Consider the following 57,431-nt stretch of genomic DNA (forward strand, 5'->3'; position numbering starts at 1 on the left):
TTTTTAGCTTTAATTCTTATTTATATAAAATATTAATCTTTATTCATTTTAACAATTTTATAAATTTTCTTTATTTTAAACTCTTTTATCATATAAATTCTTGCTATTTTTATACGCCATTAAAATAGCTAATAAATCTCTTTCATCTTTGATATTTTGAATATCAAGTTTGCTTAAAATATCTTCCATACTTTCACGAGTGCTAGAGCCTTTTATTTCTATGGCTTCGTAAGGTTTTTTATCTTCAGTTTTGTCTTTTTTATCTTCAGCTTTTTCATCATTTTTATTTATTGTTGATATTTCATCACTTGGTTTTGTATTTTCACTATTTTGGATACTTTCATGCTCTTTGCCTTGCTTTATCTCATCAATTCTTGCTAGATACCTTTGTTTGAACTCATCTTCGCTAATATTTCTTGCATTAAATAGCTTTGCTATTATTACATCTTGATTCCATTTATAATCTCCTAAGCTATCAGAATGCTCCTTTAAAAAATCTTTTAAATCTTTTTGTACATCTTGGTTTGCTTCGGGACTAAAAGCTCTTTCATAAATTGTATTTGTATACATATCGCCATATAAAGCATCTTTATGTTCAAGTAACATATAAATAACCATACTTTGGATTTTTGCTTCATTGCTATTAGTTGGGTAATTAAAATCCAAGCTATCGTGAGTATCGGGGTAAAACATTTTAATAAAATCATCATATCTTTTTGCATTTTCTTTATTTTCAAGTCTTCCTTGAGCTAATGCTTGATTATTATTTGCCTTTTGTAATGGTAAGTTATAATTATTTGAACTAATTTTCATATTTTACCCCTTTAAAATAATTTAATAATTAGTAAATATATTAATTAAATATAACTAAATATAACTTTAAAAAGATTAAGTAGCAAAACTTAATTTAAACTAACGATTAAAAAAAATTAGATAAATTCAGCAAAAAATTATCTAAAAGAGTTTTATTATGAGTTTTATGGAAATTGTTATTATTTTAATAGTTGCTGTTTTGGTTTTAGGACCTGAAAAACTACCTAGCACTATAGTTGAAATCGCAAAATTATTAAAGGCTGTTAAAAAACAAATTAACGAAGCTAAATCAAGTATAGAAAACGAAATCAATATTAGCGAATTAAAAGATGAAGCTAGAAAATATAAAGAAGAAATCACAAAAGCAAATGATAGTATCAGAAAAAAACTAAGCTTTGAAGAATTTGATGAGATTAAAAATACTTTAAGTGATTTTGAAAAAGACGCACAAAATGCTTTAAATAGCACTATTGATAGTGTAAAAAATACAGAAAACTCAAATCAAAATTCAAATTCTACAGAAGAAAAAAATATAAATACAGAAGAAAAGCAACTTAGCAAAAGAGAACAATTTTTAAAAGAAAAGAGCGAAAATGTTTGAAGAATTAAAACCACATTTAGTTGAACTTAGAAAAAGATTATTTATTAGTGTAGTTGCTTTGATTTTAGCTTTTTTTGTATGTTTTGTATTTTGGAAACCAATACTACATTTTATTTGTGTTCCACTTATGAATGTATTGCCTGAAGGCTCTGAAATTATATTTTATAAACCACAAGAGAATTTCTTCACTGCTATGCAAGTTTCTTTATTTGCAGCATTTCTTGTAGCATTGCCTATAATTTTGTGGCAAGCTTGGAAATTTGTTGAACCAGGTTTATATGAAAATGAAAAAAGATTTGTAGTGCCTTTTGTATTTAGTGCTACTATTATGTTTTTGATTGGTGCGGCGTTTTGCTATTATTTAGTAGTTCCTATTGCTTTTGATTTTTTAATCAATTTTAGCGGTGGAGAGTATAAGGCTATGCCTTCAATTTCTGAATATGTGAGCTTTTTTACAAAATTAGTAATTGCATTTGGACTAGGATATGAATTACCTGTTGCTATATTTTTCTTAGCAAAAATTGGTCTTGTAACTGAAAAAACTCTTATTAGAAATTTCAGAGTTGCTATATTAGTTATTTTTATATTCGCAGCAATTATGACCCCGCCTGATGTATTTTCGCAATTTTTAATGGCAATTCCTTTAATTGGGCTTTATGCTATTTCAATTTATATTGCTAAAGTAGTAAATCCAGCTGACCCTGATATAGATAGCGAAGATGATGAAAAAGAATTATTAGAAGATAAAAATGCTTGATAATTTACTAAGTTCTTATGATTATGATTTGCCAGAAGAATTAATAGCAAAATACCCTGCAAATCCTGCTGATAGTGCAAAACTATTAGTGTATGAAAAAAATAGTGGAAAAATTACTCATAGTGTATTTTATGAATTAGCTAATTTTTTGCCTGAATGTGCTTTGATTTTTAATGATACTAAAGTATTTAAAGCTAGATTTTATGGCAATAAAATTAGTGGTGCAAAATGTGAATTATTTATAAATAAAATTCTAGCAAATGATGAGTTTTTAGTGCAAATTAGGGGTAAAGTTAAAGAAGATGATATTTTAATTTTTCAAGATAATTTAAACGCAAAAATATTAAAGCTAAACGCAGATGGCACCAGAATTGTGAAATTTTGCAAAAACAATGAAGTTTTAAAAACCGATGAAGTTTTAACAATTAGCGAAAAAATCGGACATATTCCACTACCACCATATCTTAAAAGAATGGATAATTTAGATGATGAGATAAATTATCAAAGTGTGTTTGCTAAAAATATTGGAGCTGTTGCAGCACCTACTGCGTCATTGCATTTTACGAATAGAGTTTTAGATAGTCTAAAAGATAAAAAAAGCGCTTATATTACTTTACATGTTGGTGCAGGAACTTTTGCTAGTGTAGAATGTGAAAACATACAAGAACATAAAATGCATAGCGAATACTTCAATCTAAGCGATGAAGCAATAAAATTAATTAATAGTGATATACCTATTTTAGGGGTTGGCACAACTGCTACAAGAACAATAGAGTATTATGCAAGGACAAAAAAAAGTAGTGGTGAATGTGATTTGTTTTTAAACCCATCTAATAGGCCAATTAGACAAAATTATTTATTAACAAATTTTCATTTGCCAAAATCAACTTTAATTATGTTAGTAGCTAGTTTTATAGGTAGGCAAAATACTTTAAAACTTTATGAAGAAGCTATTAAAAATAAATATAAATTTTACTCATACGGCGATGCAATGCTTATTATTTGAAAGGAAAATATGAAAAAATTATTACTAATTTTAATCTCAACCTATCTATTTGCAGATTCTAAAATAGATTTTTCTGATAAAGATACAATACTTTTATTTGTAGTTTTAGGTGGCTTAATAGTTTTATTATTAGCTTATATTTACAAGCTAAAAATGAAATTAAAAACTAAAAAAGTAAAAATGTTTAGTGTTAGCGATGAAGCAGAATTTGAAAGTGAAAGTTTTGAAAAATCATCTTTATATTTTGATTTACAAGAAGTGTTTTTATATTTTTTCAAAACGCTAAATTACGAAGCTAGTGTTAAAAATAATATATTTTTAGTTAGACAAGATATGTTATATCTAAACGATAACAATGAAAAATGTATGCCAAATAGGTATTTTTATGGAGATTATACAAATATTATCAATGCTATTTGGGCTGCTGCTGATTTGATTAATCAAAATGTAGAAAATGAAACCATATTTATTGATATTGGAATTATGAATAATATGCAAAATAGAACTCTTTTATGCGTTGATATTGGAGTTTGTGGGGTTGTTGATGATAAAAAAACTGAACTATTTAAAAGCTTTACTAATCCTAAAAAATTATCTATTTCAGAACAATTACATAAATTTAGTGGATATATGAAAAAAAATGATGGTTCTAGCTATGCCTTTAAGGATACAAATGAAAGAATTAATCACGCAATCTGTCTTAGTATCCCAATACTAATCAATGATAAAGAAAATAATTTACCAGATGTAACTCCAAAAGATAGATTAAGTGTTTTAATAGTTCATAACAATATTGACATATCAAAAACAATCACTGCAAATCTTGAAAGCTATGAAATAAACTGCATTCAAAACCAATCAAGTAATGGTCTTTTAGAAAAAATTGAAGATGGGGTAAATTGCGCTTATAGAGCTGTTTTATTAGACGCAAATCTAATTAATACTTTTAATGAATATGATTTAAATCGTTTAGTAAAAGCACAAGATGAATATTGCTTTAAATTAATTCTTATACTAAATAATCATAAAATAACACCTAATATTGAAAAGATTATTCAAGAAGTAGATTTCCTACCATTACCATATACAATTGATAATATTCGCTCAATTGTAAATATCATAAAAACTCAACAAGAAAAATTATTAAGCTAATTTATTAATTAGCTTAATTTTATAGTTTTAATTAATTTAGCTGGAACCCCTGCTACTATTTGAAATTCTTCAACATCTTTAGTAACCACCGCACCAGCTGCTATTATTGAGCCTTTTTTAATTTTTACTCCGCTAAGTATTGTGGCATTTGAACCAATCCAAACATTATCTTCTATTGTTATTGGCTTTAATACCATATCAGAGCGTTTAAATGGATTGATATCGTGATTTATAGTAGCTAATACTACATTATGCCCTATTAAAACATTATTTCCAATATAAATTCCACCTTGGTCTTGAAATTTACAACCGCTATTTATAAATACATTTTTGCCTACTGAAATATTTTTACCGCAATCCGTATTAAAAGGTGGAAATAAAGTAAAACTTTCATCTACTTCTTTACCAATTAATTGAGAAAATAATTTATTTAATTCTTCTGGTTCATTATAAGTATTGTTAATTTTAAAAGTTATTTTCATAGCTTCTTTAGCTTGTTTAAGCATAAGTTTATGCTCAATAGAATTTGCTTTTACATACTTAATCATAATTAATCCTTATTTTTAACATAAAACCTAGCATTAATTTTGCCATTACCTAAAAGCTTTTTTAACTCATCTTTACTAATGCCATAAATTGTTCCTAATTTAGTAAAACTCCAAGAATTATTATCATAATAAATTACTATATTATTAGCATTATATAAAATCACATCAAGTGCTTTAGCTTGAAAATATTTATCATTAGTAGGAAGATTTTTATCAATTCTTCCTACCTTTTCAAACCCACCATAATCATTCATCAAGATATTTAAATCAGACTTTTGTAATACTTCATAAAGAGCAGTTGATGATGAATTGCTTTCTAATTTTATTCTTAATTCTTGATTATTTATTTCAACATATATTTCATCATTGCTAAATCCATTTAACACACAAAAAGCTCCTAAACCAATAAAAATGCTAAAAACTTTTCTTAAGTATATGAATAATTTCATCTTTATTAAGCTCCTTATAACCACCATTTAAGATGAATACATTATTAGCAATATCTTCAATCAAGCTTTCATCTACTAATAAATCTTTTATATTCATACAAAGATCTAGCTCACTCATCCAATCTCTCATAGCAAATAGTCCTAATTTAGCTATTTCTTCATCGCTTTTATTGTCTTTTATATCCCAGACATTAATAGCAAACCTTTTAAATTTCTCAATATTATAAGGCATTATATATTCATAATACGCCAAACTAATAGCACTTAAAGTAGCTCCGTGCGTTGCATTGGTAAAGCCACCAATTGCCTGACCTATCATATGAACCATCCAATCTCCATTTTTACCACAATGAAGCATAGTATTTAATGCTAGAGTACTTGCCCACATAATATCGCTTCTAGCCTTATAATCATTAGGATTTTTGTTTGCAATTTTGCTTGATGAGATTATTGAACGCATAAGCCCTTCTGCTAAATAATCGCTCACATTATCATCTTCTTTTGAAAAATATTGCTCTAAAATATGATTAAACGCATCATAAATTCCATTTATCATTTGATATTTGCTAAGACTTAAAGTGTATTTAGGATTTAATATAGAAAACTTAGGAAATACTCTTTTATCATTAAAAACTTTTCCTATTTTTTGATGAGTTTTTTCATTTGTAATTACGCTACCACCATTCATTTCAGAGCCTGTCCCACACATTGTTAAAATACAACCTAACGAAACTACATCACAAGTTGGCTCAAGTTGATTTATAAAATACCTATCCCAATAATCATCGCTTGAGTTTATACTAACTGCTAAAGCTTTTGTATAATCACAAACAGAACCACCACCTAAAGCTAATAAAAAATCAGCTTTATGTTCTCTTGCTATCTTTACACCTGAGTTTAATTTTTCTAAAGTAGGATTTGGCATAACACCATCAATATATGCTACATTTTTGCCTAATTTATCTAGTATTTTTACAATTTGGTTAAAAATACCATTTTTATGCACCGAGCCGCAACCATAAACCAAAACAATATTTTTACCATATTTACTTAATTCAAATTCTAAAGATTGCTCTACTTCATCAGTAAAATAAATCTTAGTTGGATTGTGAAAAATAAAATTATTCATAAAAAATCTCCTTGTTTTAAAAGTAAAATAATTTTATTTATTTTTAGTAGAAATATCAAATACTTATAATATATAATTAATTATAAAAATTAATTATTTCTAAGGAATATTATGGAAATTAGAGTTTTAAAATATTTTATAGAATCTGCAAAATTGCAAAACATAACTAAAGCAGCTAATAAATTAAATCTTTCTCAACCAAATCTATCAAGACAATTAAAAGATTTAGAAGTAAAATTAGGGCAAAAACTTTTTATTAGGACAAATTATAAAATCATTCTCACAAAAGAAGGAGAAATGCTTTATAAAAGAGCTTGTGATATTTTAGATTTAGTTGATAAAACCGAGCAAGAATTTAAAAATTTAAAAGATTTTAATGGTGGAGATGTTTATATAGGCTGTGCTGAATCAATTGGAATAGTCAAAATAGCAAGAACTGCTAAAAAGCTACAAAATAAAAATATTAAGTTTCATATATTTAGTGGAAACTATGAAAATGTGGTAAATAAATTACAAAATTCTTTAATAGATTTTGCCGTTGTAGTTCAAGAATTTGATATTAGCAATTTTAGTTATTTAGATTTAAATCATAGTGATACTTGGGGGATTATTATGAAAAATACTTCAAAATACGCTAAGCAAAAAGATATAAGCATAAATGATTTATTTCAAATGCCACTTATAGTATCAAGACAAGGTTTTACGCAAGAAATGCCAAATGTTTTAAGACAAAATCAAGATAAGCTAAATATAGTAGCTACTTATGATTTATTATACAATGCTGCAATTTTTGTTAAAGAAGATATTGGATACGCTTTATCTCTTGATAAATTAATTAACACTAATGATGATTTATGTTTTAAGCCTATAAACCCATTAATTACTTCTAATTTAAGATTAATTTGGATTGATGATAAATTAAGTGATGTTGCGAGAATTTTTTTAAAAGAATTGCAAAAAGACTTAAAAAACTAATTTGAAATTCCTAAGAATTTCAAATTATATTTATTTATTTTCTTCCATAGCTCTTGCTACTTCTTCTGAACTTTGTTTGATTTTATTCATACATTCATTTGCAGTATTTGCTAACACAACACTATCATTTACTTGAGCTATGCTTTTATTTATACTCTCAACAACATTAGCACTAACATTTCTAATAGAATTAATTGTTAAAGTAATTTCATTAATTGATGTTGCAGTCCTTTCAGCAAGTTTTCTAACCTCATCAGCAACCACAGCAAAACCACGACCATGCTCGCCAGCACGAGCAGCTTCAATAGCAGCATTTAATGCTAATAAATTAGTTTGCTCTGCAATATCTTTAATAGTTTGAATAACAGATACAATCTCATCTGATTGAGTATTTAACGAATTAACCAATTCACTACTTTCATTCATAATTTCTGCTATTTCTTGGACATTTTGCACGGTTTTAGCAATAACTTTACTACCTTCATTTGTGCTTTCATCATTTTTTTGTGCTAACTCGCTTACGATTTTATTTTTATTCAAATCTCTTATTACTTGCTCGCTAACATCGCTTGCGAATTTAATTACCTTATAAACCTTACCTTCGGCATTATAAACAGGATTATAACTTGCTTCTAAATATACAGGATTATTATCTTTTGTATATCTTATAAATTGACCTGATTGAAAATGTCCGCTTCTTAAATCTTCCCAAAATTTTCTATAATCACTACTTTTTACATATTCACTATCACAAAACATAGAATGATGTTTGCCTATAATTTCGCTTTTTCTGTAATTTAATGTATTTAAAAAATTATCATTTGCATCAAGTATTTCCCCGTTTGGAGTGAATTCAATTAAAGCCATAGACTTACTTGCCGCATTAATTGTATTTTTTAAATCCAACAATTCATTTTCGTGTTCTGTAACATCAGCAGCAAACTTAATTACTTTATAAACTTGATTTTGTTCATCTACTATTGGTAAATAATTTGCTTCTAAATAAACTACTTGACCATCTTTTGCAAATCTTTTAAACTGACCACTTTGTGGAATATTTCTTGATAATTCTTGCCAAAAGATTGAATAATCACTTGAATTAACATAATGTTTATCACAAAATATTCTATGATGCTTACCTTTTATCTCTGCTAGTGTATATTTCGTAGCTTTTAAAAAATGCTCATTTGCATCAACAATATTTCCTTTAGTATCAAATTCTATAATCGCCATTTCTTTATAAATAGCTTTTAAAATAGCTTCTTTATCTTTTAACTCGTTAATAATCTTGTCTTGTATTTCTTTATTATTTTTAAAAAACATTAAACTACTCCTAATTTTAAAAAAGGAGCGATTATAGATAATTTTATTTAAAAAAGTATTAATAGTTTAAATTAAAGCAAATAATTAATCCAAATCAATGAAAAATTAATTTGGATTAATCTAAAAAATCAACAAATTACAATCACATTAAATTATCATCAATATATTTATCAACATATTTTTCTTTTATTGCAAATATTTCTTCTTTACAAGCAAAAAATGCTTCAACCACTTTAGGGTCAAATTGAAAACCTGAATTATCACTAATATATTTGCAAACTTCATCAAGTGGCCAAGCTTTTTTATAACATCTATCACTTGCAAGTGCGTCAAAAACATCAGCTAAAGAAACAATTCTTGCATAAATATGAATATCATCACCTTTTTTACCCATTGGATAACCGCCACCTGCATATTTTTCGTGATGCTCGTGAGCGATGATTGCTGCTGCTTCCATAATTTTGCCTTTAAATCTATGCAACATTTCATAGCCTATTTGTGCGTGTTTTTGCATAGTTTTAAATTCTTTTTCATCAAGTCTTCCAGGTTTATTTAAAATAGCATCAGGAATTCCAATTTTACCAATATCGTGAGTTGGAGCACCATAACTAATTAGCGTTACTTCTTCTTCACTTAATCCCATTTGTCTTGCTATGGCTTCGCTTATTTTACCTACTCTTTTTACATGATTTCCAGTTTCTTCACTTTTGCTCTCAACCATTTCAGCTATTGAATAAATTAAATCTTTTTGAGCATTTAAAATATCTTCTTGGAATTTCATTCCTTCATAAATCTTACCTGAATAATCAGCTGCAATTCTTAGATAATCTAAATCATCTTTATCAAAATTATTATTAATATCTGTAAGTTTATTTAAAGCTTGGAATACCCCAATAACTTCATGCTCACTATTTAAAATAGGCATAGCTAAAATTGATTTAGTGCTATATTTTGTTCTCTCATCATTTGAGCTATCAAAATACGGATTGCTTTTTGGATTATTTTCTAAAATAGCTTCTTTTGTCTCAATTGCACGACCTACTATTCCTTTACCAAAAGGAACTCTAATCTCACCTACTCCATCAGCGTGTAAGGTATAATATTCTTTTCTTTCATTATCAATAAACCATACACTACATCTATCAGCTTGAATGTTTTGTTTAACCATTTCGCCTAAGGTATTTAGGTTGGCTTTAGAATCAGAGTTTTTAGAAATTTGAGAAAAGCATTCAAGTATGGTTTCTAGTTTTTGTTCTTGGTCTAAATTATGTCTTTTCAATACATTTATCATATCACTTTGATAATTTGTATTAAATTGCATAAATGAACCATTTTTAATAATCATTCCATAATCTTTTAAGATATTAAATTCTCTTAATTCTTCTTCTATTTTATCTTTAAAGCAATATTTAATGTGGTATACATGGAAAATCACATCATCTCTTACTTGCTCTTGTATTTTTTTTAATAATTTTGGAGTTAAGTGTTTTGAATCTTGTGCTAATTTTTCTAAACTTGAATCAAAACTAACATCAGCAATTACTTGTCTTATATCAGTTCTTTTATTGATTAATTCCACTATATCATCGTGATAATAAGTATCTGAAGTAAAATATATACTATCTTTATCATAGCTTAAAATAAAGCCAAAACTACCTTCAGTATGATAGCTCTTAACTGGCTCTATTGTTATATCATCTATTAATAATTTATCTCCTACATTAATTTCTTTATAAACTATAGCAGGACTTCCATTTGGCAATTTTATCTTTGCAAAATCAGGCCAAATTTTATTGTTAAAAAAATGCTCTTTAAGATTATCTATACTTTCTTTACTAGCATATATACAAATACTATCTTGAAGTTTTAAAAAATAATTATCAACATATAAAGCAATAGCACAAATATGGTCTAAATGAGTGTGAGAAATAAAAACATGCTTTATAAAATTATCATCAGTTGGTTTTGGTAAAAATCCCGCATCAATTACACCATTTAAACTAAATTGAATGCAAGTTAAATTATCACTTAAATATTTGCTAACCGAAGAACCTTCAAAAACTATTCTATGTGTGTTAAAAATATTCATATTAATCCTTATTAAATACACTTGAAAACGCTATAAAAGGTTTGCAAGAAAAATTGGGCGTATTATAATTCAATTTTTGTTTATCAAGCCCTAACATTAATCCACCACTTTGATTTATTAAAAAATCCCCAGCAGCTAAATCCCAAGAATTGAGCCTTTCGTATCTTAAATATACATCAGCATCACCTTCTAATAAAGCACAAAACTTTAATGCAGAGCCTATATTTAATGCCGAGTATCCGTAGCTAAATGGAATTTTACTATTATTTATATCTTGTTCTTTTCTTAAAGATACTAAAGCTTTATTTGATTCTTTTTTAACTTTATTTAGGATTTCTTGATTTTTATAAACTGGCATATTTTTAGCTGAATAATACAAATTCTTATTGCAAACATCATAAATTACACCTAAAATTGGTCTTGTATTTTCAATCAAGCTAATACAAACGCAAAAATTTTTTCTATTTTTTAAATAGTTATTAGTTCCATCAAGTGGGTCAATTAGCCAAAATAAAGTTTTTTTTCTTTTTTCATAATCTAAAATCTGTTCTTCAGAACATATATTAATTTTACTTTTTCCTAAAATATCAAATATGATTTCATTAGCTTTTAAATCAGCTGAACTAACTAAAGTTCCATCTGGTTTTGTATTAATTAAAGGGTGTTTTATATCAATTATTTCATCTCCAGCAATTCTTGCTGCTCTTTTAGCAAGAGTTAATAACTCTTGCATTATTTTTCCTTAATCCAAGTCTGACTTCTTCCTATTAAAGAAAATCCAACATATCCTCTTAAAATTAATTTATCATCTTTAAAAGTTGCATTTGCTCTATATAATTTACCACTTTCTGGGTCAATTATGTAACCACTTTTATAAGAATTTTCACCATCTTTTTTTAATTTATAAAGCAATGGCGCACCTACTATTTTCATCTTTCTAGCATCTTCTGCATAAGTAAAATAATCATAAGTTTTTTCACAAGATTTACAAAGTTCATCATCGCCATATTCAAACAATTTAACAACTTTGCCAAATAATTCATTATTTTCTTCATAAATATGCCATCTAGCAGTTTTTTTACCATTTTCATCAATACTTATATAATTACCATAATCCTTAGCTAATAAACTACCTAATAATCCTAAACATAAAAATATTTTTTTCATTAAATTAAAGCCTTTTAAAATTTTTTGATTTTGGGTTTATTATATCATCACTTATATTTACAAAATCTTTATTTTTGTATGCAATAACCCCTGCTCTTGCTATCATTAAAGCATTATCAGAACAATATTTAAGCGGAGCTAATAATAATTGCATATTATTTTTTTTACAAATTTCATCTAATTTAGACCTAAGCAATAAATTAGCACTTGCACCACCAACTACGCCTAATGCTTTATAATTTTTATTATGCAAAACTATGTTTAATTTATTAATTATATGCTTACAAGCAATTCTTTGAAATGCTGCTGCTATATTTGCTTTTTGAGTATCTAAAGTATTATTTGCTATACAATCATTAATAGCTAATCTAACTTGATTTTTAATACCCGAAAATGAATACTCAAGCCTACTTTTACTTGGGATTGGTAAAGAAAACTCATAAGTATTATTACTTTCATTTTTTGCTAATTCTTCAATAAATACCCCACCAGGATAACCAAGTCCTAGCATTTTTGCAACTTTATCAAAACTTTCTCCAAAACTATCATCGCTTGTAGTTGCTATTAAATTTATATCATATTCTTTAGTAATCTCAAGTATCATAGTATGACCGCCACTTACAAGCAAAACTAAAAAATCATTCATTATTTCTTTATCTAAAAATAAAGAACAAATATGACCTTTTAAATGATTTATCGCAATTAATGGTATATTTAAAGCCACACTTAAAGCCTTAGCCATTGCAACTCCACTTTGAAGAGATACTGATAATCCTGGCTCATTAGTAACTGCAATTGCTTTTAATTCGTTTAAAAAAGGCTTAGTTTTAGCTAATATTTTAGGTAAAGCTTCAGTATGTAGCCTTGATGCAAGTTCTGGCACAACTCCACCAAATTCATTATGCTCATCTTGAGATATTTTTTCATAAAATAAACATTCATAAGTATTTACATTAATAGCTGCGATGCTTGAATCATCGCAGCTACTTTCTATTGCTAAAAGTAATTCTCTCATTTTGGCTTAATCATATTTGCAGGAACTACAAATTTATCAAAATCTTCTTCACTAACTAAACCTAATTCTAAGCAAGATTCTTTTAGGCTAATTCCTTTTTTGTGAGCATTTTTTGCAACTTTTGCTGCATTTTCATAGCCAATATGTGGATTTAGTGCAGTTACTAGCATTAAAGAATTATTTAAATTATGAGTAATTTTATCAATATTTGGAGTAATTCCTATAGCACAATTATCATTAAAGCTAATCATACCATCAGCTAATAATCTTAAACTTTGTAAGAAATTATAAATAATCACAGGCTTAAATACATTTAGCTCAAAATTACCTTGAGAAGCTGCAAAACCAATTGCCGCATCATTTCCCATTACTTGAACGCTAAGCATTGTTAAAGCTTCACTTTGAGTAGGATTTACTTTACCTGGCATAATTGAGCTACCTGGCTCATTTTCAGGAATACTAAGCTCTCCTAAACCACATCTAGGACCACTTGCAAGCCATCTAATATCGTTTGCTATTTTCATTAAATTTGCTGCAAGAGCCTTAAATGCTCCGTGTAAAAATACTAAAGCATCGTGACTTGTAAGTCCGTGGAATTTGTTTGGGCTACTTATAAATTTAGTGCCTAAAAGTTCGCTTAATTTTGCTGATACTTTTTCACTAAGTTCTGGATGAGCATTAATTCCAGTTCCAACAGCTGTTCCGCCAATTGTTAGCTCTCTTACATCTTCAAGTGCTTTTAAAATATGTCTTTTTGAGCTTTGCAACATATATACATATCCACTAAATTCTTGACCTAAAGTAAGTGGGGTTGCATCTTGCAAGTGGGTTCTTCCGATTTTAATTATATTTTCAAATTCTTTTGCTTTTTTATCTAGTGTTTTTTCTAGAATTTCTAATGCAGGAATTAAAGTCCTTTCAGTTTCTAAAACTGCAACTATATGCATTGCAGTTGGGAATGTATCATTTGAACTTTGGCTCATATTTACATGGTCATTTGGATGGACTATTTTTTCTTTAGTAAAATCCATTCCACTAAGTTTAGTAGCAAGATTTGCTATAACTTCATTTAGGTTCATATTTGTTTGTGTTCCTGAACCTGTTTGCCATATAGCAAGTGGGAATTCATCATTATGTTTATTAGCTAAAATCTCATCACAAGCTTTAACGATTGCATCTTTTTTTACATTGTCTAATTTGCCTAAATCATTATTTACTAAAGCTAAAGACTTCTTAAGATGCGCAAAAGCGTGGATTAATTCTACAGGCATTTTTTCTGTGCCGATTTTGAAATTCTCTAAACTTCTTTGTGTTTGTGCTGCCCACAATTTATCTGCAGGAACTTTAACTTCACCCATTGTATCGTGTTCTATACGAAAACTCATTTTATCTCCTTTTATTTGTAGTTTTTAATTAAATCAAATGTTGTGTTTTTAATAATATCTATTGTGCTAATCTCACATCTTTCATAAATACTATGTGGGCTTAAGATATTTGGACCTATTGAAGCACATAATAATTCATTTTGCTTAGTTTTTAGCACTCCGCACTCAAGCCCTGCGTGAATACTGCTCATACTAGCTTTTGGGTTATATTTTTGTAAAGAATTAAGCACTGCATAAGTAAAATCATTTGGCACAGGCTCCCAAGGCTCATCTTTAGCAAGTAGTCTTACTTCATAATTATTAAAATGTGCTTTGGTTTTATAAAAGACTTCATCTAAATCTGCTGAATTATCGCTTCTTGCAAATAATTCAAGCTTTAATTCATCATTATTTTGACTAATAATTGCTAGATTTACGCTAGTTTTTACTATATTTAAATCCCTTGAATAAGACCAAACTCCGTGTTTATAACTAGTAATTAGACTTAAAATATCTTCTTGAATTACTTTTTCGCCTTTACTCTCAAGCTTGGTTATTTCAATATTTTCGCTAGATTTAAGTTCAGTGTCGCTATAAAAAATAGCCTTAGCATTTACACTTATACTATTAGTTCTTTCCCCACCACTAAAGCTTACTAATTCAGCATCGTTTTTATATAAAAATAAAGCTAAATCACTAATAGCACTAGGAATGTTTTTAATAATATCAATCCCACTATGACCGCCTTTATAGCCTTTAGTATGAGCTTCATATAAATATTTTTTACTAGGGTTTTTATAATTTAGCTTAATATTTACATTCATCATTAAACTCGCCGCACAACCAATTATTACTCTATCTACACACTCGCTATCAAGATTTAATAAGTGTTGTGAACTAATTTTTAGCTCTAAATTATTTGCACCTATAAGCCCTACTTCTTCATTAGCGGTAAATAAACATTCAAGGTCGCTAAACTCATTCATAGCTTCCATCATAATGGCAATTCCTATACCATTATCAGCACCTAAGGTTGAATTATTTGCCTTAATAAATCCATCACTTTCTATTATATTTATATTAGGTGCATCTCCAACACAAACCATATCATAATGACTTTGCAAGCATATATTAGGATTTCCCTTTTTACATAAAATATTTTCAGCCTTATCAACTAATACTTCAAAACCTTTTGATTTTGCATAATTAATTAAAAAATCTTTTAATTTAACTGCATCAAAACTACAATGCGGAATTGCTGCAATTTGTTTAAAGTTTTCTAAAACTCCCATTCTTTCTCCTTATTTTTAAGCAAACATTAGATTTTAAAGTTTAATAAAGAGTAAGATTTGTGTGTAATTTTGTAATTTATTTTAAAGTGTGTAAATTCGTAATGTTTTTGTAGAATTTAATTCAAATTCTAAAAAGAATTTGAATTAAAAAAATTTATAGACCTTTAAATCCAAATAATTTATATTGCCATTTTAATTCTGTGATTTTTTTAAGAACTTTTGCTAAAAATCCACTAAAATCTTTGCCTTGAATACTTGCAACGGCATATTTTTCACTAAGAGAACAAACACTTCCTTGGTCTTTATAAATAAATGTTTCTTTAAATTCTTCATTATTTAACCTAGCACTTAAACTTCTTGCTAAATAATTACCTTGCTTGCAAGCTATTTGAGCTGTTGGAGCAAATGGTCTATCATTATTCATAATTAAAGAACAATCTCCTAAAATATAGCAATTTGAATAATTTGGCGCTTGTAAAAACTCATTAACTAATATTCTATTATTTTTGTTTTCAAATACACTATTTTTAATAACTTCATTTCCCTTAACGCCAGCTGTAAAGATTATATTTTTTGAATCTATATAAGTATCTTCATTGTTTAAATACAATCTATCCCCAATTTTTTTAATAATTTTATGAGATGTTAAAACTTTTACGCCTAATTTTTCAAGATAATTTCTTGCTATTTTTGCCAAATCTTTATTATACATAGGCAAAATTTCATCCATAGCTTCAACTATGCTAATTTTTGCATCAATTCCTTTGCTTTTGCAAACTTGAGCTATAGAAGCACATAATTCAACACCACTAAATCCAGCTCCACAAATTACAATATTTTTATAAATACTTTCAGATTTTTCTAAATTAGAATAAATAATTTCTTTGGTTTTTAAAGCGTCTTCATAAGTTCCGATTTCATAAGCTTCATCAAGCCCTTCTATACCAAAAGTATTTTTATTAGCACCTAAACCTACATAAATCTCATCAAAATCATAATCAGTATTTTTGCAATATAATTTATTTCCTTCAATTTTAATAGCACTATCTTGAATAATTACAATTTCGCTAGGAATTATATCTTTTAAAGGAATTTTGATATTTTTTTCACTCTCATTTGCTGCAATTTTATGTAATTCTGTAGTTTTATAATGATATGAATTATTATTAATTAGTAAAAATTCAGCCTTTGTTAAATCTTCCTTGCTTAGACTTTTAATTAAAGATAAGTTCGCATATCCAGCACCTAAAAAAATTATTTTTTTCATAACACCCCTTTTTATTGTAATTTAATTAAATATTCTTTAGATTTTTTTTCAATATTATAATTATATATACCATCAAGTTTTATTACAAGACGATAAAAATTTCTATGAACTCCAGTATAAATTTCATCAAAATAATTAGCTTTTATTTCAAATGATTTATTTTTTAAACTTGGATTAATTTTAAAATCCATAACAATTCTATTTGGTTTTTTTAAACTAAATTCCCTAATTAATTCGCTATTTGTTTTAATTGAAATATTTCTTTTGTCTATAACTATTTTAAAATTATTTGATATGTCTAATGATAAAGGTGTATATTCTGTGGTTTTACTAATTTTATTTTCTTGATTTTCTTCTTTCTTAACTTCAGTAATTTTAGTAGTATTTTGCTCCACATTAGAATTGTCATCGTTAGCATTTTCTTGATTTTTTAATGCAAGTTTTATTTTATCAACTTCTTTTAATTCAGTTTTTGCTTCTTCTTTATCTTGGTTTGTAAGCTCTTGGGCGTCAAGTAGCATATAAACCTTATGCCAATCAAGAGCCTCATTAATATCTAATTCAAATTCTTTCAATGTCCCATCTACATTTGTATAAATAAGTTTCATTTTATTTAAAATTCTAGCATCGCTTGGAACACTAAAAGCTGTTTTTTTAAATTCCTTTATCTCTTCAATAGGACTTGGATTATTGATTTTTACAATAGGCACAAATGGATTTTCTCTAGCAAAAAGCATTGAGCTTATTAGTAAAAATAAATATTTTTTCATTATAAATCCTTTCTAAAATAAGCCCTTACTAAATCCATATTTATATAAAATTCTTTCATTAAGGTAAGTGCTAGATATTTACCAAAAAAAGTATTATTAATAATACCATTATTTATGTTAATTGCTCCAATAGTCTGCATTGCTTTTAGTTTTAGCCCTAAGTGTTTTTCTAAATCACAATTATAATTAGAATTAAAATTATTAATATTCAAATTATCCTTAAAAAACTCTGTTAGAAAAATATAATTAATTCTATCTTCAGGACTAAAATCTATGTGAGCTAATTTTTGATTTTTACCAGCTAAAACCTTAGCTTTATAATCATCTAATTTAAAAGCATTTACTAAAAGCTTATTATTTGTAAAAGAAAAAGCCCCGCTACCAGCACCAATGTATTCGTGATGTGTGCTTACATATTCATCATTAAAACTAGTTCTATCCTTAGAAAAACTCCAAGAGTTATTTTGCTCATAATCACTAAAGTATTCGCAAATTATCTTATAAAATTCATATTCATTATCTTGTTTATCTATGCCTAATTTAGCTGCAATTATTTCTTTAGTAAGATTAGATTTCATCAGTGGATATAAAGTAATTTGTGATGGAGCAATATTTTTAGCTAATTCAATATCTTTTATTAGCATTTGTTTTGTTTGTGATGGAAAATTAAAAATCAAATCAATACTAAAAGTTGGCAAAATACCATTAGCTGATTCTAATTTTTTTACTAATTCTTTTTGATTTCCAAACTTTTCTAAACGATTAACTTTTCTTAAAATTTCATCATCAAAACTCTGCACCCCACAACTAAGCCTATCAATAAGCCCTTTAAAGTCTTTTAAAGCTTCAGGCTTTATATGATTTGGGTCACTCTCACAAGAAATCTCTTCAATACTAAATAAATCCTTACATAAACTAAGTGTTTTTATAAGTTCTGCTTCATTGATTAAAGTAGTTCCGCCACCAACATAAAGTGTATTAAAATCGTATCCTAAATCCTTAAATTGCTGTAATTCAATTCTTAAAGTTTTAAAATATTCTTTACATAATTCTTCATCATAAGCAAATTTGTGAAAGCTACAATAAGGACAAAAAGTATGGCAAAACGGAACATGAATATATAACATTACCTTTTTACCATCTTTAGATTTTTCTAAATTAACTTCATTTTTAAAATTAAACTTAGACTTAAGCTCTTTGTTAAGAAAATTGCAAGTATATTTTAAAGCTTGATTTTGTAAAAAATTCATTAATAACCTTTATTAAAAATTAAAAAATGCCATTAGTTTATACAAATAAAATTAATTCAAAATAACATAAATTAAGAATTAATTTTAAAATTAATATGCTCTTCAAATTCTTTTAAACGCTTGTGAATACTTCTTAATTCTGTAATAGTTGTCCAGTTTTTAGTAAGAACACTAAAGCTTGAACGAACACTACTAAAAGCATTATTGATTTGAACTAAAACACCTAGGGCAATTATTCCTAAGAATAAATTTTGCCCTACTATCAAATAAGCAAAAATCACCATAAATTGTTCGTATAAATATAGCCAAACATCAAAATATCCATAGTGCAAAAACAATCTTTTATAATTAAACTTAAGCCCTGTAAAAAGCTCAAACATTTGCTCTGGTAATGCGTGATTGGTTCTATCATTTTCTGCATAAACTAGTTCTTTTCTAAAAGCAGCTTCGGCTTTTTGATTGTTATATTCAAGATTAGGAAGTTTAATTCCAACAAACCAAGATATAATAAGACCACCAACACTTGTTAATAAAGCCCACATAATTAAACCTGATTGAAAATTAAAAATAGGTAAAACCAAATTAGCCCCTAAAGTATATAAAATAGGCAAAAAGGCAATCAAGGTCATAAAAGCCTTTATAATATCAACACCCAAGCTCTCAACGATTTTTGCAAATCTATATATATCTTCTTGAATACGCTGTGATGAGCCTTCTATATAATCATTATTCTTACGCCAAGCCTTAAGATAAGCAAATGTAATAGCTTCTCTCCAAGCAAAAGCAAAATGCCTAGAAAAAAACGCTGTTAATGTAGCTATTAAAATATAAGGTAAAGCTATAAATAAAAAATCACTCAAGCCACTTAAAAACTGCTCGTAAGTGCTATTTTGTGGTGCTGCTTGTAAGAGATTATAAAAATCTTTATACCAATTATTGATTTGCACATTAAGTAAGGTTTGAGAAAAAATTGCAAGTAAAATAAGCAAACTCCCGCCCCAAGACCATAAAAACCATTTTTTAGATAAATAAAATGCTCTAAACATATAAATCCTTGCAAAAAAATAGGCTAATCATAATAATTTATCTTTAATACATTTAGAATTTGAAATATCATTTATGTTTTTTAAATCCCTTTTGATATTGCTCATCAATATAGCCTAATTCTAATAATTTATTAAATATTTTTGCAACAATTGGCCCAGAAGTAGCACCTCCATGCATTCCATGCTCAACTAGAACAACCACGGCATATTTTGGCTCTTCATAAGGTCCATAAGCATTCATCCAAGCGTGGCTTCTTGTATAATATTCCATATTTTCTTCTTTCATACGCTTTTTTTCACTTTGAGAAATCCCTACTACTTGCGCTGTGCCTGTTTTAGCTGCTAATGTGATTTTACTCTCCAATAAAGGTTTATATCCTGTGCCTTTAGGTGTATTTGCTACATCATACATAGCTGCTCTAATATATTTTAAATCTTGTTGTTCGCTTTGAGTAAAAATATCTTTTTTAACAATTTCAACTTTTTCTTTATTTATTTCATCTACAAAATGTGGCTTTATTTCATATCCACTAGCTAATTTTGCTGTATAGACTGCTACTTGCATTGGAGTTGCTAGGAAATTACCTTGCCCTATGCTAGTAATTAAAGTTTCACCTTGATACCAAGGCTGGTTATATCTTGAACTTTTCCATACTTTATTTGGTAATATACCAACACTCTCAAGTGGTAAATCAATATCTGTTTTTCTACCAAATCCAAGCTTATATAAACTTGCACTTATATCAGCTATTCCAACTTTTAAGCTGCCTTTATAAAAATAATCATCACAACTTGACCTAATAGCAGTTCTTAAATCCATAACCCCATGCCCATATACATTATGGCATCTAAATTTTCTACCACCAAAATCAAAAGAACCAGAACAAGTAAAAGTAGTATTAGTATCTATTTTACCACTTTGCAAAAACGATAAGCCTACGCCCATTTTGACAACCGAACCTGGTGGATAACGACCATTTATAATCTTATTTGTAAATGGGTGGTCTAAATCTTGTATCATCATATCCCATTCATTTTGTGAAATTCCAGTAACAAAAGGATTTAAATCATACTCTGGATAAGAACCTGCTGCAATAATTGAGCCATCTTCAATATTTAAAACAACTGCTGAACCACTAATATTTTTAAACAATTCATCTAAGTATTGCTGCATTCTTATATCAATAGTGAGTTTTATATCATTTTCCATAATTGGTTTTTTAAACTCAATTTCTTCTACTTCTTGATTGATGGAATTTACTTTTGTAACTTTTTTACCAGGCGTGCCTTGTAATATATCATCATAATATTTTTCTATGCCTGTTTTTCCAATTTTTTTTGTAACTTTTACAACATCATTATTTACCATATCTTCAGCATTTGCCCTTGCCACATAGCCTATTATATGACTTGCTAAAGAATTAAATGGATATAGTCTTTTAACACTTGGTTTTATTAATATATTATCATCTAAATTCAGCTCAAAATAACAAGGATTTATCTTCTCATACTCTATAAAATCTATAATTTCTATTTCATCTTGATTGTAATAGCTATTTTCTCTTTTATATATTTTAATAATTTTATCAATATCTAAATCACTAAAGCATTTTAGAATTTTATTAGTTGTTACATCTAATAAATTACTACTTAAATGTGGTTTTAAAGATATTGAAAATCCGAGCTGATTAACAGCTAATGGGGTATTATTTCTATCTAATATTATCCCTCTAATAGGCGGAATTAATTCTTCTTTGGTTGAATTCTTTTGTGCTAGTTCTTCATAATAATCATTGCTATAAATACTAAGCCAATATACCCTAGAAAGTAGCATTATAAAAAATGACAATATTACAAAAATTACAAATTTTAATCTCACACAATACCTCTAAACAAAATAATTGATAATAAAGATTCAAGGCATATATAATAAATAAAAATATTGCTTAATTTAAGCACTTCTAGTTCAAATAAATAAGAAAATAATAAATTTAAAAATATATCTATAAAATATACAAATATTATAAAAATAATTATCAAAATATCTCTATTTTTAAGCTTGTAAATCAACTTATCATAAAAATAATAAAAAAATATTAAAAACGCTATTGTAGTGCTAAACAGCACTAATCCGTGGGTTATTTCAATAAGACATAGATATAAAATAATAAGCAAGCTAGTTTTATCAAAACCACTTTTTTTAAAATGTATAATCAAAAATACAAAAAAAACTCCGAGTAAAGGTGGTAAAAAAAATGTAATAGAGCATAGTAATTGGTAAAAAAATAAAACAAATATTGTTATATAATAGCTTAACCCAACTCGTTCTTTCATTTAATAAACTCATATATTTTTTCCTGCAATTTATCTATACCTTTTTTACTAGCACTTGATACATAAATTGCATCTTTATATTTTGATTTTAGTTTTGAAAATTCACTCTGATTTAATTTATCAATTTTTGTAAAAACCTTTATATAAATTTGATTTTCATTCATAAAATCTTGTAAATATTCATAAACACCTTCATCTATATCTAAATCATCGTGTCTTGAGTCTATTAAATGAATAAAGCATTTTATTTCTTTTCTTTTTTGTAAAAATTCATTTAAATTCTTGTTCCAAGCAGCTTTTTTATCCTTAGAAACCCTTGCATATCCAAAACCTGGTAAATCTATTAAAATCAATTTGTTCTTATCCGCAAATGTAACTTCAAAAAAATTAATTAATTGAGTTTTGCCTGGAGTTGAAGATGATTTTGCAAGACCTTTGTGATTTGCTAAAGCATTTATTAAAGAGCTTTTACCTACATTAGAACGACCTAAAAAAGCAATTTCACCTAAATTATATTCTTGTGTTTGAAAATATTTTTCACAAGATATTAAAAATTTTGCACTTACTATATTCATTTTGCTATCTCAAAAATTAATTTAACTGGCTTATTAGCTTTATCACTTTTTACTTTATATGTTCCATCATTTTGGTTTATATAAATATAATCTGCTGATAATTCTTTGTTATTTTCTGTAATTTTAACATTCCCTATAAGCTCATAAGTATTTTTATTTACATCATAAACAATCTTATCTGCTTTACCTTTGAAATTATCTTTATTTAAACTTATAGAAAAACTTGTTACATATTGTGCTTCATAGCTAGCAATTTTATTATCCTTATTTGTTCTTATTGTCAATACTTGACAATTTAAATAATCTTTACCTTGCCTTATACTAACATCTTTGCTAAATACCCCAGTTTGATTATCTTTATTACCTTCAAAAATTTTTGCATTAATCTCAATTTTTTCAGCATATAAACTACATAAAGATAATAATAAAATAACTATTTTTCTATACATAAATCAACCTCTTTTAATAATAAATCTGAAGAATTTAAATTATAACTAAAAGAATTAGCATTAATTAAACTATTATTATAGGTTACTTTAGTTTTACTCAAAGAGCTTAAGATTTTTTCATTTATTGAATAATTTAATACATCGCTTTCAAGCTTAATTAGATTATCTTTATATTTGACATCGCCATTTAATACTATAATATTATTTTCTTTAGTTGCCTTATTACTACTTAAATGCTTTTCTAAATCATTTATACTTAAATCTATCAAATTATCTTGATTATTTATTTTGTAATATTGCTTAGCATAAGCTATTTTTTCAAGCTTATTACTAAGCTCATAACCAATAATATCATTAGCTTCAAGGCTTTTAAAATCAAGTTGATAATTCATCTTATCAATATCATAAGGCTTTTGTATTATTATAAAAAAAAGCATAGATAGCATAGAAACTAAAATAATATTAAAAGTTTTTATTAACACTTAATCCACTGCTTTAATTGATTATTTTCTTTTACAATAATTTCAAGCATTTCATGCACACAACCATATCCACCTTTTGTATTTAAAATTCTTCCAAAAATTTTTGCCCCATCTTTAGGAATAAAAGGTAGCTTAACAGATTTTAAAAGGTCTAAATCGTTATAATAGTCCCCTATTGCAGCAACTTCATCAAAAGTAATATTTAAATCTTTCAGTAGTGTTTTAGCACAACTTAGCTTATCTTTAATACCACAATATACATATTCAATGCCTAAATCTCTTGCCCTATTTAAAACAACTTCAGAACTTCTTCCTGTAATAATTGCAAATTTTATACCCAATTCTTTAGCTTTTAAAATAGCAGCTCCATCTTTTACATTAAATTCTTTAATCAAATCAGCATTAGGAGAATAAATAATTTTACCATCACTTAAACATCCATCAATATCTAAAATAACTAATTTAATCATTCTTACTCCCTAAATATAAATGAACCTAGAAAATTAGCTAAGTTTATAAAATCCTTTGCTTCTTCTTCACTTCTAAAGCCTTTTAAAAACACTCTATAAAATCCATCGCTAGAATTTAATACTTTACTTGTATAACCTTTATAATTTGCATATCTTTTTGCTAAATTATAAGCATTTGCAGAGCTTTTAAACGCTCCTATTTGTATCATAAAATCTCCACCCATAATACTGTTTACACTATTTTGAATGTTGGAATTTGTATTAGATATTTGAGGTTTAATATTGTCTTGATTAAAGCCTAATATAGTTAATTTTACCTTTGCAGTGCCTTTTTTAGTCATATCTATTTCATGCGCTGCACGATTTGATAAATCAATAATTCTTCCAGCAACAAATGGCCCTCTATCATTAACTCTTACTACAACACTTTTTCCATTTTCTAAATTATCAACTCTAACCATTGTATTCATAGGTAAAGTTTTATGAGCTGCTGTCATAGAATTTGTATTAAAAGTTTCTCCATTTGAAGTCTTTTTACCATGAAAACCTGGACCATACCAACTAGCAATGCCAGTTTCAGTATCTCCAATATCAACCTTACTTGGATAATAAGTCTTACCATTTATTGTATAAGGTCTCATTGTAGCTGGAGTATTTGGTTTAGCTACCCCATAATTATAATTTTGGTTTAAGCTACTTGTAGTTGAACAAGCAGCAAATAAAAATAAAAAACTAGCGAAAACTAAATATTTTTTCAATTTTTAGCCTCCTTACTATCATCATATACTAATACAGGAATTAATAAGGTTTGATTAATTCCAATTCTATCATCCTTTAAATTATTATAAGCTCTTAAAGCATTTGTAGAAACACCATTTTTCTTAGCTATTGCATATATTGTATCACCTTGTTTTACCCTATAGCTTATTACATTTTTTACATTATTTTTAGCATACTTAATAGGATTTGAGTTATCTTTATAAGCTGCTATCTTTTCTATCGGTAAATAAGCATAATAATTATAAGGTGGTGCAAAATCGCCTTTAAATTGTGGGTTTAAATCTTTAAATTCACTTAAGCTAATCCCAGCTTTTCTAGCAATTGACGATAAACTCTCTTTTGGTTTTACATCAACTTTACCTATATTAAGTGCCATAACTTGATTTAATAAATAAATATCACCATACTTAGCAATATCATTTTCTGCTATTAAACTAGTGCTTAAAATCTTTTTGAAAAATCTTCTTGTTTCTTTAGGCAAATATTTTTGGTCTTCATCTAATAATACACTTAATTCATCACTACCTGCATTTTTAATAGCTTTTCTAACACAGCCATTTCCACAATTGTAAGCAAAAATAGCTAAATACCATTTACCAAATTCATCTTTTAGCCTATGTAAATATTTTGCAGCAGCAACGCTAGCAGCTACAACATCTTTTCTTTCATCAATAAATTTGTCAATTTTTAGACCAAAATTCTTAGCAGTAGGTTCCATAAATTGCCAAACACCTGTAGCTTTTACTCCAGATTTAGCATCTGTTTTAAAATTACTCTCAACCATAGCAAGATATAAAAAAACATCAGGAACACCTTCTTTTTTTAAAATTGCTTTAATAATTGGAATATTCATATTAGCTTCATTCAATACTTTTGTAAAATAAAGCACTTCTCTTTCACTCATATCGTAAAAAATTTCCATAAAAGATTGGTCTTGTAAATATCTTAAATCTACATCAATACTTTTTAAGATTTTTTCTTGTTTATCGTATTTATCTACTGAAAAATTCGCATATAAACAAATACTTGTAACTATTAATAATATAAATTTTTTCAAATTAATCCTTTAAATAATTTTTTTGCGTTATTTGTTGTAAGTTCTTCTATCTCCTCAATTGATTTATTTAGTATTTCTGCCATTTTTTGTGCAACTAATTTGCAATATTTTGGCTCATTTAAAGTCCCCCTGTGTGGATGCGGGGTAAGATAAGGTGAATCAGTTTCTATAAGTAATCTATCTGTTTTGATTTTAGGTAAGATTTCAACTAAGTTTTTTGCATTTTTAAATGTAAGCACTCCTCCAATTCCATAATAAAATCTATCGCTTAATTCCAATAGAATTGGACTTGCATTAAAACAATGTAATACTCCAAAAGCTTCTTTATAAGCCTTTAATATTTCTAAAGAATCAGCATTTGCGTCTCTTATATGTATTATTAATGGTAGTTTTCTTTCAATTGATAGTTCAATCTGTTTTTTGAATACTTCTTTTTGTAGATTTTTTTCTTCTTCGCTAGGATTTTTATAATAATCTAAACCACATTCTCCTATTGCAACACATTTACTATCTTCTAAAAAACTCTTTAAGTAGTCTAAATCAAAATCTTGTATATCATAAGGATGAACTCCGGCAGCAAAATATACATTATCATATTTATGTGAAATATCACGAGCTTTTTGTAATGTTTTTATATCAGCACCTGGAATAATATGAAGTTTTACTTCTTCATTGCTAGCATTAAGCAAAACTTCATCTAAGATATTATCATATCTTTCATCATCTAAATGCGTATGAGTATCAATTATCACTATTATTCGCCTTCATAAACTTCAACTCTATCACGACCATTTCTTTTAGCGTCGTATAAAGCTTCATCAGCTTTTTTAATCATTTCTTCTATTTCTGATTTTTTAGAGCCTACTGCAACTCCTATTGAAGCTGTGAAATTAATTGGTTTATCAAGATACATAGCAGGAGTTGATTTAATTGCACTTCTAATTTTCACTGCCATTTTAATAGCGTCTTCTTTCTTAATATTTTTAATTAATAAACAAAATTCTTCGCCACCAAATCTAGCAACCATATCCCCACCCTTAACTTGTTCAAGTAGAGTCTGACCACATTGAACAATAACACTATCTCCTGCAGCATGACCTAGTGTATCGTTAATGTTTTTAAATTTATCTATATCTATCATTAATACAGCAAAATCAACATCATCATTGATTTTTGAATAATATTCTTTGCTAGCCTCAAAAAAGCTTTTTCTATTATTTAATTTTGTTAAAAAGTCCTTTTCAGCACTTTCTTTTAGTTGTTCTGAATAATAAATTAAATCTATACTATTATTAATCCTACAAATAATATTCTCTCTTGAAAATGGCTTTTGAATAAAATCATTTGCTCCGGTTTTTAGCATTCTAGCACCAACATCATCACTTCCGTGAGCTGTTAAAACTATTATTCCTAATTGATTTTTATTATAAGATTTTCTAACTTCTTTTATAAGTTCTTCACCAGAAACTGCTGGCATTTCTTTGTCTGTTAAAATAAGTTTTACATCAGGGTGTTGTTCTAAATATCCTAATGCTTCAGCTCCGTGAGCTGCTGGGAAAACTTGGAATTTATAAGCTTGCAAAATATTTTTAATAATATTTCTCATAGCCATTGAATCTTCAGCCACTATAATTTTTGTATTTTCGTTTCTTTGTAAGCGTTCAATAATATCTATTATATAATCAACACATTCGCTACCTTCTTTTAGCACATAATCAACAATGTCTTTATCCATAAAACTTTTTCTTGTAGCGTCATCATCAAGTCCAGTTAGAATAATACTTGGAATTTTCTTAGATAGAGCATAATCAACAACTTGACCATGCATAGCATCAGGCAAACATAAATCAAGTAATGCAGCAAAATACTGATTATTATCTAGCAACTCTTTAGCCTCTGCAAAATCATAAGCTACATCAAATTCGCAATTTAATGCGCCACTAACTTTTTTTGCTATTGCTTTAGCTAACATCTTATTGTCATCTACTAATAGTAATTTCATTCTTTTCCTTCTAATATGGTTTTTGCAAAATCTAAGGCTGATTGGCTGATATTCTCATCACTAATCATTCTTGCAAGTTCATTTGCTACTTCATCTTTTCTAAGCTCTCTTGCAAAGCTTTTATTGTTTTCTTTACTTACTAAAAAATGCTGATTTGCTTTTGCACAAATCCAAGGCATATGAGTTATTACAAATATTTGATAATGCTTACTCAATTTACTAATTACATTTGCAATACTAATGGCCTCTTTTCCGCTTAAATTAGCATCTATCTCATCTAAAAATATATAACCATTCGCATAATCAATAAAATCAGCAAAACTAGCCAAAAATGCAAGTCTTAATCTATTTAACTCGCCCGAGCTAATCTCTTTAAAACCTGCTTTATTTAGACTTATTTCAAATCTATCTATGCCGTTAATTCCTAGTTCAAATTCCACTAACCTAAGAGCAATTTTGTCTAAGTATAACAAATTTAGATAATCATTAATTTTACACTCAAGTTCATTAAGGTAAATTAATCTTATTTTTGATATAGCTTTCGCATCGCTTATAAGCTTATTTTTTAGAGTTTTAAGCTCTTTTTCAATATTGTCTTTTTCGTAATCAATATTTTCATAAATATTTAATTCTTTTTCTTTATCTTTTAGTATATTTAACGCATCTTCAACGCTTCCATAACGCTTTACTAGATAATGAAGCTTTTCTAGTCTATTTAAAATCTCTTCAATATCTAACTCACTACTATCATTACTTAAATCATTATAAATATCATTTAATTCATTCATAGCACTTACAAAAAATTCACTATCAATATTAGCTAATCTTAAAAGCTCTAAAACACTGCTCTCATAGGCAAAAATGCCTTCTGATTTTCTTAAAGCTTGTTCTATTTTATCTCTTTTTGAAAGCTTGGTTTTAATATCTAATAATTTTTCATATTCGCCTATTTTTGGATTTATATCTTTAATTTTTTTAATTTCTAAGCTTAATAATTCTTTTAAATCATTGATTTTATTTTCATCTTCACATAATTTTTTGTATTCTTTTTCTAATTCATCTAATTTTTTAAAATTATTTTTATATTCATTTAAAGTATTTTCATAATTTTGTTCTTTTTTAACTATGATTAAATCTAGCATTTTTAATAAATAATTTGGCTCAAAATCATCATAATTTTTAGCCGATAAATAGCGAATATTACTAGCATTTAGCTCACTCATAATCTTTTTTGAAACTGCTTGATTGTTTATAAAATATCTAGTAACTTTATCCTTTTTAACCCTAAAAACATTTGGATTAGAATTTTCTATACTTTCATCATTTATCTTATCATCTATGCTAATTTCTAAAAGACTTGCACTGCTTTCAAAAATTCCAAAAGCTGCTAATATGCTTTTAAAAATCACTGATTTTCCAGCTCCACTAGAACCTGTAAAAACTATAAGACCATTTTTAAATTCTAAGTTAAGTTCATCAAAAGTTATATTATTTGTAAAATATAATCTTTCTATCATCTTACTTCTCCCCAATTAAGCTTTTCATTTAAAACCCTAAAATAAGAGCTATTTTTACGCCTAATAATATTTGCTCTTACATTACTAAGCCCTATTCTAACGCTTTTAAATTCATCTTTATTAAATACTTCTTGCCCATCTATACTTAAAGTGCAATTTGCACTTATAATATCAATAAAAAAACTTTTAGGTAATACTATTGGTCTTTGAGTAAGCGAATGAGAACAAATTGGAGTTAGCATAAAAACACGGCTTAATGGATAAATAATTGAGCCGCCTGCACTAAGATTATAAGCAGTTGAGCCTGAAGGAGTGGAGATTATAAGCCCATCGGCATTATAGTTATTAAAAATATCTCCTTTAAAACTCGTTTTTATATCCGCTAATAATAAATGATTTGCTCTATTAAATACTGCGTCATTAAAAGCATATTTTTGTAAGATTTTGCCATTATTTAGCTTTATTTGAACACTTAGTAAAAATGGTCGCTCAAGTTTATATGAACCATTTAAAAAATCGCTAATTCCTGATTCAAATTCTTTGATTTGAAACTCTGTTAAAAAGCCTAAATTACCAGCATTAACTCCAAACACAGGAATATTAGAATTTGCTAAATATCTACAAGCTGAAATTATATTTCCATCTCCACCTAAAGATATTAATAATCCCACATTTTCTAAATCAAATTCTATTTCATTTTTTCTATCATTTATATATATTAAATATTCAATATTTTTACTATTAAGATAATTTTTTATATTATTTAATTCCAAACTATCTTCTAAACCTAATTTGCAAAATATAATTATTTTTTTAATTTCTTTATTTTTCATAATCTTTTCTTATTCTTTTTATTATAAATTTACAATTTTTGAGTAAAAATCAATTAATTTAATAAAAATTCATGTTAAGGAAAGAAATTGAGAACACATTATAGCACTGAGCTTAGCATTAAAAACATTGATGAAGAAGTAGTTGTAGCTGGATTTGTAAATAGCTACCGCGACCATGGTGGAGTTGTATTTTTAGATTTAAGAGATAAAGAAGGTATTATTCAATTAGTATGTGACCCTGAAATAAACAAAAATGCTCACGAAATAGCAAGTAGCTTAAGAGATGAGTATGTAATAAGTGCTAAAGGTAAGATTAGAGCTAGAGGCGAAGGTTTAGTAAATCCAAGACTAAAAACCGGAGAAATTGAAATAGTATGTAGCGAAATTGAACTAATTAATAGTGCAAAAGCGCTACCTTTTGATATAAATGATTTAAATGTTAATGAAGAATTAAGACTAAAATATAGATTTTTAAGTCTTAGAAATCCTAAATTATTAGATAATTTTAAAAAGCGTTCAATCATTACAACAGCAGCTAGAAATGCTTTAACAAAATTAGGCTTTATGGAAGTAGAAACTCCGATTTTAACAAAAGCTACACCTGAAGGTGCAAGAGATTATTTAGTTCCATCTCGTGTGCATGAAGGTGAATTTTATGCGTTACCACAAAGCCCACAATTATTCAAACAACTTTTAATGGTTGCTGGGTTTGATAAATACTTTCAAATTGCAAAATGCTTTAGAGATGAAGATTTAAGAGCTGATAGACAACCTGAATTTACTCAAATAGATGTTGAGATGAGTTTTTGCGACCAAGAAATGGTTATGCAAAATGCTGAAACTTTCTTAAGAGAAACATTTGCAAGTGTTGGCATTACAATGCCTCTTAAAGTAAAAAGAATGACCTATAATGAAGTAATGGAACTTTATGGAAGTGATAAACCTGATTTAAGATTTGATATGCCGATGATTGATGTTGCACACATTTTTGCAAAGTCAAATAACACTATTTTTAGCGAACCTGCAAAAGATACTAAGAAAAATCGTGTAAAAGCAATTGTTGTTAAAAATGGAGATAATATTTTTTCAAAACGCCAAATGCAAGGATTTGAAGAATATGTTAGAAAATTTGGTGCTAAAGGTCTAGCATTTATTCAAATGAAAGAAGATGGACCAAAAGGACCATTAACTAAATTTTTTGATGATGAAGGTGCTGAACTTATAAATTTCTTAAAAGAAAAAGCTGATTTTAGTGTAGGAGATGTAGTATTCTTTGGCGTTGGTGCTAAAAAAACCGTTTTAGATTATATGGGAAGATTTAGATTATTCTTAGCAAATGAATTAAAGATTATTGATGAAAATAAATTTGAGTTTTTATGGGTTGTTGACTTTCCTATGTTTGAGCAAAATGATGATGGAAGCTATTCGGCAATGCACCATCCATTCACAATGCCAAAAAATATTGATGCACCAATTGATGAGATAAATTCTATTGCTTATGATATAGTATTAAACGGAGTTGAGCTTGGTGGTGGAAGTATAAGAATTCATAGAAGCGATATTCAACAAAAAGTATTTAAATTACTTGGAATTAGCGAAGATGAACAAAAAGAAAAATTTGGCTTTTTACTAGATGCATTAAGCTACGGAGCACCTAGTCATGGTGGATTTGCAATAGGGCTTGATAGATTATTAATGCTAGTTACAAAATCTAGCTCAATTAGAGATGTAATAGCATTCCCTAAAACTCAAAGAGCGCAATGCCTAATGACTGACGCACCAAGCAAAGTTGCTTATGCTCAGCTAAATGAATTACACATTGCATTAAAAGAAAGTAAAAAATAATTTCTCGCCCCTTAAAAGGGGCTTTTAATACTATGATTATTAGATATTTTAAACAATACAAACTTCGTAAAAATGTTAAAAACTTTTTAAATCTTTCTTGGCGTGATGCAAGTTGCAATGGTGTTTATTATGGCTGGGGAAGAAAGGAAAGTGGCAAAATAGCCAAGAAATTAGCTAAAAAAAATAATGCTAAATTTTGCTTACTTGAAGATGGGCTTATTCGCTCTTTAGGGCTTGGCATTAATGATAAAAATAGCTTGTCACTAGTATTTGATGATATTGGGATTTATTACGATGCAACTGCTCCAAGTAGATTAGAAAATATTTTAAATACCTATGAATTTAGCGAAGATGAGTTAGAGCAAGCAAAAAAAGCTATAAAATATCTAGTTGATAACAATATAAGCAAATATAACAATGCTTACAAAGAATTTGAATTAGGAAATAAAGATAATGTTTTGGTAATTTTACAAAGTGCTAATGATTTATCTTTAAAATATGGCTTAGCTAATAATATTAATTCGCTTGATATAATAAAAGATGCAATTAAAGAAAATCCTAATTCTAAAATATATATAAAAATTCATCCAGATGTGCTAAGTGGTAAAAAACAAAGCGATTTAAATATAAATGAAATACCGAAAGAATGCGAAATTATAAGCGATAGTTATAACCCAATAAGTTTGCTAAAAAACTTTAAAAAGGTTTATACAAAAACTTCAACAATGGGATTTGAAGCTTTACTTTGCAGATGTGAATGTATATGCTATGGAATGCCATTTTATGCAGGATGGGGAATTACAAAAGACAAACAAAAATGTGAGCGTAGAGTAAGAATAAGGAACATTGAAGAAATATTTTATGCAATGTATTTTTTATATACAAAATATTACAACCCATATTTTGAAAAAGTTTCAGATATCTTTGATACTATGAAAACCATAGTTCAATTTAGAGAAATTTATAAGGCTAATTCAGGAAGATTATTTTTCTTTGGCTTTTTATGGTACAAAAGATTTTATATCAAACACTATTTTAAATCAGATAATAATCAAATAATTTATATTTCATCTATTAAAAAACTTAAAAAATATCATTTAAATGAAAATGATAAAGCATTTATTTGGGGTAAAACTTATGAAAAATCAGAACTTTTAAAATATTTTAAAAATATTAGTATCGTTGAGGATGGTTTTATTCGCTCAATTGGACTAGGTTCTAATTATGCTATACCTTACTCTCTTGTAGTTGATGATATGGGAATTTATTTTGATCCTAATACTCCTAGTAGATTAGAATATATCCTAAAAAATACTGATTTTGGTGATGAGTTAATACAAGAAGCAAAAGAGATTAGAAAACTAATCTTAGATAATTCATTTTCTAAATACAATTGTTTAAAACATAAAGAACTACCAAAAAGAGAGCAAAAAACAATACTAATTCCAGCACAAGTAGAAGATGATGCATCTATAAAATGTGGCGGCTTAGGATATGATACTTTAAAGCTGATAAAGCAAGTAAGAGCTGAAAATCCAGAAGCTTATATAATCTATAAGGTTCATCCTGATGTAGTAGCTGGTAATCGCAAAGGTTTAAAAGATGAGAAAGTTATCCTTAAATACTGTGATGAAATCATAACTGATATTAGCATAGATAGTTGCATAAAAGCTTGTGATGAGGTGCATACTATTACATCAACAGCAGGCTATGACGCACTTATCCGTGATAAAGTAGTAGTAACTTACGGAGCTCCATTTTATGCTGGTTGGGGTCTAACCATAGACAAAAACATAACCCCAGAAATCCTATCTCGCCGTAATAAAAAACTAAATATTGATAAATTAATATCAGGGGTCATAATTTTATACCCAAGATATTTAAATCCTAAAACAAACTTAAATATAACTGCAAAAATGCTTATAAAAATTTTAAAAGCAAAACTGTAATTAATCACTTTAGTTTTTTAAAATACTTCTTATGTAGCTTGTAAGCTTTATAAGGAAAAGTAATTAACCCCCCCCCATAATAATTCTTACTGCATTTTATTAATAATTCTCCTAATTTATATGAATAAAATTTCTTGATTTTCAAACATTCTTGATAATCAGGGTATTGTTCTAGTTTATATTCATATTTTATATCCTTAGTCAGTTTATGAGTGTAATACAAATGTAAGATAGTAAAAGGCAGTAATATCATATTCATAAAACTATTCTTAGAGTCAATAATTGCATTTCCGATTTTATAAGCCAAATGTTTTTTTACCCTATCAGAAGCTCTACCAAAATTAAGTAAAAATTGATTTTCAGATTTAACCTCTTCTAGTTCTTTTTTTGCTTGTTTTAAATCTTCTTCATTAAAGCAATTATCATTAATAATTGTTTTTAGTTTACTTATCTCATCTAAATAAGGCTGTGCTTTTCTAGGATCCATAACACTACAATATTCATCAATGATTTCCTTATACCAAGCAACATTAGGTATTAAGTAGCTAAAATCTAAATCTTTGTCAATCTCCATATCTTTATTTATAATATTATTAAAATTTTCCAAATTTTCTAAATTTAACCATTCGCTTGTTGCTAATACAATTGATACTAATGAAAAATTATTTGATTGCAATTTTAATTTTTCATCTACTAGTATATCTTTCCTAATAGGATAGCAAGCTAACCACTTATAATCACTATAAAATTCATATATCTCTTCATCGTACCTTTTAAATATAAGTCGATCACAATCATCGCTATTCCAAAACGAAATTCCAACTATATAATGATTGTAAAAATCATTAGTAAAATTAACAAAATTACCCGAACAAATTGTGTACACCTCTTCTTTCTTTCTAGAATTATATTTAGCGCTAATATTATTTTGATTAAGATTTAACATTTTCCTTGCATTACAATCCTTAAAAACAGGAAATGAAATTTTGTTTTTAACTTTATTTGGCATTTTAATTTTTTCAATATTCTCAACAATTTTCTCACTAATTTCTCGCATTAAAAAACCAAAATCATGTGCACCATCATATCTTGCATGAAACTCTTTTAAATCTAAATCTTTATAATAATTATAGATATTAATAAAATTAAAACCATAATATTGAATTAAAAATTTATGTAATTTTTCTACATATTCACAAGTTTCCACTTTTAAAAAATCATGTGTCATAGGAGCAATTAGTACTAAAATTTTTTTCTCAAGCATATACAATTCATTATATAGACAATGTAAAAATTTAAAATTTAACTCTTCATCTACACCATTAAAAAAATTAGCATCATTGTTGTTCGATGAATAGATTATTAAATCTGCTTCTTGTAAAACTTGCTTATTTCTTAAAATTGTAAAAATTATATTTATTGATGGTGAACCACTTAAAGATAAATTTTGCACATCAACACCCTTGTTTGTTAAACCTCTAAAATATCCATTTTCAATAAACAAGTGACTATCCCCCAAAAGAACAACTTTATATTTTTTCATTTTTTCTCCTTATATTTTTTATTATGCCAATTCCTATTTTATATTCCTTACTACACTCTATCATTTTTAACTTATGAAAATCAATAAATTTTTTTAATATTGGTTGCTTTTTTTTAAAACCTAGTTTAATCATAATAGCATTACTTACTTTTCTACAAAAATGAGTAGTAAAAATATAGAAATATATAAAAAATAATAAAATTTTCTTATAAAAACAATCAGCCCATAATTTTGCTCTACCTAATCTGTATGGCAAAAGATTTTTAAGTATTTTATCTGAATTAAATATTTTATTATTTTCATTATAATTAATATTACATTCATATAATATTTCTTCATAAAACAAAGTATTTTTAGCATAACTCCACCAAATATCTGCATTTGGTATAGTAGGATTAATCCATGGTTTTATAGAACTTGTAAAGTGTAAAAATTTTGGATTACTTAAATAATTAATAAAATCATTTTTATAATCAAACATAAAAATTTGATTTTGGACATTCCAACAAGGTTCTATTAACTTTACTTTATCTTTTATTATCATATTTAAAATATCTTGATCTGGATACTTTAAATTGCTTTTTGTTTTTATCAATTCCAAACATTTGTTAATCAAATCGAACTCATTACATTTTTTAATATCAAAAATAATAAAACCTGAATTAAAATAATTATCAAGATTATCGATATTTAAAGTATTTGTAATGTATTTTTGCATTTTTTTAAACTTTAAAACACTAAAATCCTTAACAGCACCGATTAAGTTATCATCTAAATCAATATTGTAAGCCTTAGTAATATCATCTAAAAATATAGCATCACAATCACAATAAATAACCTTATCGTAATCAACCATAATCTCAGGTATAAATATTCTATAATACATACTAGATGAAAAATGTCTGCAAGAATAATAATTAGCTTTATATTTATATAAAAGGTATTTTACATTATAAAATCTAATATTAAAATTGCTAGCACTGTAATTATCCACAATATCTCTGATATTATTTTCTTTTATATCATTATACAAAATTATCACATCATAATTTTTTGCAACATTCATATTATCTCTCAAAGACTTTAATGCTACATGTAAATATGGAATATACACATCATCGCAAGAAAAAATTATCGGAATATAATTTGAATCAAATATTTTTTTTAAAACCATGTTTGTTTGCGTATTTTGCACATATAAAACATCTAATTCTTTTATTTTGTGTCCGTGTAATTTAAGATATGTAAAGTATATTCCAGTAAGCCATTCTGCAATATATCCAAACACTCTTTGCTCCATATTGTTATAATTATCAGTATTTATTAAATCTTTTAATTTAAACAAAACACCAAACACAAATTCACAGTATTTAAAAAAATACTCCTTTGGTAATACAAACATATTACAGAAATATTTAATCTTACCACTATTATAAACTTTTGAAGCTTCTTTATATTCTAAAAATTCATTGTCTATAATCTCTAAGCATTTATCATAATCTTCTATATGTAGATACTCTGCTGTTACTTTATAATGTCTATATGGGTTGCCTTTTCTGGATTTAAATATAAAAAAATCATTATTATTTATATGGCTTTTTATTATATTTTTATTAAATAGTCTTTCTATAAGCTCATCATCTAAAAAATCTATGTTAGATAGCCCTATGCTTTTATTTATTTTAAGTGATTTTGAAATCCCTATAAAATCAAACAATCTCCTATAATGCATAAAACCAAAATATTCAGGATTTTCTAATTTATCATAATTTTTCCAAGCCCAATAAATACCAGTCATCTCACAAAAGTATCTATTAAGATAAGATATATTATCTCTCGTATCATCTCCTATCATATTAGATAACAACCATTCCTTATCGTTATTACTTAAACCAGCATCTTTACTTTGTTCATTCATTACAGCTCGTCCTAAATGCATAGGAGCTAATATTTCACTTTTAAGTAATGTTGCTGGTTTATGATAACCTACTAGGATTTTAATCATATCGATATTTAAATTTTCAATATACTTTTTACTACACAATGATTAGCTATCTTATATCCAGGTTTCCCGATAAAATTTTTTATACATTGCTGATTAATGATATAATCATTTTCTTCAATTAAACCAATTTGCTCACATTCAAAACTATTTGAAAAATAATTATATTCAGCATATAATAATATAGCTAAGTTTTTATAATCTAAATATTCCCTTAAATAACTTGTGTATATTTTAACATAACTATTACCGATTATAGCTACTATACTCCCATTGTTATTATAATATGTCCCATTTATTTGATTTAACCTAAAATAATTCATAAAATCATAAGTAAATTGCAAACAATCATATTGATCAATATAAACTATCCTGTATATATCAATATTTTTTCCATTAATATTTATATGAGTCCTACCAAAGTCGCCTATACAACTACAACCTTGCTTTTCATCTTCTAACACATGTTTAATATTATCCTTAGAAACTAATAAAGAATTTAAATAAATATTTTCACATTCGTTAAAATTATTGCTAGTTTCATTTGTATTATAGACATAAACGAATTCTTCATTTGGCATATTAAGAATACAGTTCTTAAAACTGTTTATTTTATTTTCCACTTTTATGCTCCCTACAAAATTGCTTAGCTTTAAATATAAAACCAAATGGATTTTTAATAAACAATCCACCTAATTTATATGGTAAGTTATTCATAACTTTAACAGCTTCGTTATAGTCTGCATATTCTTCTAATTTAGGTGCTTTTAAATTTGGATTTTTACTTATTAAGCTTTTCTGAATACTGTTTGAAACATTATGAATGATAATTATTTTAAGTAAAGTTATTGGGAATACAATTGCTAATATAGGATTTCTTGCATCAAGCAATGCCCTACCTATTTTATATTGAATAAAATTCTCAGCACGTTTTCTTGCACCAAAAGGTTGAGCTGTTTTTATAAAACATTCCACATTATTTGTTGTATTTTGATTATTTTTTAAAATCTTTGATAAAAAATACTCATAATAATTAGACATTCTTGCGTATTTCCACCATATATCCGCTAAGTCATGCCATGGTTCATCCCAAGGTTTTTTACATCCGCAATAATGGATTATCTTAGGGTTGTTTCTTGCATTTTCATATAATTTTAAATCTTCACTGCTTAAATTGTTTTTATAATTTTTATCAAAAATAGGTATATGGTATTGCATATTCCAGGCTACATCAATATATTTTACATTTTCATAAAAAATCTTATTTAAAATATCTTGATCCATCATAAATAAATGCTGCATTTTCTTCTGAATAGAAACAGCTTGTTCAACCATATTATTGTAATCCAATCTTATCGATTCCAAATTAAATAATATTACACCTGCTGAAAAATATTTATCAACTTCTACAAATTTTAATTTATTATTCATATAATCAATAACATACCAATCTGCTCTATACATCCTTTGCATTTCAATATCCTTAACAGCAGCTAATGGTTTTGAATCTACCTGTATGCTATATAACTCAGAAATATCACAATCAACAACTATATCAACATCTAAATATAATATTTTTTTATATTTTGGCAATAAAATATGTAAAAATAAACGAAAAAAAGTTGATATTGTCATATGCATGTGTGTTTCAAAATTATATTGTTTAATATTAATTAGTGAGTTAAAATTAAAAAACCTAATATCTAAATCTTTATAATATTGTTTAAATTTATTTATTGATTCATTTTTTATATTATCATGAAATATCAAGAAATCATATTTATCATTATTTAAATTATTATGTTTAATAGATGAAATTACAACCGATAATTGAGGTAGATAATTTTCATCAAGCATGAAGCAGATTGGAATAGCACCATCAATTGGTTTTATGTCAATATTTTTTATATCGGTATTCTTTACTAATGTTCTTTGCAATCCTATGTGCTTTTTATTTTTAGAAATAAGATATTTTATATATATATCTGTAAGCCTTTCAGCAATAAAGCCTTCTTGTCTTAATTCTCCATTGCTATAGTTTCCATTATCCAAATTTAACTTAAATAATATATCAAAAATATACTCACAATATCTAAAAAAATCATCCTTTTTCATTACAAACATATTTGTAAAATATGCTTTATTACCATTAATAAACTCATTAGTTACTTTTTTTAATGCAGGATAATTAGTTTTTAATAAATATAAAGCTTTATCAAAATCTAATATTTTATGAAATTGCGCAGTTTTATAATGTTCATACACAGAAACATTTTCATTATTTGCATTTAAACTATTTGTAAATTTAGAACTAATCACATCATAATTTGCTATAAGTTTTATTATGTCTATATCATTAAGCTTATATATATTTTTATAATCATCATCTATTAATTCTTCAATAACATTTCCATAAATATCTTCATTAAAATTTTTCTTAATATTAAAGCTAAAATGTCTTCTATAATGCATAAACCCTATATAATCAGGATTGCCAAGTTTATCATAATTTTTCCATGCCCAATAAATACCTGTCATCTCACAAAAACTTCTATTAAGATGAGATATATTATCTCCTGTATCGTCACCTATCATATTTTCATACATCCAATCATATTCTTCTTGGCTCATTTTACCATCTTTAGAAGCTTCAGCTACTAATGCTCTTCCTAAATGTATAGGAGTTAATACATCATCTTTTAAAAGCTCTGCTGGTTTATGATACCCTACTAGTATTTTTATCTTTATATTTTCGCTCATAATGTTTCCTTTGATAATTTTAATGTTCTTTCTACTGCTTTATCCATATCATAGTATTTATAATCACCCAATCTTCCTAATACATAAATCCATCTAGAAATTCCAGATCTTCTTGCATTATTTAATTTCAATAATTCTTCCAAATATTTTTTATATAATTTTTGATTATCTTCATTTGATATAGGATAATATCTCTCGTTTTTACCATCTTTATATTCGCAAGGATATTCATATGATAATATAGTTTTATCTGATTTCTCATCTAAATAGTATTTATACTCAACTGATCTTGTATAGTCATAATTTTCTGGATAATTTATCTGTGGACCTGATTGTATAAATTCTCTATCGTATTTTTTAAACTCTATATTAAGACTTCTATAAGGTAATTTACCATGCTTATAATCAAACAGTTCATCTATAGAACCAGTAAAATACATAGTATCATAATCAATCTCATTTTTTATATCTTTAAAATCAGTATTAAGTCTAACTTCTATTAGTGGATTATCTAGTATATTTTCTACCATTTTTGTGTAGCCATTTTTAGGTATTGCTTGATATTTATCAGTAAAATATCTATCATCTTTACTTATATATATAGGTACTCTAGCGCTTACTGAACTATCTATATCTTCAGGTTTTGCACCCCATTGTTTAACTGTATATCCTAAAAAAACTTTTTCATATATATACTCAGCTAAAAATTGCAAATCATTATCGCTAGAATTTTTAAGCTCTAATATCGGTACTTTACTATTAAATTTAAAATTATTTAATAGTTTTTCTTCTAATTTTTGAGCTAAAGTGTTAGGAAAAACTTTATATAAGCTATCTAAATTAAATGGAATATTAACTTCTTTACCATCTATAAAAGCCTTTACCTTATACATAAAATAATACCATTCTGTAAATTTACTTAAATAATCCCAAACTTCTTTATTACTAGTATGAAAAACATGCGGTCCATATTTATGCACAGTAATTCCATATTGTTTATAATCATATATATTTCCACCTATATGATCACGCTTATCTATTACTAATACTTTTTGTTTTTTTATACTTGCGATTCTTTCGGCTATGATAGCTCCGCTTAAACCACATCCCACTACTAGATATTTAACTTTTTCCATATTAATATCTCCTATTATTTTCCCATTCCCAAGCTGTTTGCAATATATATTTTATATCGCTATACTTTATTCCCCAGCCTAATATTTTTTTAGCTTTTTGATTATCCGCAAATAACCTTGCAGGATCACCAGCTCTTCTAGGAGCATATTTTACAGGACATTTTTTACCACTTACTGCTTCAGCTGCCTTTATGATTTCTTTTACACTTGTTCCTATACCTGTTCCAAGGTTTATACATCCATTATAATCTCCTAGCTTCTCATAAGCTAACCTATGAGCATTTGCTAGATCTTCTATATGAATGTAGTCTCTTATGCAAGTTCCATCAGGAGTATCGTAATCATTTCCAAAAATACTGATATATTCTATATCCCCCTTAATAGCCTTTAAAACTAAAGGTATTAAATGTGTTTCTGGCTCATGGCTTTCGCCTATATTACCCATAGCACCAGCAGCATTAAAATACCTAAGTGATATATGTTGCAACCCATAGGCTTTTTCATAATCAGAAAAAATTTGCTCTATCATTAATTTTGTTCTACCATAAGCATTTATTGGATTTTGTTGATGTTGTTCATCTATTGGTGTATATTGTGGTTCACCATAAGTAGCACAAGTGCTAGAAAATATTATTTTTTTAACATCAAAATCAAGCATTGTATTTAATAAATTAATAGTTCCAACAACATTATTTTGATAATATTTTTGTGGATTAGCTACACTTTCACCAACATATGCAAACGCTGCGAAATGAATCACCCCATCTATCTTATTATTTTTAAAAATATCTTTTAAAGAATTTAAATCCAATAAATCTGCATGTATAAATTTAGCTCTAATATCTACAGCTTCTTTGTGTCCATAGATTAAATTATCTGCTACTATACAATTATATCCAGTATTTAAAAAATGTTTTACAGCACAAGAACCTATATATCCAGCACCACCAAAGATTAAAATATTTTTCATCTACCTACACCTTTATATTTAACGCCTGACTTTAAAACCCTATCTTTATCTAATAAATTTCTAAAATCTAATATATTTTTATTTCTCATTAATTTACTTGCTTGTTCTAAATCTAACTCCTTAAATTCATCCCATTCAGTAAATATTACAAGCAAATCTACATCTTTGATACAATCATACATATTATTAGAATATTTAATCTTATCTCCTAATAAAACTTTAGCTAAATCCATAGCTTTTGGATCATATGCTTTAATATTTAAATTATCAGATAATAATTTATTTACTATATCAATAGCTGGAGATTCTCTACAATCATCTGTTCCATTCTTAAATGCAAGACCTAAAATAGCGATATTAGCATTTTTTATGTCTTTTACTTCTAATTTTATCTTATTAGCAATTTTATCTTTTCTATCATCGTTGCCTTTTATCGCTGCGTTAATCAAGCTTAAATCTATATTATATTGTCTTCCCATATAAGCCATGGCTAAAGTATCTTTTGGAAAACAACTCCCACCATAACCTGGTCCAGGATTTAAAAATCTATTACCTATTCTTGTGTCAAGCCCCATACCTTTTGCCACTTCTAAAATATCAGCCCCACTTTGTTCACAAAAATCAGCCATTTCATTAATAAAATGTATTTTCATAGCCAAAAAAGAATTAGATGCATATTTAATTGTCTCAGATGATCTTCTATTTGTATATAAAATATTAGTTTTATCTTTAAAATCAGCATATAATCTAGATATAACCTCTCTAGCCTTAATAGAATTAGTCCCTACAACTATTCTATCAGGATTAAAAAAATCATAAACTGCAAAACCTTCTCTTAAAAATTCTGGTAAAGAAACCATATCAAAATCAGAATTTGGATTTTCTTGTCTTATGATATTTTCAACTTCATCACCTGTGCCTACTGGAACTGTTGATTTAATAGCTACTACTTTATAATTATTCAAATATTTAGCTAAATCTTTTGCCGCTGCATGAATATATTTCATATCTGCTTCTTTTGTAACTGGATGTGGTGGAGTACCAACAGCTATAATTACAATCTCAGCATTTTTAACACCATCTTCTAAAGATGAAGTGAAATTTAAATTTCCATTTTTAGTATTTTTTAAAAATAAATCCAATAGACCGTCTTCATATAAAGTAATATTTCCTTCTTTTAAAGATTTAATTTTATTTTCATCTATATCAATACAAGTTACATTATTTCCTAATTCAGCAAACCCTACTCCTGTAGGTAATCCAACATATCCTGTTCCTATAATGGCTATATTCATTTTTATCCTTTAAAATTATTTATACAAGTTTTAAAATATTCTATAGTTTTATCCAAACCACTATCAAGGTTTACTTTAGGTTCCCATCCAAATTTATTCTTAGCCAATGTTATATCCGGTCTTCTTTGTGTTGGATCATCTAATGGTAAATCTTTATATATTATTTTTGACTTAGAATTTATTTTATGTATTATTTTTTCAGCTAATTCTTTTACTGTAAATTCTCCTGGATTTCCAGTATTTATTGGGCCTTGAAAATCTTTAGAAGAATTCATAACCATAATCATAATATCAATCAAGTCATCTACATAACAAAACGATCTAGTCTGGCTACCATCTCCATAAATTGTAATATCCTTTCCACTTAAGGCTTGACAAATAAAATTGCTCACAACTCTTCCATCATTAGGATCCATATAAGGTCCATAAGTATTAAAAATTCTAATTACCTTTATATCAACCCCTTCATGCCTATGATAATCAAAAAATAAACTCTCTGCACATCTTTTACCCTCATCATAGCAAGCCCTTATGCCTATTGGATTTACATTACCTCTATAGGTTTCTTTTTGTGGATGCTCTAATGGATCGCCATAAACTTCAGAAGTTGAAGCTTGTAATATGGTTGCGTTGTGTGTTTTAGCAAGTTCAAGCATATTTATTGCACCTAAAACACTAGTTTTAGTGGTTCTTATAGCATGTTTTCCTTGATACGCAGGTGGAGATGCTGGACATGCTAAATTGTATATCTGATCTAATTTATCATCTAAAGCTAATGGTTCGCAAATGTCATGCTTTATAAAAGAAAAATTATTACTAGAAAACAAATCCTTTATATTGCTATCTCTACCTGTATAACCATTATCTAAACAAATAATTTTATGTCCTTGTTGGATTAATCTGTGACACAAATTTGCACCTAAAAATCCTGTTCCACCAGTGATTAATATATTCATATAAAACCTTATTTTTAAATTTTTAAGGTCATTATATAGATAATTATAAATACTGACTTAATAAAATATTTTTTCTATGATTTTAAAATTTTTTTTATTTATATCATTACAATGCCTAAAAATATTATATCTATTTTTATATTTTTTGTTTATATTACATTTATTCTTAATAATTTGTTCTAATTCATAGTATATTTCATTCAACACATTACAAACCTTTCCAAACCCATCATGTTCATAAGAAAAATATCCACCGGAATAAAAATGAGTGTTTTGCTTTTCTTTAAAATGAAAATAAATAATTGGTTTTTTTAAATAAGCAAAATCAAAAGCTATAGAAGAATAATCAGTTATTAAAATTTTTGCCATACATAAATATTTTTGTATATCTTCTTCAATACTAATAAATTCAATATTATCACTATAACAAAATGTATCTTTGTAGTTAAGCATTCCATAATGCAACATAAATATAACTTTATAATTATATTTTCTGCAAATCTCTTGTAGTTCATTGGAGTTTAGTAATTTAGAATAATTTTTATAATACTCACTTTCAAAAAAAACATCTTTTATCTTTCTTTTATAGCTTTTTTTATCAATACCACCTACTAAAGAATTTCTCCAAGTAGGCATTATTAATATTATATTTTTAGTTTTTATTTCTTTACTTTTCTTTTTCAATGCTTCAAATCTTGGTAAACCCGTTAGCATAACTTCATTTTTGCTAAGTTTATAATTATCATTATAAACTATAGAATTATACTCATCTTGAGTACTTGTAAGCATAATATCTATTTTATACCTATTTAGCCAATGAGATAAATCATCTTTTATAACTCCATGTTGTAAAAATATCATTTTTTTATTTTTTAAAGTATTTTTACCAAATACTCTTAAAAGATAATTATCAAGATGTGATGAAATAATACAAGTAGATTTAAATAATATATAATAAAATAAAATACTATGCGGATGAAGCAATTTAAATCCATCAGCTTTTAGCCTAGGATAATCTTTAGAACTTTTATTTAAAATAAAATATATATCTTTTTTTAAATTATTATCTTTGATATACCTATATAAATGTTCAGCATTATCATTAGCCATATCTTTTCTATCTGCAAAAACCCAAATTCCTGTTTTAAATTCTTCTTTCATTATAACCTTTCTTAAACCCAATTATCACCAATTAAAGTTAAAATAAAACTCATGGAAAATAAATACGGATTAAGTTTAATTGTGCCAATAGGTATAGAAAATCATGAAAACATACAAGCATTATATAGATTAGAAAGTTTAATTGTGTTATATAATCATAGTAAGTTAAGTAATACAGAATTAATAATATCAGAGTGTGGCTCAAATATATATTTTAAAGAAGAGATTAAAAACTTATGTCTTAAATATAAAGTAATTTACATAAGCGCAAACAAAAATTTATTTTTATCAGGTTTGGCAAGAAATAATGGTTCGTTAATAGCAAAATATAAATTTTTAGGTTTTGTTGATATAGACTTGAGATTTTCAACAAATTTATTTATAAAAATATTTAGCAAAATCAAACAACTACATATGAATAATAAAAAAAATATTTTTTTTACCATACCAGTATTTTATCTTAATAAAGATTTTAGCGTTAAATTACTTAACTCAAAAGATTTTGATTATAAAATAAACAACTTAGCAAATGAATATTTCAATCATAACGACAAAACAAAAGTTGAATATTATTCTCATGTTAGTTCTTTTATTGTTGTAAGCAAACACCATTTTTACAGCATAGGTGGTAATGACTTAGACTATAAAGGACATGGTTTTGAAGATTTTGATTTGCTTTATAGACTTATATATGAGGAAGGAATAATACCAAAACCTACTAACCATCTAGTTGATAAAAGAACTTGGGATTTTAACTCTTATGATGGATTAAGGGCATATTTTGCTATAAAAAGCATATATAACAATTGCTTAAATGATAATATATACACTGTTCACTTATGGCACGAAAGACCAAAAAATACAAGTTTTTATAAAAAAAATAATAATAGAATTATATATAAAAATAAATTTAATAATTTTGATTTATCAGGTAAACATCCAAAACCACTAAGTTTTAGAAAAAATAATTGTATATTTTGTGGAGATGAAGTTGAAATAAAAAAATTAAAAGATTTATTACCTTTTTTGGGAAATATTGAGCTATATAGTAACAATCAGGAATATAACTTAGATAATTATTTTTGTTTTATCTATCCAATAAAAGAAAAATATAAAAAAATATATAATAAATGTAAAAATATTAAAGAGTTTAATTATTACGAGATTCAAGAAAATGATATTTTTTTTAATGTTTATTTAAACAAAAAAGAAATACTTAAAGCATATTTTTTTAATAATAAAAGTAATAAAATATTTTATAAATTTTCATTAAAAAATAATATAATTAATTATTCTAAAGTAATAAATAAAAATATATCATTAAAATTAATAAATAAAATAAAAAATATCAAATACATGAATACAAATAAAAAGATAAATTTAACAAAAAAAAGTAATGAAATTCACATATCAAATTTAATTATTTCAAAACATATTAATTCTATAAAGGCAAATAAAATAAAAACTATTTTTAATAGGTTTAGAAAAAATCCCTATTATTTTTTAAAAAAACTTTTTAAAGGAAATACACATGAAACACATATTTAGAGAATACGATATTAGGGGGATTTTTGGGACTGAGATTAGTCCTAGTTTTACTAAGGCTTTAGGTTTTGTAATAGGTAAAATTATGCTTAGTAAAAACGCAAAAAGCGTAAGCGTAGGTTATGATGCAAGACTTAGTAATAAAGTCTTAAATAATGCTTTAATTTATGGGCTAAATCGTGCAGGAATTAAGGTTTATTCACTTGGACTTGTTCCTACTCCACTTGGGTATTTTAGCAATTACGCTTATGAAATTGATGCAAATATTATGATAACAGCATCACATAACCCTAAAGAATACAATGGCTTTAAAATCACCATAAATAAAGAAAGTTTTTTTGCAAAAGAGCTTAGTGATATTTATACTGAAGTTGCAAATCACATAAAAGATTTTGATAATAAGATTGAAAATGCCGAATATGAAGAATTAGATATTAAAACAAAATATATTGAGTTTTTGCAAAAAAAATTCGCTCATCTTAAAAACGCCAATATAAATCTAGCAATTGATACAGCTAGTGGTGCAGCTTGTGAAGTTGTAGCAAACATTTTAGATATTTTAAATATTAAATACGCTCACTATTTTAGTGAATTTGATGGTGAGTTTAAATCTCACGAGCCAGACCCAACAGAAGAAGAAAATCTATTTGCTATTAAAAATGAGCTTAATTTTAGCAATTTTTCTCATCATTGCCCTACTCCACTTTATAAAAATAACTATGTTAAAAATACTGCGACACTTGGCTTTGGTTTTGATGGAGATGCTGATAGAATTGTATGTGTTTTAAAAGATAAAATCATTAAAGGTGATGAGCTTTGCTATCTATTTGCAAATAATATTAAAAATCCTAAAATCCTTTGTGAAGTTAAATGCTCAAAAGTGATTTTTGATAAAATTAACGAGCTAGGAACTTGCTCAATGTGTAAAACAGGTCATTCAAATATCAAAAAAGCCATAAAAGAATTAAATGTAGATTTAGCAGCAGAACTTAGCGGACATGTATTTTTTAATGACAAATATTATGGATACGATGATGCGATTTATTCTATGCTAAGAATTATTGAGCTATATTTAAAAAATCCTAATTTTATTGATATTTTAAACAACTTACCTAAAGCATATTCAAGTAATGAAATAAAAATAAAAGTAAATGAAAGTGATAAATTTAATATAATAAATACTTATAAAGAAAAAATAAAATCTCTTAATCTAAACGCTAAGCTAATTGAAATTGATGGAGTGAGATTAGAATTTGAAAACGGATTTTCACTACTTCGCGCAAGTAATACTAGCCCTTATTTAGTAGCTAGATTTGAAAGTATTAGCGAAGATAAATTAAAAGAAATCAATGATTTTACCTTTAAACTTTTAGATGAAATAATTAAAAATTAATTAGTTAATAAGTTTAGGTTAATATAACTAAAAAATTTTAAAATACCCCCCCCCACGCTCAATATTACTAAATTGTGGGGGTAGTATTCTAAGTGAAAGAAAGTATGAATATAAATAGTTTAATAAGTAAATTTAATAATGAAAATATTTTATTTTTACAAGGACCTTTAGGGCCTTTTTTTAAGCGTTTTAGTAAATATCTTAATAAAAACAATAAAATATACAAAATTAATTTTACGGCGGGTGATTTTATATTTTATCCATCAAAATATAATTACAAAGGAAGTTTAAACAATCTTAAATCATACTTAGATAATTTTTATAAACTCAATAAAATCACTTGCATTATATTATTCGGCGATACTAGGCCAATTCATGAAATAGCAATTAATTTAGCTAAAAAACTAAATATAAAAATATATGTATTTGAAGAAGGATATTTAAGGCCAAATTATATTACTTGCGAAATGACTGGCGTTAATGCAAACTCACTTATGAGTAAAAATAAAAATGATTATAAAAAACTAAATACTTATAAAGAAAACTCAAAACTATTTAAGTCAAGTTTTAAAATAATGGCTTTTTATGCTTTAATGTATTATACATTTAGCATTATATTTCAAGTATTTTATAATAACAAAAACTATCATAGACCACTAAATATAATGGAGCTTTTTAGATGGTTTAGACATTTTTATAGAAAAGCTAAATATTCAATTTTAGAAAAAAATGTAGATAATTTAGCTAAAAAATATTCCAAAAAATACTTTTTAGCAGTTCTTCAAGTGCATAACGATAGTCAAATAAAAAAGCATTTTAAAGACAAAGGTATGAAAAAATTCATAGTTAAAACCATAAAATCATTTGCTAAAAATAGAGCGAATAATAATGTTTTGATATTTAAACACCACCCATTAGATATTGCATATACTGATTACTCAAATATTATAAATGAACTTACCAAAAGACTTGGTATAAATGATAAGGTGTTTTATATTCATCGTGGAAATATCCCAAATCTTTTAAAAAATGCTAAAGGCTGTATATGTATAAATAGCACGGTGGGAATGCAAGCACTTTATCATAATTGCCCTACTATAGTATTGGGTAATGCAATTTATAATATAGATGGTTTAGTCTATAAAAATGACCTTGATAGCTTTTGGCAAAATGCTCATAATTTCGTAAGCGATTATGATTTATACTTGAAATTCCAAGGGTATTTATTAAAAAACAATCAATATAATGCGAATTTTTACTTAAATTTCAAAGAATTTGAAATAGGAAATTAAATGTGGTATATAATAAACGCGCTTTTATTAAGAGAATTAAAAACAAGATTTGGACAAAATCCTAAATTAGGATATATTTGGGTTGTTTTAGAACCTTCTATTTTAATTTGCTTAATCGCTTATTTATATGTTTATGTAATTGAGCGTTCAATATCACAAATGCCTTTTATTTTTGTCCTAATAGCTGGAATAGTTCCATATTTTATGTTTAGAAAAATCATAATAAATATGATGAACGGAATTGATTCCAATAGAACATTATTTACTTATAGACCAGTTAAGCCAATTCATGTTTTAATCAGTAGAGCAATATTGGAGGCTATATTACATTTCATACTATTATTTGTTTTAATGTTTTTAAGCTCAAAATTATTTCAACATTACTGGATACCATATAATATATTAGAAGTATTATTTATTTTTGTATGGTTTGCAATTTTTTCGTTTTCAATTGGTTTAATTTTTACAGCTCTATTTTATAATAATGATGCTGTTAAAAATGTTATAACATATACATTAATAATGTTTTACATAGGTTCAGCAGTTGTTGTACCGTTATGGTTTATTCCAGAAAAATATATTAATTATTTAGCGTATAACCCTATTTTACAAATTTTAGAATTACTTAAGCAAAATTATTTTATTGAATATCCAAAAATTAGACAAATCAATTATACTTATCCTATTGTTTGTACAACACTTACATTATTTTTCGGTTTATATCTTTATAATAAAAATAAAATTAAATTAAGTACAGTGAGTGAATAAAATGATAAAAATTATTAATTTAACAAAATATTTTATATTAAATAATAAGAAAAGACATTATATTTTTAAGGATTTAAATTTTACTTTTCCTGATAATTGTTCAATCGGTCTAATGGGAAAAAATGGTGCAGGAAAATCTACAATGCTAAGAATTTTAGGTGGACTTGACATTCCTAATCGTGGTAAAGTAATAATTGATAAGAGTATTTCTTGGCCTGTTGGATTTGCAGGTGGATTTCAAGGAAGCTTGAGTGCTAGAGATAATATCAAATTCATAGCTAGAATCTACGGATATAGTGGAGAAGCTTTAAAAGAAAAAATAGAATATGTAAAAGAATTTGCTGAACTTGGAGATTATTTTGATGAGCCTATTAGAAGCTATTCATCAGGTATGAGAAGTAGAATTTCATTTGGTCTTAGTATGGCTTTTGATTTTGATTATTATCTAATAGATGAAGCAGGAGCAGTTGGCGATCCATCTTTTAGGGCAAAAAGCCGTGCAATATATGAAGAAAAATTATCAAAATCAAAGGTAATTATGGTTTCACACGATATTAACGAAATAAAAACTTGGTGTGATAAAATAGTTTTTCTAGAAAACGGAACAGCCACAATCTACGATGATGTAGATGAAGGAATTAATAAATATAAAGAAAGTTGCTAATGAAAAAAAGAATAATAAAATTTATTACAAGCTTTAAGATAATTTTACTTTTAAGTTTAATTTCACTAATTTACTTTGCTTTTTTAGCAAGCCCTAGATATGAAAGCACAGCAAAAATAGCTGTTAAATCATCTAATTTGCAAAATCAAAGCTCGTCTTTAATTCCAATTATAGGGCTAAATAGCTCATCTAAAGAAGACATAATGTATCTTAAAGAATATATAAACTCATACGATATGCTAGCAATTTTGCAAAAAGATATAAATATCAAGGCTATGTATGAAGGAAAAATTGATTATGAATTATTTTTGAAAAATCTTGATATAAAAGAAGATTTTTTAAAATATTATCAAAGTAGAATAAAGGTAGTTTATGATGATATTACCGGACTTTTAAGTATTAAAATTAACGCATTTTCTCCAGAAGATTCTAAAAAAATAGCTGATACTATTTTAAAAGAAAGTGAAAATTTCATAAACGAAATATCACATAAAATCGCAAGAGAACAAATGAGTTTTGCAAAAGAAGAATTAGAAAAAGCTAGTTTAGAACTAAGTAAAGCCCAAGATGAAATAAATAAATTTCAAAATACAAATTCCATGCTAGACCCTGTCAGTCAAGCAAAAACCCAATCAGCTATAAAAACACAAATAGAAGAAAAAATAATAGCAAAAGAAGTAGAACTTGCCACGTTAAATAGTTACTTAAACTCAAATACTCCGCAAGTAAAAGCATTAAAATCAGAATTAGACGCACTAAAATCTCAATTAAAAAAAGAAGCTAATAAATTAACTTCAAAAGATAAAAATGACAAATTAAATTATTTAGCAATTGATTTTAGCAATCTTAGTTTTAAATTAAAATTCGCTGAAGATGCTTATAAATTAGCCCTAGCATCTTATGAAAAATCAAGACTAGAAGCTAATAAAAAGTTAAAACAAGTTATTATAATTTCTTCGCCGGTTTTATCAGAAATTGCAATATATCCAAATGTAATTTATGATGTATTCTCAGTATTTTTTATATTAACATTAGTTTTTGGAATTATTAAATTTACATATTCAATAATAGAGGAGCATAGATATTAATGAAAAAAATATTTTATATATTAGTATTTTCAATATTAGCATTTGCAGTTGATGTAGCAAATATAGCAGTAAATAATACTCAAGAAGAAATATCACAACAAGTGAATAATAAAACATTTGGAGCACACCTATTCTCAGGTAATTTTAAGCAATTTAGCAAACATATTTATAATCCAGATTATAAAATCGCAATAGGAGATATAATAAATATTAAGCTTTGGGGTGCAGTAGAATTACAACAAAAATCAAGCGTTGATTCTCAAGGAAATATATTTATTCCACAAGTTGGAGTTATTCATTTGTTAGGAGTTAGCAATAAAGATTTAGTAAATATTATTCAAAATAAAGTAAGAAATACCTATAAATCAAATGTATATTCATACGCAGATATGGATACTTACCAAAATATTTCAGTATTTGTTACGGGAAATGTAAATAAACCAGGACTTTATGAAGGGCTTAGCTCGGATTCTTTAATTCAATACATTGATAAAGCAGGTGGAATAAATCTTGAATATGGAAGCTTTAGAAATATTCAAATTCTAAGAAACAACCAACTAATTAAACAAATAGACTTGTATGATTTTTTATTAAATGGCAAATTAGATTATTCTATGTTTAAGAATGGCGATGTAATTTTAGTAAAACAAATCAATGGCTATGCAAGTGCTAGTGGTGATGTATTAAAGCCTTATAGATTTGAATTAGGAGAGAATTTAAAAACATTAAATGATTTAGCTATTTTATCTAATGCAAAACCAACTGCAACAAATGCAATCATAAAAAGTTATGATGAAAATAACAAACTCCGTATAAATGCTTATAAAAAAAGTGAATTTGAAAATGTATATATTAATAATGCCGATGAAGTGGAATTTAGACCAGATTACACAGCAGATAAAATAAACATAAAAATTGAAGGCGAACACAATAGCTTACATTCATTAGTTTTAGATAAAGGAACTACATTGCAAGAAGCTCTTAGTTTATTAAATATGAATGATTTATCTAATAAACAAGCAGTGCAAGTGTATAGAAAAAGCGTAGCAGCTCTTCAAAAAAAATTAATTGAAGCCCAGCTAAAAGAGTTAGAAACCTTAGCGCTAACCACAACTTCAGCTACTTCAGAAGAAGCAAAAATTAGAGATAATTGGGGAACTAATATTTTAAAGTTTATTGAAAGAGCTAGAGCAATTGAGCCTAAAGGGCAAATCGTAATTGATGATGAAAAATTATATTCTTCAATTGTTCTTGAAAATGATGATGTTATTAATATACCTAGCAAAAATAATTTAGTTGTAATTCAAGGAGAAGTTGCTCTTCCTGGTGCATTTATTCATCAAGATAAATTAAAAATAAAAGATTATATTAAAATGGCTGGGGATTTAAATACTAGAGCTGATAAAAAAAGAATTTTATTAATACACGCTAATGGAAAAGCAGATAAAATAAGCTTAGGAACTTTTAGCAGTGATAAAAATGCTAAAGTTTATGAAGGAGATTCAGTATTAGTATTGCCTAAAATTGAAACTTACAACCTTCAAGTAACCGGTGTAATAACTCAGATTTTATACCAAATTGCAGTAGCAACTAAAGTAATTTTAGATATTTAATTTTATGAAAGGAAACACTATGAAAAAATTATTTTTAATTATAGGAGCACCTGGTAGTGGTAAAACTACTGATGCTAGCATAATTGCTAAAAACGAAAACTACACACACTATTCAACAGGCGATTTATTAAGAGCTGAAGTTGCAAGTGGAAGCGAATTAGGAAAACAAATAAACGAGCTTATCTCAAAAGGAAATCTAGTGCCTTTACAAATAGTTGTAAATACAATTATGAGCGCACTTAAAAAAGCTCCAAGTGATGTTATATTAATAGATGGTTACCCAAGAAGTGTTGAACAAATGCACGCACTTGATAGCGAATTAGCTAAATCAAACGAAGTAAATCTTAGTGCTGTTATTGAAGTATTTGTAAGCGAACAAGTAGCAAAAGATAGAGTTTTAGGTCGTGCTAGGGGTGCTGATGATAATGAAGAAGTATTTAATAATCGTATGAAAGTATATACCGAGCCTTTAGCTGATATTTTAAATTTTTATAAAGCAAAAAATCTACATATACAAATCAACGGTGAACGCACAATTGAAGAAATTGTTGCAAATATGAGTGAAGAAATTAAGAAAAAAATCTAATCAAGGAGAAAAAAATGGATATTACAAAAATTAAAAGTGGAAATGCAGAGAAATTAAATGCAGTTATAGAAATTCCTTATGGCTCAAATATTAAATATGAGTTAGATAAAGATAGTGGAGCAATCATGGTTGATAGAGTTATGTATTCGGCTATGTTTTACCCAGCAAATTATGGTTTCGTGCCAAATACACTTGCAGCTGATGGTGATCCTGTTGATGTGCTTGTATTAAATGAATACCCAGTTCAAGCAGGCGCTGTTATTCCTTGCCGTTTAATTGGTGTTTTAATTATGGAAGATGAAAGTGGTATGGATGAAAAATTACTTGCAGTTCCTGTTAGCAAGATTGATCCAAGCTATGATAATATCAAATCTTTAGAAGACCTAGCACCACACAAACTTGCAAAAATCAAAAACTTTTTTGAAACATACAAAGCATTAGAAAAAGGTAAATGGGTAAAAGTTCAAGATTTTAAAGGCATAGCTGAAGCTACAAAAATACTTGAAGAATCAATCAAAAACTATAAATAATGTTAGCAGTCTTTAAAGACTGCTTTTAGATTAATTTTATCAAATATTCTTATTTCTTATAAAAATTACAAATCATAATAATCTAATTTAAAATATACGAAATCTCATTAATAACACATAAGCAAAAATATTATTATGCTTAATTTTGTAAGTGAATACTAATTTTGTTGCTAGTATTCTTTATAAATGCGTATATTTTAAATCATTGAGCATATTATTAGTTTCTTTATAAAATTATTAATTTTTAATATTAATACTCATTAAAAATCATATAATTTAACTATATTTTAAGTTATAATTAAAGATATTTTTAGAATTTGATTTATTTTAGAAATTAACTTAAAACTGCGTTGTATTAGAATTTCAAGGAATTTTATAAAGTATATTTTTTTAACTTTATTTTAACACTAGCTAAAACCTTAAAACATATTCAAAATCACAAAAATACTCATTTATAGGATTTATATTATATATTTTGTAAAGTTTTATAAAAAATATATATGTTATAAGTGCATGGTTTTATATATTAATTTTCAAGCTTTAAAACTCTATTATACAAAGCTTTAAGTGATTTTTACAATCAAATATTTTAAAAATTTTGCTATGTATAACATACACCCACTACAAATATACTTATAACAACCAATAAAAATATAAAATAATTGAGCTTGAATACTTAAAAAATAATAATTAAATTAAAATTCTAATAATTTTGAAGATTATAAAAAGATAAAAGCTTGAGCTAGTTGTTACTAGCTCAAGTTATATATTAAGAGTGGTGGTTTATATTATTAAATTCATCTAAATGTGTTAAGTCTTTAGAAGCTGCATCAAATGCAACTGAACCTAGTTTTAGATTAATATAACCTTCTTGAACTTGTGCTGGTTGAGCTATAGTTTCATTAAAGATATCTTTTTGAGTATCTAAAATATCCCCAACATTTACCTTAGTTTCATCTTTAGCTTCAACTTTTTCTTCTTTAATAGTTGGAATACTAATTCCAGCATCATCTCCTAAAATTGCACTTGGGTTAAGGTTAATAAAGTTACCAGCGTTAATTTCAAAAGTATGACTAATTGCTGGTTCGCCAACTGGTTTGCACGCTACACAATCAAATACTTCATAATGATATGAGTTGCCTTTTTCACCTGTTAAGCCGATTTCAAATTTACCGCTATCCCAAATTTTAATATTTGTCCAGCTTTCAACCTTACCTGTAGCATCATTAACTAGATTTACTATTAATTCTGAACCTGGTTTTGCAGTTCCTGTAATAACTGGGCTTACGCTATCAGTTACATAACCATTAATTTTTTCAATAGCACTATTGCTATTTGCTTGATAGTAAATACCTTCATTGATTGTAATATGATTATTACTTACAACAACTTCACTTGGAACAACCACATCTACATTAGCATTGTTATCGTTAGCTACTTCATCTTTAGCTGTATTTAGGTCTATTGTAAATGCAAATTCTTTAACAAGTCCTGTTTTTAAGCTTGATAAATATACTTTATATGTTCCAACTTCCCAACCACTACCATCTACTCTGTTTGTTAAATCAGGAGTATATGTAAATGTTCCATCTGGTGCAGCTTGGAATTCTTTCATAATTAATTCATCTTGTCCTGTTGCATTATTAGCTTTTACAAATCCTAATACTATTGTATCATTAGCAACTGATTTACCAACAAATGTTGGAGTAGTATCAAATGTTCTACCACCATTTGGAATTTCAGTTAAGTTGTTGAAATATCCACCTTCATCACCTTGCAATACTTTAAAGTTAAATACATTGTTATCTTGGCTATTGCTATCC

52 protein-coding genes and 1 pseudogene are annotated in these 57,431 nt (G+C 26.5%); 16 read left to right on the top strand and 37 right to left on the bottom strand.

The window, feature by feature from the left end:
• Positions 1–75: 75 nt before the first annotated feature.
• A complete protein-coding gene (locus AVBRAN12654_RS05305) occupies positions 76–813 on the bottom strand; it encodes a hypothetical protein (protein WP_336614070.1) in 738 nt (245 codons plus the stop codon).
• Between the two features lie 157 nt (positions 814–970).
• Here AVBRAN12654_RS05305 and tatB point away from each other — a divergent pair, with 157 nt between their 5' ends.
• From tatB to AVBRAN12654_RS05325, 4 genes are read left to right on the top strand one after another with little or no spacing between them, the layout of a single operon-like run.
• Positions 971–1,414 carry a Sec-independent protein translocase protein TatB gene (gene tatB / locus AVBRAN12654_RS05310; RefSeq protein ID WP_336614071.1) on the top strand — a complete coding sequence of 148 codons (444 nt, stop codon included), beginning with the start codon at positions 971–973 and terminating at the stop codon, positions 1,412–1,414.
• Positions 1,407–2,171, top strand: coding sequence for a twin-arginine translocase subunit TatC (tatC, locus tag AVBRAN12654_RS05315; RefSeq protein WP_214118042.1), 765 nt, complete (start codon positions 1,407–1,409; stop codon positions 2,169–2,171). Before tatB ends, tatC begins: the two co-directional genes overlap by 8 nt.
• On the top strand, positions 2,164–3,177 hold the full coding sequence (gene queA, locus AVBRAN12654_RS05320) for a tRNA preQ1(34) S-adenosylmethionine ribosyltransferase-isomerase QueA (RefSeq protein ID WP_214118039.1): 1,014 nt from the start codon (positions 2,164–2,166) through the stop codon (positions 3,175–3,177). The genes tatC and queA overlap by 8 nt, the downstream gene beginning before the upstream one ends.
• 9 nt (positions 3,178–3,186) lie before the next feature.
• Positions 3,187–4,329, top strand: a complete 1,143-nt coding sequence (locus AVBRAN12654_RS05325) for a hypothetical protein (protein ID WP_336614072.1) — start codon at positions 3,187–3,189, stop codon at positions 4,327–4,329.
• An 8-nt stretch (positions 4,330–4,337) separates the two neighbouring features.
• Here the strand turns inward: AVBRAN12654_RS05325 and AVBRAN12654_RS05330 are convergent, their stop codons facing one another.
• Genes AVBRAN12654_RS05330 through AVBRAN12654_RS05340 form a run of 3 tightly spaced genes read right to left on the bottom strand, consistent with a single transcriptional unit; the run spans position 4,338 to position 6,455 of the window.
• The gene (locus tag AVBRAN12654_RS05330) at positions 4,338–4,877 is read right to left on the bottom strand and encodes a DapH/DapD/GlmU-related protein (protein WP_214118035.1); all 540 of its coding nucleotides are present in this window, start codon (positions 4,875–4,877) and stop codon (positions 4,338–4,340) included.
• Between the two features lie 2 nt (positions 4,878–4,879).
• A complete protein-coding gene (locus AVBRAN12654_RS05335; RefSeq protein WP_336614073.1) occupies positions 4,880–5,326 on the bottom strand; it encodes a cyclophilin-like fold protein in 447 nt (148 codons plus the stop codon).
• Positions 5,292–6,455 (bottom strand): iron-containing alcohol dehydrogenase, encoded by a 1,164-nt coding sequence (locus AVBRAN12654_RS05340; protein WP_336614074.1) that lies wholly within the window; start codon positions 6,453–6,455, stop codon positions 5,292–5,294. Before AVBRAN12654_RS05340 ends, AVBRAN12654_RS05335 begins: the two co-directional genes overlap by 35 nt.
• Positions 6,456–6,566: 111 nt before the next feature.
• Here AVBRAN12654_RS05340 and AVBRAN12654_RS05345 point away from each other — a divergent pair, with 111 nt between their 5' ends.
• Positions 6,567–7,430 carry a LysR family transcriptional regulator gene (locus tag AVBRAN12654_RS05345; RefSeq protein ID WP_336612508.1) on the top strand — a complete coding sequence of 288 codons (864 nt, stop codon included), beginning with the start codon at positions 6,567–6,569 and terminating at the stop codon, positions 7,428–7,430.
• 30 nt (positions 7,431–7,460) lie between these two features.
• Here the strand turns inward: AVBRAN12654_RS05345 and AVBRAN12654_RS09565 are convergent, their stop codons facing one another.
• From AVBRAN12654_RS09565 to AVBRAN12654_RS05455, 23 genes and pseudogenes are all read right to left on the bottom strand, one after another.
• Positions 7,461–7,970 (bottom strand): methyl-accepting chemotaxis protein, encoded by a 510-nt coding sequence (locus AVBRAN12654_RS09565; RefSeq protein ID WP_239803726.1) that lies wholly within the window; start codon positions 7,968–7,970, stop codon positions 7,461–7,463.
• A 24-nt stretch (positions 7,971–7,994) separates the two neighbouring features.
• Positions 7,995–8,753, bottom strand: a pseudogene (locus tag AVBRAN12654_RS09570) (PAS domain-containing protein); the annotation flags it as partial.
• Between the two features lie 142 nt (positions 8,754–8,895).
• A complete protein-coding gene (locus AVBRAN12654_RS05355) occupies positions 8,896–10,842 on the bottom strand; it encodes an HD domain-containing phosphohydrolase (RefSeq protein WP_214118019.1) in 1,947 nt (648 codons plus the stop codon).
• A gap of 1 nt (position 10,843) precedes the next feature.
• Positions 10,844–11,575: a 3'(2'),5'-bisphosphate nucleotidase CysQ gene (locus tag AVBRAN12654_RS05360; RefSeq protein ID WP_214119852.1), complete on the bottom strand. Its 732-nt coding sequence runs from the start codon at positions 11,573–11,575 to the stop codon at positions 10,844–10,846.
• A complete protein-coding gene (locus tag AVBRAN12654_RS05365) occupies positions 11,575–12,009 on the bottom strand; it encodes a DUF2147 domain-containing protein (protein ID WP_214118015.1) in 435 nt (144 codons plus the stop codon). The genes AVBRAN12654_RS05360 and AVBRAN12654_RS05365 overlap by 1 nt, the downstream gene beginning before the upstream one ends.
• Positions 12,010–12,013: 4 nt before the next feature.
• On the bottom strand, positions 12,014–13,024 hold the full coding sequence (gene tsaD, locus AVBRAN12654_RS05370) for a tRNA (adenosine(37)-N6)-threonylcarbamoyltransferase complex transferase subunit TsaD (RefSeq protein WP_336614075.1): 1,011 nt from the start codon (positions 13,022–13,024) through the stop codon (positions 12,014–12,016).
• Positions 13,021–14,409, bottom strand: a complete 1,389-nt coding sequence (gene fumC, locus AVBRAN12654_RS05375; protein ID WP_336609690.1) for a class II fumarate hydratase — start codon at positions 14,407–14,409, stop codon at positions 13,021–13,023. The genes tsaD and fumC overlap by 4 nt, the downstream gene beginning before the upstream one ends.
• An 11-nt stretch (positions 14,410–14,420) precedes the next feature.
• The gene (locus AVBRAN12654_RS05380; RefSeq protein WP_336614076.1) at positions 14,421–15,680 is read right to left on the bottom strand and encodes an aminoacyl-histidine dipeptidase; all 1,260 of its coding nucleotides are present in this window, start codon (positions 15,678–15,680) and stop codon (positions 14,421–14,423) included.
• Positions 15,681–15,834: 154 nt separating this feature from the next.
• On the bottom strand, positions 15,835–16,947 hold the full coding sequence (locus AVBRAN12654_RS05385; protein WP_336614077.1) for an NAD(P)/FAD-dependent oxidoreductase: 1,113 nt from the start codon (positions 16,945–16,947) through the stop codon (positions 15,835–15,837).
• A gap of 11 nt (positions 16,948–16,958) precedes the next feature.
• Positions 16,959–17,717, bottom strand: coding sequence for an AMIN domain-containing protein (locus tag AVBRAN12654_RS05390; RefSeq protein ID WP_336614078.1), 759 nt, complete (start codon positions 17,715–17,717; stop codon positions 16,959–16,961).
• The gene (locus AVBRAN12654_RS05395) at positions 17,717–18,967 is read right to left on the bottom strand and encodes a coproporphyrinogen III oxidase family protein (RefSeq protein ID WP_336614079.1); all 1,251 of its coding nucleotides are present in this window, start codon (positions 18,965–18,967) and stop codon (positions 17,717–17,719) included. The genes AVBRAN12654_RS05390 and AVBRAN12654_RS05395 overlap by 1 nt, the downstream gene beginning before the upstream one ends.
• A 71-nt stretch (positions 18,968–19,038) precedes the next feature.
• Positions 19,039–20,013, bottom strand: a complete 975-nt coding sequence (locus AVBRAN12654_RS05400; RefSeq protein ID WP_214117998.1) for a putative transporter — start codon at positions 20,011–20,013, stop codon at positions 19,039–19,041.
• A gap of 67 nt (positions 20,014–20,080) precedes the next feature.
• Positions 20,081–21,892 carry a penicillin-binding protein 2 gene (mrdA, locus tag AVBRAN12654_RS05405; protein ID WP_214117996.1) on the bottom strand — a complete coding sequence of 604 codons (1,812 nt, stop codon included), beginning with the start codon at positions 21,890–21,892 and terminating at the stop codon, positions 20,081–20,083.
• Between the two features lie 451 nt (positions 21,893–22,343).
• Complete coding sequence (gene yihA / locus AVBRAN12654_RS05410) at positions 22,344–22,922, bottom strand: ribosome biogenesis GTP-binding protein YihA/YsxC (protein WP_214117994.1); 579 nt, start codon at positions 22,920–22,922, stop codon at positions 22,344–22,346.
• Entirely contained in the window at positions 22,919–23,371 is a 453-nt protein-coding gene (lptA, locus tag AVBRAN12654_RS05415) for a lipopolysaccharide transport periplasmic protein LptA (protein ID WP_214119845.1), read from the bottom strand. The genes yihA and lptA overlap by 4 nt, the downstream gene beginning before the upstream one ends.
• The gene (gene lptC, locus AVBRAN12654_RS05420) at positions 23,356–23,853 is read right to left on the bottom strand and encodes an LPS export ABC transporter periplasmic protein LptC (RefSeq protein ID WP_214117990.1); all 498 of its coding nucleotides are present in this window, start codon (positions 23,851–23,853) and stop codon (positions 23,356–23,358) included. The genes lptA and lptC overlap by 16 nt, the downstream gene beginning before the upstream one ends.
• Positions 23,847–24,323, bottom strand: coding sequence for a KdsC family phosphatase (locus tag AVBRAN12654_RS05425; RefSeq protein WP_214117989.1), 477 nt, complete (start codon positions 24,321–24,323; stop codon positions 23,847–23,849). The genes lptC and AVBRAN12654_RS05425 overlap by 7 nt, the downstream gene beginning before the upstream one ends.
• A 2-nt stretch (positions 24,324–24,325) precedes the next feature.
• On the bottom strand, positions 24,326–25,081 hold the full coding sequence (locus tag AVBRAN12654_RS05430; RefSeq protein ID WP_336614080.1) for a septal ring lytic transglycosylase RlpA family protein: 756 nt from the start codon (positions 25,079–25,081) through the stop codon (positions 24,326–24,328).
• Positions 25,078–26,160 (bottom strand): lytic transglycosylase domain-containing protein, encoded by a 1,083-nt coding sequence (locus tag AVBRAN12654_RS05435; protein WP_214117987.1) that lies wholly within the window; start codon positions 26,158–26,160, stop codon positions 25,078–25,080. The genes AVBRAN12654_RS05430 and AVBRAN12654_RS05435 overlap by 4 nt, the downstream gene beginning before the upstream one ends.
• Complete coding sequence (locus tag AVBRAN12654_RS05440; RefSeq protein WP_336609696.1) at positions 26,157–26,912, bottom strand: TatD family hydrolase; 756 nt, start codon at positions 26,910–26,912, stop codon at positions 26,157–26,159. The genes AVBRAN12654_RS05435 and AVBRAN12654_RS05440 overlap by 4 nt, the downstream gene beginning before the upstream one ends.
• 2 nt (positions 26,913–26,914) lie before the next feature.
• Positions 26,915–28,162, bottom strand: a complete 1,248-nt coding sequence (locus tag AVBRAN12654_RS05445) for a GGDEF domain-containing response regulator (RefSeq protein WP_214117982.1) — start codon at positions 28,160–28,162, stop codon at positions 26,915–26,917.
• Complete coding sequence (locus AVBRAN12654_RS05450; protein ID WP_214117981.1) at positions 28,159–29,679, bottom strand: AAA family ATPase; 1,521 nt, start codon at positions 29,677–29,679, stop codon at positions 28,159–28,161. The genes AVBRAN12654_RS05445 and AVBRAN12654_RS05450 overlap by 4 nt, the downstream gene beginning before the upstream one ends.
• The gene (locus AVBRAN12654_RS05455) at positions 29,676–30,512 is read right to left on the bottom strand and encodes an NAD(+)/NADH kinase (RefSeq protein WP_239802648.1); all 837 of its coding nucleotides are present in this window, start codon (positions 30,510–30,512) and stop codon (positions 29,676–29,678) included. Before AVBRAN12654_RS05455 ends, AVBRAN12654_RS05450 begins: the two co-directional genes overlap by 4 nt.
• A gap of 87 nt (positions 30,513–30,599) precedes the next feature.
• Here AVBRAN12654_RS05455 and aspS point away from each other — a divergent pair, with 87 nt between their 5' ends.
• Both aspS and AVBRAN12654_RS05465 read left to right on the top strand, forming a co-directional pair.
• Positions 30,600–32,357, top strand: a complete 1,758-nt coding sequence (gene aspS / locus AVBRAN12654_RS05460) for an aspartate--tRNA ligase (protein ID WP_336614081.1) — start codon at positions 30,600–30,602, stop codon at positions 32,355–32,357.
• Positions 32,358–32,389: 32 nt separating this feature from the next.
• Positions 32,390–34,306 carry a capsular polysaccharide biosynthesis protein gene (locus AVBRAN12654_RS05465; protein ID WP_336614082.1) on the top strand — a complete coding sequence of 639 codons (1,917 nt, stop codon included), beginning with the start codon at positions 32,390–32,392 and terminating at the stop codon, positions 34,304–34,306.
• A gap of 4 nt (positions 34,307–34,310) precedes the next feature.
• On the opposite strand, the gene AVBRAN12654_RS05470 is transcribed toward AVBRAN12654_RS05465, so the two are convergent.
• From AVBRAN12654_RS05470 to AVBRAN12654_RS05510, 9 genes are read right to left on the bottom strand one after another with little or no spacing between them, the layout of a single operon-like run.
• Positions 34,311–35,849 carry a hypothetical protein gene (locus tag AVBRAN12654_RS05470; RefSeq protein WP_336614083.1) on the bottom strand — a complete coding sequence of 513 codons (1,539 nt, stop codon included), beginning with the start codon at positions 35,847–35,849 and terminating at the stop codon, positions 34,311–34,313.
• A complete protein-coding gene (locus tag AVBRAN12654_RS05475) occupies positions 35,836–37,854 on the bottom strand; it encodes a DUF4422 domain-containing protein (RefSeq protein ID WP_336614084.1) in 2,019 nt (672 codons plus the stop codon). The genes AVBRAN12654_RS05470 and AVBRAN12654_RS05475 overlap by 14 nt, the downstream gene beginning before the upstream one ends.
• An 8-nt stretch (positions 37,855–37,862) precedes the next feature.
• The gene (locus AVBRAN12654_RS05480) at positions 37,863–38,432 is read right to left on the bottom strand and encodes a hypothetical protein (RefSeq protein WP_336614085.1); all 570 of its coding nucleotides are present in this window, start codon (positions 38,430–38,432) and stop codon (positions 37,863–37,865) included.
• Between the two features lie 31 nt (positions 38,433–38,463).
• Positions 38,464–40,611 (bottom strand): DUF4422 domain-containing protein, encoded by a 2,148-nt coding sequence (locus AVBRAN12654_RS05485; RefSeq protein WP_336614086.1) that lies wholly within the window; start codon positions 40,609–40,611, stop codon positions 38,464–38,466.
• Positions 40,608–41,747, bottom strand: a complete 1,140-nt coding sequence (gene glf, locus AVBRAN12654_RS05490) for a UDP-galactopyranose mutase (protein WP_336614087.1) — start codon at positions 41,745–41,747, stop codon at positions 40,608–40,610. Before glf ends, AVBRAN12654_RS05485 begins: the two co-directional genes overlap by 4 nt.
• Position 41,748: 1 nt before the next feature.
• Positions 41,749–42,717: a UDP-glucose 4-epimerase GalE gene (gene galE / locus AVBRAN12654_RS05495; protein ID WP_336614088.1), complete on the bottom strand. Its 969-nt coding sequence runs from the start codon at positions 42,715–42,717 to the stop codon at positions 41,749–41,751.
• The gene (locus tag AVBRAN12654_RS05500) at positions 42,714–44,012 is read right to left on the bottom strand and encodes a UDP-glucose dehydrogenase family protein (RefSeq protein ID WP_336614089.1); all 1,299 of its coding nucleotides are present in this window, start codon (positions 44,010–44,012) and stop codon (positions 42,714–42,716) included. Before AVBRAN12654_RS05500 ends, galE begins: the two co-directional genes overlap by 4 nt.
• Positions 44,013–44,014: 2 nt before the next feature.
• Positions 44,015–44,968, bottom strand: a complete 954-nt coding sequence (locus AVBRAN12654_RS05505) for a UDP-glucuronic acid decarboxylase family protein (RefSeq protein WP_336614090.1) — start codon at positions 44,966–44,968, stop codon at positions 44,015–44,017.
• Between the two features lie 57 nt (positions 44,969–45,025).
• Positions 45,026–46,129 (bottom strand): CDP-glycerol glycerophosphotransferase family protein, encoded by a 1,104-nt coding sequence (locus AVBRAN12654_RS05510; protein ID WP_336614091.1) that lies wholly within the window; start codon positions 46,127–46,129, stop codon positions 45,026–45,028.
• A gap of 51 nt (positions 46,130–46,180) precedes the next feature.
• Between AVBRAN12654_RS05510 and AVBRAN12654_RS05515 the strand changes: the two genes are divergently transcribed.
• The 9 genes from AVBRAN12654_RS05515 (at position 46,181) to ppa (ending at position 55,608) form a co-directional block, all read left to right on the top strand.
• The gene (locus AVBRAN12654_RS05515) at positions 46,181–47,677 is read left to right on the top strand and encodes a hypothetical protein (protein ID WP_336614092.1); all 1,497 of its coding nucleotides are present in this window, start codon (positions 46,181–46,183) and stop codon (positions 47,675–47,677) included.
• On the top strand, positions 47,661–49,067 hold the full coding sequence (locus AVBRAN12654_RS05520) for a phosphomannomutase/phosphoglucomutase (RefSeq protein ID WP_336614093.1): 1,407 nt from the start codon (positions 47,661–47,663) through the stop codon (positions 49,065–49,067). Before AVBRAN12654_RS05515 ends, AVBRAN12654_RS05520 begins: the two co-directional genes overlap by 17 nt.
• A 92-nt stretch (positions 49,068–49,159) precedes the next feature.
• Positions 49,160–50,359 (top strand): capsular biosynthesis protein, encoded by a 1,200-nt coding sequence (locus AVBRAN12654_RS05525; RefSeq protein WP_239802668.1) that lies wholly within the window; start codon positions 49,160–49,162, stop codon positions 50,357–50,359.
• Positions 50,360–51,127, top strand: coding sequence for an ABC transporter permease (locus tag AVBRAN12654_RS05530; protein ID WP_336614094.1), 768 nt, complete (start codon positions 50,360–50,362; stop codon positions 51,125–51,127).
• 1 nt (position 51,128) lies between these two features.
• A complete protein-coding gene (locus AVBRAN12654_RS05535; RefSeq protein WP_336614097.1) occupies positions 51,129–51,791 on the top strand; it encodes an ABC transporter ATP-binding protein in 663 nt (220 codons plus the stop codon).
• Entirely contained in the window at positions 51,791–52,879 is a 1,089-nt protein-coding gene (locus tag AVBRAN12654_RS05540) for a capsule biosynthesis protein (RefSeq protein WP_336614095.1), read from the top strand. The genes AVBRAN12654_RS05535 and AVBRAN12654_RS05540 overlap by 1 nt, the downstream gene beginning before the upstream one ends.
• Complete coding sequence (locus AVBRAN12654_RS05545) at positions 52,879–54,492, top strand: polysaccharide biosynthesis/export family protein (protein ID WP_214120547.1); 1,614 nt, start codon at positions 52,879–52,881, stop codon at positions 54,490–54,492. Before AVBRAN12654_RS05540 ends, AVBRAN12654_RS05545 begins: the two co-directional genes overlap by 1 nt.
• Before the next feature lie 19 nt (positions 54,493–54,511).
• Positions 54,512–55,078, top strand: coding sequence for an adenylate kinase (locus AVBRAN12654_RS05550; protein WP_214120548.1), 567 nt, complete (start codon positions 54,512–54,514; stop codon positions 55,076–55,078).
• A 14-nt stretch (positions 55,079–55,092) separates the two neighbouring features.
• On the top strand, positions 55,093–55,608 hold the full coding sequence (gene ppa, locus AVBRAN12654_RS05555; protein WP_214118956.1) for an inorganic diphosphatase: 516 nt from the start codon (positions 55,093–55,095) through the stop codon (positions 55,606–55,608).
• Positions 55,609–56,377: 769 nt separating this feature from the next.
• Here the strand turns inward: ppa and AVBRAN12654_RS05560 are convergent.
• On the bottom strand, positions 56,378–57,431 hold a 1,054-nt coding region (locus AVBRAN12654_RS05560), incomplete at its 5' end, for a hypothetical protein (protein ID WP_336614096.1).

Source organism: Campylobacter sp. RM12654 (genome assembly GCF_020137585.1).
Classification (GTDB): domain Bacteria; phylum Campylobacterota; class Campylobacteria; order Campylobacterales; family Campylobacteraceae; genus Campylobacter_E.

Coding starts and splice junctions, on each gene's coding strand:
- AVBRAN12654_RS05305 (WP_336614070.1), bottom strand. CDS start 813: ATGAAAATTAGTTCAAATAATTATAACTTACCATTACAAAAGGCAAAT.
- tatB (WP_336614071.1), top strand. CDS start 971: ATGAGTTTTATGGAAATTGTTATTATTTTAATAGTTGCTGTTTTGGTT.
- tatC (WP_214118042.1), top strand. CDS start 1,407: ATGTTTGAAGAATTAAAACCACATTTAGTTGAACTTAGAAAAAGATTA.
- queA (WP_214118039.1), top strand. CDS start 2,164: ATGCTTGATAATTTACTAAGTTCTTATGATTATGATTTGCCAGAAGAA.
- AVBRAN12654_RS05325 (WP_336614072.1), top strand. CDS start 3,187: ATGAAAAAATTATTACTAATTTTAATCTCAACCTATCTATTTGCAGAT.
- AVBRAN12654_RS05330 (WP_214118035.1), bottom strand. CDS start 4,877: ATGATTAAGTATGTAAAAGCAAATTCTATTGAGCATAAACTTATGCTT.
- AVBRAN12654_RS05335 (WP_336614073.1), bottom strand. CDS start 5,326: ATGAAATTATTCATATACTTAAGAAAAGTTTTTAGCATTTTTATTGGT.
- AVBRAN12654_RS05340 (WP_336614074.1), bottom strand. CDS start 6,455: ATGAATAATTTTATTTTTCACAATCCAACTAAGATTTATTTTACTGAT.
- AVBRAN12654_RS05345 (WP_336612508.1), top strand. CDS start 6,567: ATGGAAATTAGAGTTTTAAAATATTTTATAGAATCTGCAAAATTGCAA.
- AVBRAN12654_RS05355 (WP_214118019.1), bottom strand. CDS start 10,842: ATGAATATTTTTAACACACATAGAATAGTTTTTGAAGGTTCTTCGGTT.
- AVBRAN12654_RS05360 (WP_214119852.1), bottom strand. CDS start 11,575: ATGCAAGAGTTATTAACTCTTGCTAAAAGAGCAGCAAGAATTGCTGGA.
- AVBRAN12654_RS05365 (WP_214118015.1), bottom strand. CDS start 12,009: ATGAAAAAAATATTTTTATGTTTAGGATTATTAGGTAGTTTATTAGCT.
- tsaD (WP_336614075.1), bottom strand. CDS start 13,024: ATGAGAGAATTACTTTTAGCAATAGAAAGTAGCTGCGATGATTCAAGC.
- fumC (WP_336609690.1), bottom strand. CDS start 14,409: ATGAGTTTTCGTATAGAACACGATACAATGGGTGAAGTTAAAGTTCCT.
- AVBRAN12654_RS05380 (WP_336614076.1), bottom strand. CDS start 15,680: ATGGGAGTTTTAGAAAACTTTAAACAAATTGCAGCAATTCCGCATTGT.
- AVBRAN12654_RS05385 (WP_336614077.1), bottom strand. CDS start 16,947: ATGAAAAAAATAATTTTTTTAGGTGCTGGATATGCGAACTTATCTTTA.
- AVBRAN12654_RS05390 (WP_336614078.1), bottom strand. CDS start 17,717: ATGAAAAAATATTTATTTTTACTAATAAGCTCAATGCTTTTTGCTAGA.
- AVBRAN12654_RS05395 (WP_336614079.1), bottom strand. CDS start 18,967: ATGAATTTTTTACAAAATCAAGCTTTAAAATATACTTGCAATTTTCTT.
- AVBRAN12654_RS05400 (WP_214117998.1), bottom strand. CDS start 20,013: ATGTTTAGAGCATTTTATTTATCTAAAAAATGGTTTTTATGGTCTTGG.
- yihA (WP_214117994.1), bottom strand. CDS start 22,922: ATGAATATAGTAAGTGCAAAATTTTTAATATCTTGTGAAAAATATTTT.
- lptA (WP_214119845.1), bottom strand. CDS start 23,371: ATGTATAGAAAAATAGTTATTTTATTATTATCTTTATGTAGTTTATAT.
- AVBRAN12654_RS05425 (WP_214117989.1), bottom strand. CDS start 24,323: ATGATTAAATTAGTTATTTTAGATATTGATGGATGTTTAAGTGATGGT.
- AVBRAN12654_RS05445 (WP_214117982.1), bottom strand. CDS start 28,162: ATGAAATTACTATTAGTAGATGACAATAAGATGTTAGCTAAAGCAATA.
- AVBRAN12654_RS05450 (WP_214117981.1), bottom strand. CDS start 29,679: ATGATAGAAAGATTATATTTTACAAATAATATAACTTTTGATGAACTT.
- AVBRAN12654_RS05455 (WP_239802648.1), bottom strand. CDS start 30,512: ATGAAAAATAAAGAAATTAAAAAAATAATTATATTTTGCAAATTAGGT.
- AVBRAN12654_RS05465 (WP_336614082.1), top strand. CDS start 32,390: ATGATTATTAGATATTTTAAACAATACAAACTTCGTAAAAATGTTAAA.
- AVBRAN12654_RS05470 (WP_336614083.1), bottom strand. CDS start 35,849: ATGAAAAAATATAAAGTTGTTCTTTTGGGGGATAGTCACTTGTTTATT.
- AVBRAN12654_RS05475 (WP_336614084.1), bottom strand. CDS start 37,854: ATGATTAAAATCCTAGTAGGTTATCATAAACCAGCAACATTACTTAAA.
- AVBRAN12654_RS05480 (WP_336614085.1), bottom strand. CDS start 38,432: ATGCCAAATGAAGAATTCGTTTATGTCTATAATACAAATGAAACTAGC.
- AVBRAN12654_RS05485 (WP_336614086.1), bottom strand. CDS start 40,611: ATGAGCGAAAATATAAAGATAAAAATACTAGTAGGGTATCATAAACCA.
- glf (WP_336614087.1), bottom strand. CDS start 41,747: ATGGAAAAAGTTAAATATCTAGTAGTGGGATGTGGTTTAAGCGGAGCT.
- galE (WP_336614088.1), bottom strand. CDS start 42,717: ATGAAAAATATTTTAATCTTTGGTGGTGCTGGATATATAGGTTCTTGT.
- AVBRAN12654_RS05500 (WP_336614089.1), bottom strand. CDS start 44,012: ATGAATATAGCCATTATAGGAACAGGATATGTTGGATTACCTACAGGA.
- AVBRAN12654_RS05505 (WP_336614090.1), bottom strand. CDS start 44,968: ATGAATATATTAATCACTGGTGGAACAGGATTTTTAGGTGCAAATTTG.
- AVBRAN12654_RS05510 (WP_336614091.1), bottom strand. CDS start 46,129: ATGAAAGAAGAATTTAAAACAGGAATTTGGGTTTTTGCAGATAGAAAA.
- AVBRAN12654_RS05515 (WP_336614092.1), top strand. CDS start 46,181: ATGGAAAATAAATACGGATTAAGTTTAATTGTGCCAATAGGTATAGAA.
- AVBRAN12654_RS05520 (WP_336614093.1), top strand. CDS start 47,661: ATGAAACACATATTTAGAGAATACGATATTAGGGGGATTTTTGGGACT.
- AVBRAN12654_RS05530 (WP_336614094.1), top strand. CDS start 50,360: ATGTGGTATATAATAAACGCGCTTTTATTAAGAGAATTAAAAACAAGA.
- AVBRAN12654_RS05535 (WP_336614097.1), top strand. CDS start 51,129: ATGATAAAAATTATTAATTTAACAAAATATTTTATATTAAATAATAAG.
- AVBRAN12654_RS05540 (WP_336614095.1), top strand. CDS start 51,791: ATGAAAAAAAGAATAATAAAATTTATTACAAGCTTTAAGATAATTTTA.
- AVBRAN12654_RS05545 (WP_214120547.1), top strand. CDS start 52,879: ATGAAAAAAATATTTTATATATTAGTATTTTCAATATTAGCATTTGCA.
- AVBRAN12654_RS05550 (WP_214120548.1), top strand. CDS start 54,512: ATGAAAAAATTATTTTTAATTATAGGAGCACCTGGTAGTGGTAAAACT.
- ppa (WP_214118956.1), top strand. CDS start 55,093: ATGGATATTACAAAAATTAAAAGTGGAAATGCAGAGAAATTAAATGCA.